The organism is Brevundimonas sp., from assembly GCF_035626975.1.
Lineage (GTDB): Bacteria > Pseudomonadota > Alphaproteobacteria > Caulobacterales > Caulobacteraceae > Brevundimonas.
Window position 1 is genome coordinate 111,170 of the sequence record NZ_DASPMQ010000006.1, and the last position, 54,910, is coordinate 166,079.

59 protein-coding genes and 2 riboswitches (1 of these 61 only partly in view) are annotated in these 54,910 nt (G+C 69.9%); of the genes, 24 read left to right on the top strand and 35 right to left on the bottom strand.

The annotated features are described in order from the left end of the window. A protein-coding gene (locus tag VEB62_RS02125; RefSeq protein ID WP_324794932.1) for a DUF4232 domain-containing protein crosses the window boundary here: on the bottom strand, nt 1–104 show its 5' portion. Its footprint begins 814 nt before the window's first position; 104 of the gene's 918 nt are visible here — the first part of the coding sequence; it begins with the start codon at nt 102–104; its stop codon lies beyond the left edge, outside the window. A gap of 73 nt (nt 105–177) precedes the next feature. Further along, complete coding sequence (gene ispH, locus VEB62_RS02130; RefSeq protein WP_324794934.1) at nt 178–1,149, bottom strand: 4-hydroxy-3-methylbut-2-enyl diphosphate reductase; 972 nt, start codon at nt 1,147–1,149, stop codon at nt 178–180. Nucleotides 1,150–1,297: 148 nt separating this feature from the next. Between ispH and VEB62_RS02135 the strand changes: the two genes are divergently transcribed. Genes VEB62_RS02135 through VEB62_RS02145 form a run of 3 tightly spaced genes read left to right on the top strand, consistent with a single transcriptional unit; the run spans nt 1,298 to nt 4,839 of the window. Next, nucleotides 1,298–1,999 (top strand): Tat pathway signal sequence domain protein, encoded by a 702-nt coding sequence (locus VEB62_RS02135; protein WP_324794935.1) that lies wholly within the window; start codon nt 1,298–1,300, stop codon nt 1,997–1,999. Continuing rightward, nucleotides 2,000–3,802, top strand: a complete 1,803-nt coding sequence (gene argS, locus VEB62_RS02140; protein WP_324794937.1) for an arginine--tRNA ligase — start codon at nt 2,000–2,002, stop codon at nt 3,800–3,802. Between the two features lie 29 nt (nt 3,803–3,831). Then, entirely contained in the window at nt 3,832–4,839 is a 1,008-nt protein-coding gene (locus VEB62_RS02145; protein WP_324794938.1) for an adenosine deaminase, read from the top strand. A 107-nt stretch (nt 4,840–4,946) separates the two neighbouring features. Here VEB62_RS02145 and VEB62_RS02150 read toward each other — a convergent pair whose 3' ends face one another. Further along, nucleotides 4,947–6,932, bottom strand: coding sequence for a glycoside hydrolase family 97 protein (locus tag VEB62_RS02150; RefSeq protein ID WP_324794940.1), 1,986 nt, complete (start codon nt 6,930–6,932; stop codon nt 4,947–4,949). Nucleotides 6,933–7,338: 406 nt separating this feature from the next. Beyond that, a riboswitch (glycine riboswitch) is annotated at nt 7,339–7,435 on the top strand. Between the two features lie 4 nt (nt 7,436–7,439). Further along, a riboswitch (glycine riboswitch) is annotated at nt 7,440–7,535 on the top strand. 53 nt (nt 7,536–7,588) lie between these two features. Between VEB62_RS02150 and gcvT the strand changes: the two genes are divergently transcribed. From gcvT to VEB62_RS02180, 6 genes are all read left to right on the top strand, one after another. Next, on the top strand, nt 7,589–8,707 hold the full coding sequence (gcvT, locus tag VEB62_RS02155) for a glycine cleavage system aminomethyltransferase GcvT (protein ID WP_324794942.1): 1,119 nt from the start codon (nt 7,589–7,591) through the stop codon (nt 8,705–8,707). A gap of 20 nt (nt 8,708–8,727) precedes the next feature. Continuing rightward, entirely contained in the window at nt 8,728–9,093 is a 366-nt protein-coding gene (gene gcvH, locus VEB62_RS02160; protein WP_324794944.1) for a glycine cleavage system protein GcvH, read from the top strand. A gap of 69 nt (nt 9,094–9,162) precedes the next feature. After that, nucleotides 9,163–10,512, top strand: a complete 1,350-nt coding sequence (gene gcvPA, locus VEB62_RS02165) for an aminomethyl-transferring glycine dehydrogenase subunit GcvPA (protein ID WP_324794946.1) — start codon at nt 9,163–9,165, stop codon at nt 10,510–10,512. Continuing rightward, nucleotides 10,502–10,930, top strand: coding sequence for a hypothetical protein (locus VEB62_RS02170; protein WP_324794948.1), 429 nt, complete (start codon nt 10,502–10,504; stop codon nt 10,928–10,930). Before gcvPA ends, VEB62_RS02170 begins: the two co-directional genes overlap by 11 nt. Further along, nucleotides 10,927–12,498 (top strand): aminomethyl-transferring glycine dehydrogenase subunit GcvPB, encoded by a 1,572-nt coding sequence (gene gcvPB, locus VEB62_RS02175; protein WP_414641972.1) that lies wholly within the window; start codon nt 10,927–10,929, stop codon nt 12,496–12,498. The genes VEB62_RS02170 and gcvPB overlap by 4 nt, the downstream gene beginning before the upstream one ends. A gap of 122 nt (nt 12,499–12,620) precedes the next feature. After that, nucleotides 12,621–13,103: a DUF6789 family protein gene (locus tag VEB62_RS02180; RefSeq protein ID WP_324794950.1), complete on the top strand. Its 483-nt coding sequence runs from the start codon at nt 12,621–12,623 to the stop codon at nt 13,101–13,103. A gap of 145 nt (nt 13,104–13,248) precedes the next feature. Here the strand turns inward: VEB62_RS02180 and VEB62_RS02185 are convergent, their stop codons facing one another. From VEB62_RS02185 to VEB62_RS02250, 14 genes are all read right to left on the bottom strand, one after another. Then, nucleotides 13,249–13,764 (bottom strand): F0F1 ATP synthase subunit B, encoded by a 516-nt coding sequence (locus VEB62_RS02185; RefSeq protein ID WP_324794952.1) that lies wholly within the window; start codon nt 13,762–13,764, stop codon nt 13,249–13,251. Nucleotide 13,765: 1 nt separating this feature from the next. Continuing rightward, nucleotides 13,766–14,359: a F0F1 ATP synthase subunit B family protein gene (locus VEB62_RS02190; protein ID WP_324794953.1), complete on the bottom strand. Its 594-nt coding sequence runs from the start codon at nt 14,357–14,359 to the stop codon at nt 13,766–13,768. A 148-nt stretch (nt 14,360–14,507) separates the two neighbouring features. Continuing rightward, nucleotides 14,508–14,732: a F0F1 ATP synthase subunit C gene (locus VEB62_RS02195; protein WP_168045007.1), complete on the bottom strand. Its 225-nt coding sequence runs from the start codon at nt 14,730–14,732 to the stop codon at nt 14,508–14,510. Nucleotides 14,733–14,787: 55 nt separating this feature from the next. Beyond that, nucleotides 14,788–15,561, bottom strand: coding sequence for a F0F1 ATP synthase subunit A (locus VEB62_RS02200; protein WP_324794957.1), 774 nt, complete (start codon nt 15,559–15,561; stop codon nt 14,788–14,790). 14 nt (nt 15,562–15,575) lie between these two features. Next, complete coding sequence (locus VEB62_RS02205; RefSeq protein WP_324794958.1) at nt 15,576–15,935, bottom strand: AtpZ/AtpI family protein; 360 nt, start codon at nt 15,933–15,935, stop codon at nt 15,576–15,578. Nucleotides 15,936–16,878: 943 nt separating this feature from the next. Then, nucleotides 16,879–17,262, bottom strand: coding sequence for a hypothetical protein (locus VEB62_RS02210; protein WP_324794960.1), 384 nt, complete (start codon nt 17,260–17,262; stop codon nt 16,879–16,881). Nucleotides 17,263–17,330: 68 nt separating this feature from the next. Then, on the bottom strand, nt 17,331–19,238 hold the full coding sequence (gene dxs / locus VEB62_RS02215) for a 1-deoxy-D-xylulose-5-phosphate synthase (protein ID WP_414641973.1): 1,908 nt from the start codon (nt 19,236–19,238) through the stop codon (nt 17,331–17,333). Between the two features lie 118 nt (nt 19,239–19,356). Then, nucleotides 19,357–20,226 (bottom strand): polyprenyl synthetase family protein, encoded by an 870-nt coding sequence (locus VEB62_RS02220; protein WP_324795044.1) that lies wholly within the window; start codon nt 20,224–20,226, stop codon nt 19,357–19,359. Between the two features lie 35 nt (nt 20,227–20,261). Further along, entirely contained in the window at nt 20,262–20,627 is a 366-nt protein-coding gene (locus VEB62_RS02225) for a tRNA-binding protein (protein ID WP_324794962.1), read from the bottom strand. Beyond that, complete coding sequence (locus VEB62_RS02230; protein ID WP_324794964.1) at nt 20,627–20,878, bottom strand: exodeoxyribonuclease VII small subunit; 252 nt, start codon at nt 20,876–20,878, stop codon at nt 20,627–20,629. The genes VEB62_RS02225 and VEB62_RS02230 overlap by 1 nt, the downstream gene beginning before the upstream one ends. 56 nt (nt 20,879–20,934) lie before the next feature. After that, nucleotides 20,935–21,573, bottom strand: a complete 639-nt coding sequence (locus tag VEB62_RS02235) for a peptidylprolyl isomerase (RefSeq protein WP_324794966.1) — start codon at nt 21,571–21,573, stop codon at nt 20,935–20,937. Next, nucleotides 21,573–22,226, bottom strand: coding sequence for a histidine phosphatase family protein (locus VEB62_RS02240; RefSeq protein ID WP_324794968.1), 654 nt, complete (start codon nt 22,224–22,226; stop codon nt 21,573–21,575). The genes VEB62_RS02235 and VEB62_RS02240 overlap by 1 nt, the downstream gene beginning before the upstream one ends. Before the next feature lie 37 nt (nt 22,227–22,263). After that, nucleotides 22,264–23,184 (bottom strand): histone deacetylase family protein, encoded by a 921-nt coding sequence (locus VEB62_RS02245; protein ID WP_324794970.1) that lies wholly within the window; start codon nt 23,182–23,184, stop codon nt 22,264–22,266. Continuing rightward, nucleotides 23,181–23,555 (bottom strand): winged helix-turn-helix transcriptional regulator, encoded by a 375-nt coding sequence (locus tag VEB62_RS02250; RefSeq protein ID WP_324794972.1) that lies wholly within the window; start codon nt 23,553–23,555, stop codon nt 23,181–23,183. Before VEB62_RS02250 ends, VEB62_RS02245 begins: the two co-directional genes overlap by 4 nt. Nucleotides 23,556–23,640: 85 nt before the next feature. Between VEB62_RS02250 and VEB62_RS02255 the strand changes: the two genes are divergently transcribed. The 5 genes from VEB62_RS02255 to VEB62_RS02275 are packed head-to-tail and all read left to right on the top strand — an operon-like array spanning nt 23,641 to nt 27,705. After that, entirely contained in the window at nt 23,641–24,645 is a 1,005-nt protein-coding gene (locus VEB62_RS02255) for a zinc-binding alcohol dehydrogenase family protein (protein WP_324794974.1), read from the top strand. Between the two features lie 16 nt (nt 24,646–24,661). Beyond that, entirely contained in the window at nt 24,662–25,189 is a 528-nt protein-coding gene (locus tag VEB62_RS02260) for a GNAT family N-acetyltransferase (RefSeq protein ID WP_324794976.1), read from the top strand. A gap of 50 nt (nt 25,190–25,239) precedes the next feature. Then, nucleotides 25,240–25,944, top strand: a complete 705-nt coding sequence (locus VEB62_RS02265; RefSeq protein WP_324794978.1) for a hypothetical protein — start codon at nt 25,240–25,242, stop codon at nt 25,942–25,944. Nucleotides 25,945–25,985: 41 nt separating this feature from the next. Further along, nucleotides 25,986–27,164 (top strand): vWA domain-containing protein, encoded by a 1,179-nt coding sequence (locus VEB62_RS02270; RefSeq protein ID WP_324794980.1) that lies wholly within the window; start codon nt 25,986–25,988, stop codon nt 27,162–27,164. Between the two features lie 34 nt (nt 27,165–27,198). Next, nucleotides 27,199–27,705 carry a hypothetical protein gene (locus VEB62_RS02275; RefSeq protein ID WP_324794982.1) on the top strand — a complete coding sequence of 169 codons (507 nt, stop codon included), beginning with the start codon at nt 27,199–27,201 and terminating at the stop codon, nt 27,703–27,705. 57 nt (nt 27,706–27,762) lie between these two features. Here VEB62_RS02275 and VEB62_RS02280 read toward each other — a convergent pair whose 3' ends face one another. From VEB62_RS02280 to VEB62_RS02300, 5 genes are all read right to left on the bottom strand, one after another. After that, nucleotides 27,763–27,945, bottom strand: a complete 183-nt coding sequence (locus VEB62_RS02280) for a CsbD family protein (RefSeq protein WP_324794984.1) — start codon at nt 27,943–27,945, stop codon at nt 27,763–27,765. A gap of 98 nt (nt 27,946–28,043) precedes the next feature. Continuing rightward, nucleotides 28,044–28,484 carry an NUDIX domain-containing protein gene (locus VEB62_RS02285; protein ID WP_324794986.1) on the bottom strand — a complete coding sequence of 147 codons (441 nt, stop codon included), beginning with the start codon at nt 28,482–28,484 and terminating at the stop codon, nt 28,044–28,046. 9 nt (nt 28,485–28,493) lie between these two features. Continuing rightward, entirely contained in the window at nt 28,494–29,585 is a 1,092-nt protein-coding gene (locus tag VEB62_RS02290) for a sensor histidine kinase (RefSeq protein WP_324794988.1), read from the bottom strand. Continuing rightward, nucleotides 29,582–30,007, bottom strand: a complete 426-nt coding sequence (locus VEB62_RS02295) for a response regulator (protein ID WP_324794990.1) — start codon at nt 30,005–30,007, stop codon at nt 29,582–29,584. Before VEB62_RS02295 ends, VEB62_RS02290 begins: the two co-directional genes overlap by 4 nt. Further along, nucleotides 30,004–31,536, bottom strand: a complete 1,533-nt coding sequence (locus tag VEB62_RS02300) for a sensor histidine kinase (RefSeq protein ID WP_324794991.1) — start codon at nt 31,534–31,536, stop codon at nt 30,004–30,006. Before VEB62_RS02300 ends, VEB62_RS02295 begins: the two co-directional genes overlap by 4 nt. Before the next feature lie 111 nt (nt 31,537–31,647). Here VEB62_RS02300 and VEB62_RS02305 point away from each other — a divergent pair, with 111 nt between their 5' ends. After that, nucleotides 31,648–32,355, top strand: coding sequence for a hypothetical protein (locus VEB62_RS02305; RefSeq protein WP_324794993.1), 708 nt, complete (start codon nt 31,648–31,650; stop codon nt 32,353–32,355). Between the two features lie 155 nt (nt 32,356–32,510). Here VEB62_RS02305 and flhA read toward each other — a convergent pair whose 3' ends face one another. The 8 genes from flhA to VEB62_RS02345 form a co-directional block, all read right to left on the bottom strand. Next, nucleotides 32,511–34,601, bottom strand: coding sequence for a flagellar biosynthesis protein FlhA (gene flhA, locus VEB62_RS02310; RefSeq protein WP_324795045.1), 2,091 nt, complete (start codon nt 34,599–34,601; stop codon nt 32,511–32,513). Nucleotides 34,602–34,618: 17 nt separating this feature from the next. Beyond that, the gene (gene bla, locus VEB62_RS02315; protein ID WP_324794995.1) at nt 34,619–35,527 is read right to left on the bottom strand and encodes a class A beta-lactamase; all 909 of its coding nucleotides are present in this window, start codon (nt 35,525–35,527) and stop codon (nt 34,619–34,621) included. Between the two features lie 2 nt (nt 35,528–35,529). Beyond that, on the bottom strand, nt 35,530–36,924 hold the full coding sequence (gene flbD / locus VEB62_RS02320; protein WP_324794997.1) for a sigma-54-dependent transcriptional regulator FlbD: 1,395 nt from the start codon (nt 36,922–36,924) through the stop codon (nt 35,530–35,532). Between the two features lie 36 nt (nt 36,925–36,960). Beyond that, nucleotides 36,961–37,293, bottom strand: coding sequence for a flagellar motor switch protein FliN (fliN, locus tag VEB62_RS02325; RefSeq protein ID WP_324794999.1), 333 nt, complete (start codon nt 37,291–37,293; stop codon nt 36,961–36,963). Then, entirely contained in the window at nt 37,293–37,961 is a 669-nt protein-coding gene (locus VEB62_RS02330; RefSeq protein ID WP_324795001.1) for a FliH/SctL family protein, read from the bottom strand. The genes fliN and VEB62_RS02330 overlap by 1 nt, the downstream gene beginning before the upstream one ends. Before the next feature lies 1 nt (nt 37,962). After that, the gene (fliG, locus tag VEB62_RS02335) at nt 37,963–39,000 is read right to left on the bottom strand and encodes a flagellar motor switch protein FliG (RefSeq protein ID WP_324795002.1); all 1,038 of its coding nucleotides are present in this window, start codon (nt 38,998–39,000) and stop codon (nt 37,963–37,965) included. Continuing rightward, entirely contained in the window at nt 39,000–40,649 is a 1,650-nt protein-coding gene (gene fliF / locus VEB62_RS02340; protein WP_324795003.1) for a flagellar basal-body MS-ring/collar protein FliF, read from the bottom strand. The genes fliG and fliF overlap by 1 nt, the downstream gene beginning before the upstream one ends. Nucleotides 40,650–40,806: 157 nt before the next feature. Then, the gene (locus VEB62_RS02345) at nt 40,807–41,667 is read right to left on the bottom strand and encodes a hypothetical protein (RefSeq protein WP_324795004.1); all 861 of its coding nucleotides are present in this window, start codon (nt 41,665–41,667) and stop codon (nt 40,807–40,809) included. A 56-nt stretch (nt 41,668–41,723) separates the two neighbouring features. On the opposite strand from VEB62_RS02345, the gene VEB62_RS02350 reads away from it, so the two are divergent. From VEB62_RS02350 to VEB62_RS02360, 3 genes are all read left to right on the top strand, one after another. Then, nucleotides 41,724–42,050, top strand: coding sequence for a DUF1491 family protein (locus tag VEB62_RS02350; protein WP_324795005.1), 327 nt, complete (start codon nt 41,724–41,726; stop codon nt 42,048–42,050). Nucleotides 42,051–42,268: 218 nt separating this feature from the next. Beyond that, the gene (locus VEB62_RS02355) at nt 42,269–42,649 is read left to right on the top strand and encodes a histidine phosphatase family protein (protein ID WP_324795007.1); all 381 of its coding nucleotides are present in this window, start codon (nt 42,269–42,271) and stop codon (nt 42,647–42,649) included. Between the two features lie 69 nt (nt 42,650–42,718). After that, nucleotides 42,719–44,269 (top strand): DUF1570 domain-containing protein, encoded by a 1,551-nt coding sequence (locus tag VEB62_RS02360; protein WP_324795009.1) that lies wholly within the window; start codon nt 42,719–42,721, stop codon nt 44,267–44,269. Here the strand turns inward: VEB62_RS02360 and VEB62_RS02365 are convergent. Further along, a complete protein-coding gene (locus VEB62_RS02365; RefSeq protein ID WP_324795011.1) occupies nt 44,266–44,400 on the bottom strand; it encodes a hypothetical protein in 135 nt (44 codons plus the stop codon). The genes VEB62_RS02360 and VEB62_RS02365 overlap by 4 nt on opposite strands. Nucleotides 44,401–44,625: 225 nt before the next feature. On the opposite strand from VEB62_RS02365, the gene VEB62_RS02370 reads away from it, so the two are divergent. After that, nucleotides 44,626–46,257, top strand: a complete 1,632-nt coding sequence (locus tag VEB62_RS02370; RefSeq protein WP_324795013.1) for a peptide chain release factor 3 — start codon at nt 44,626–44,628, stop codon at nt 46,255–46,257. Here VEB62_RS02370 and VEB62_RS02375 read toward each other — a convergent pair. Together VEB62_RS02375 and yczE are read right to left on the bottom strand one after the other, a co-directional pair. After that, the gene (locus tag VEB62_RS02375; protein WP_324795014.1) at nt 46,232–47,548 is read right to left on the bottom strand and encodes a hypothetical protein; all 1,317 of its coding nucleotides are present in this window, start codon (nt 47,546–47,548) and stop codon (nt 46,232–46,234) included. The genes VEB62_RS02370 and VEB62_RS02375 overlap by 26 nt on opposite strands. Nucleotides 47,549–47,611: 63 nt before the next feature. After that, entirely contained in the window at nt 47,612–48,226 is a 615-nt protein-coding gene (gene yczE, locus VEB62_RS02380; protein ID WP_324795016.1) for a membrane protein YczE, read from the bottom strand. Between the two features lie 59 nt (nt 48,227–48,285). Here yczE and yczR point away from each other — a divergent pair, with 59 nt between their 5' ends. After that, complete coding sequence (gene yczR, locus VEB62_RS02385; protein ID WP_324795017.1) at nt 48,286–49,725, top strand: MocR-like transcription factor YczR; 1,440 nt, start codon at nt 48,286–48,288, stop codon at nt 49,723–49,725. On the opposite strand, the gene VEB62_RS02390 is transcribed toward yczR, so the two are convergent. Continuing rightward, entirely contained in the window at nt 49,703–50,632 is a 930-nt protein-coding gene (locus tag VEB62_RS02390) for a DMT family transporter (RefSeq protein ID WP_324795019.1), read from the bottom strand. The two genes, yczR and VEB62_RS02390, sit on opposite strands and share 23 nt — an antisense overlap. A 71-nt stretch (nt 50,633–50,703) precedes the next feature. Here VEB62_RS02390 and VEB62_RS02395 point away from each other — a divergent pair, with 71 nt between their 5' ends. The 3 genes from VEB62_RS02395 (at nt 50,704) to VEB62_RS02405 (ending at nt 53,355) form a co-directional block, all read left to right on the top strand. After that, a complete protein-coding gene (locus VEB62_RS02395) occupies nt 50,704–51,570 on the top strand; it encodes a LysR family transcriptional regulator (RefSeq protein WP_324795021.1) in 867 nt (288 codons plus the stop codon). An 82-nt stretch (nt 51,571–51,652) separates the two neighbouring features. Next, entirely contained in the window at nt 51,653–51,991 is a 339-nt protein-coding gene (locus tag VEB62_RS02400; protein ID WP_324795023.1) for a hypothetical protein, read from the top strand. Between the two features lie 119 nt (nt 51,992–52,110). Beyond that, on the top strand, nt 52,111–53,355 hold the full coding sequence (locus VEB62_RS02405; RefSeq protein ID WP_324795025.1) for a hypothetical protein: 1,245 nt from the start codon (nt 52,111–52,113) through the stop codon (nt 53,353–53,355). 3 nt (nt 53,356–53,358) lie between these two features. Here the strand turns inward: VEB62_RS02405 and cysQ are convergent, their stop codons facing one another. Then, nucleotides 53,359–54,144, bottom strand: a complete 786-nt coding sequence (gene cysQ, locus VEB62_RS02410) for a 3'(2'),5'-bisphosphate nucleotidase CysQ (protein ID WP_324795027.1) — start codon at nt 54,142–54,144, stop codon at nt 53,359–53,361. A 90-nt stretch (nt 54,145–54,234) separates the two neighbouring features. On the opposite strand from cysQ, the gene chpT reads away from it, so the two are divergent. Then, complete coding sequence (chpT, locus tag VEB62_RS02415) at nt 54,235–54,891, top strand: histidine phosphotransferase ChpT (protein WP_324795028.1); 657 nt, start codon at nt 54,235–54,237, stop codon at nt 54,889–54,891. Nucleotides 54,892–54,910 lie beyond the last annotated feature (19 nt).

Genomic DNA, 54,910 nt, shown 5'->3' on the forward strand with positions numbered 1-54,910 from the left:
TCGACCGGAGCGGTCGGCGGGGCCTCGGCCTCCGGAGTGCAGCCGGCGGCAGCGGTCAGCGCCAGGGCCGAGACGATCGTGCAGGCGGTGGAAAGGCGGCGCATTTGAGCTCCACAGTTGGGTTGGACAGCTAACGCCGGCCAACGGCAAAGGCTCCGCTTGTTCAGCGCCGGTCGTTCAGGCCGTCAGGACCCGCGGCAGTTTGAAGGTCACCGTCTCGCGCTCGCCGGCGTCCTCGATCACCTCGGCGTCGAAGCGGGCGCGCACGGCCTCGACCAGCGCCTCGATCAGCGGCTCGGGCGCGGAGGCGCCGGCGGTGATCCCCAGGGTGGAGACGCCGTCCAGCCAGGCCCAGTCGACCTGGGTCGCGTCATCGACCAGCCGGGCGTCGCGGGCCCCGGCCCGGAGCGCCACCTCGACCAGCCGCACCGAGTTGGACGAATTCTTCGAACCGACCACGAGGACCAGCTCGCACCCTTCGCCCAGCCGCTTGACCGCCTCCTGGCGGTTGGTGGTGGCGTAGCAGATGTCTTCCTTGTGCGGATCGGGCAGTTCGGGGAAGCGGCGCTTCAGCGCCGCCAGGATTTCACTGGTGTCGTCCACGGACAGGGTGGTCTGGGTGGCGTAGGCCAGCGGCGCGTCGCCCGGACGCTGGAAGGCCTCGGCGTCCTGGACCGTCTCGACCAGGCTGATGGCGCCGGGCGGCAACTGGCCCATGGTGCCGACGACCTCGGGATGGCCGGCGTGGCCGATCAGGATGATGTGGCGGCCGGCGGCGTGGTGCCGCTCGGCCTCGACGTGGACCTTCGAGACCAGCGGGCAGGTGGCGTCGAGGTACAGCATCTCCCGGGCCCGGGCGCCCTCCGGTACGGATTTCGGCACGCCGTGGGCCGAGAAGACGACCGGCCGGTCGTCCGGACACTCGTCCAGCTCGCGCACGAAGACGGCGCCCATGGCCTTGAGCCGGTCCACCACATGGCGGTTGTGCACGATCTCATGGCGCACATAGACCGGCGCCCCGTATTTCCCGATCGCCCGCTCGACGATCTGGATGGCCCGGTCGACGCCGGCGCAGAAGCCGCGCGGCGTGGCCAGACGGACGGTCAGCGGACGCTTTTCGGGGGCCGGGATCGGCGCATGCAGGGTCATGGCCGGAACCTAGTCGTTCGGTCCCCCTGCCGCCACTCCGCTTTGCACCAGCGCGTGTTTGCCGCGCCTCGCTTTAGCCGCTATCAGCAACGAGCGTGCGCTCGGCGTCGGGCTGTCGCGCGCCTCCTCGTTCGTGGAAGAGCTTTCGATGCGTCGCGTCTTCAAGATTTCCCTGGCTTCGGCCGCCGTCGCCGCCGCGTTTTCGGCTTTGCTGGTCCCGCTCGCGGCCAACGCCCAGACGCGCCCGGGCCAGCCGCAGCAGGGCGGGTCCGATCGCGGCGAGAACGCCGACGGCTCGCAACAGAATGCTCGCGACCGGGCGCCGCGCGTCGCGCCGCTGCGCCGCAATGCGGCGGCGGGCCCCTGCCCCTATGTGAAGATCCTGTACGACGCCGCGCGCTACGTCGAACTGACCGGAGAGCGGGTGTCGTCGGCGAACGTCGCCTTCACCGGCGAGATCGAAGGCCTGACCTCGGACTGCGCCTATCAGGGCGCCGAGCCGATTTCGGTGCACACCCGGGTGCTGTTCAATCTCGGCCGGGGCCCGCAGGCCCAGGGCGACGCCCGCACCTACCGTTACTGGATCGCGGTGACCGAGCGGAACAAGGCGGTGCTGGCCAAGGAGTATTTCGACCTGCCGGTGGACTTCGACGGGGCCCAGACGACGTCGGTGACCCAGGACCAGACCATTGTCATTCCGCGCGCCGAAGCGACGACCAGCGGCGACAATTTCGAGATCCTCGTCGGCTTCGACGTCACGCCGCAGATGGCCGAGTTCAACCGGTCCGGCAGCCGCTTCCGCGTCAACGCGGGCACGCAGGCCGCCACGCCGCCGCCCGCGAACCAGTAAATGACCGACCTCAGGACTGTTCTGGGCGAGGCGGTCGGGACCGCCTTCGCCGCCGAAGGCGTGGACGCCGCCCTCGCCCGCGTAACCCCGTCTGACCGGCCCGACCTCGCCGACTTCCAGTCGAACGGGGCGCTGGCGGCCGCCAAGGCGCTGAAGGCCAATCCGCGCGAGCTGGCCACGCGCGTGGCCGAACGGCTGAAGGGCGACAGCCGGCTGGCCTCGGTCGAGGTCGCCGGGCCGGGCTTCATCAACCTGAAGGTCGCGGACCGGACGCTGGCCGCCCGGGCGGCCGAGGTGGCGGCGGACGCCCTTCACGCCGGCGCCTCCATGGTCGCCGCGCCGCGCAAGGTGGTGATCGACTACGCCGGACCGAACGTGGCCAAGCCGATGCACGTCGGCCACCTGCGCAGCTCGATCATCGGCGAAAGCCTGAAGCGGCTGTTCCGATTCCGCGGCGACACGGTGTGGGGCGACGCCCATTTCGGCGACTGGGGCTTCCAGATGGGGCTGCTGATCGTCGCGGTCGGCGACGAGGGCAAGGCGGACGGCTTCATGGCCGACGGCGACGGGCCGTTCCCGGCGGACCCGCCGGTGACGCTCGAGGATCTGGAGCGGCTGTATCCGGCCGCGGCGGCCCGGGCCAAGGAAGACACGGAATTTCGCGACCGCGCCCGCAAGGCGACGGCGGAGCTGCAGGCGGGGCGTCCCGGCTACCGCGCCCTGTGGCGGCACATGCATGACGTCTCGATGGCCGGGTTGCAGCGCGAGTTCGGCACCCTGGGCGTGACCTTCGACCTGTGGAACGGCGAGAGCGACGCCGATCCGCTGATGCCCGAGATGATCGCCCATCTGGAGACGAGCGGCCTGCTGGTCGAGGACGCCGGAGCGCGGGTCGTGCATGTCGCCAGGCCCGGCGAGACGCGCAAGCGCAAGCTGGCCGACGGCAGCGTCATCGAGGCGCCGAGCCCGCCGCCGCTGCTGGTCATCTCGTCCGAAGGCTCGGCCATGTACGGCACCACCGACCTGGCCACGGTGCTGGACCGGCGCAAGGCGATCGATCCCGACCTGGTGCTCTATGTCGTCGACGAACGGCAGGCCGAGCATTTCGAGCAGGTGTTCCGCGCGGCCTATCTGGCCGGCTATGCCGCCGGGGGATCGCTCGAGCATCTCGGCTTCGGCACCATGAACGGGCCGGACGGCAAACCCTTCAAGACCCGCGCGGGCGGGGTTCTGAAGCTGCACGACCTGATCACCATGGCCACCGACAAGGCGCGCGAGCGGCTGCGCGAGGCGAAGCTGGGGGCCGATCTGCCCGAGGCCGAGTTCGACGACATCGCCCGCAAGGTGGCGGTGGCGGCGCTGAAGTTCGCCGACCTGTCGAACAGCCGGACCACCAGCTACGTCTTCGACCTCGACCGGTTCATGAGCTTCGAGGGCAAGACCGGGCCGTATCTGCTGTACCAGGCGGTGCGGATCAAATCCCTGCTGCGCCGGGCGGCGGACCAGGGCGCGACCGCCCGGCCCGTGGCCATCGGCGAGGCGGCCGAGCGCGATCTGGCCCTGACGCTGGACGCCTTCTCGCAGGCCGTGACCGAGGCGTACGACAAGCGGATGCCGCACCTGATCTGCGAGCACGCCTACCGGCTGGCCCAGTCGTTCTCGAAATTCTACGCCGCCTGCCCGGTGCTGGCCGCGCCGGACGAGGCGACCCGGGGCTCGCGCCTGACCCTGTCGAAGGCGGTGCTGGACCAGCTGGAGCGGGCGCTGGACCTGCTGGGCATCGACACGCCGGAGCGGATGTAGGTTACACTGCGCAGCGACAGGAGGGACGTATGTCGCTTGACGCCTATATCGCCGGCCTGCCCAAGGCGGAGCTGCACCTGCATATCGAGGGCAGTCTCGAGCCGGAGCTGATGTTCGAACTGGCGCGGCGCAACGGGGTGGCCATCCCCTTCGACAGCGTCGAGGGGGTGCGGGCGGCGTACGACTTCTCCAACCTGCAGGACTTCCTCGACATCTACTACGCCGGGGCCAACGTCCTCCTGACGGAGGAAGATTTCCACGACCTGGCGCTGGCCTATTTCCGGCGGGCGGCGGCGGACAATGTGCGGCACGCCGAGATCTTCTTCGACCCGCAGACCCACACCGACCGCGGCATCCCGTTCGGCGTCGTGGCCGAGGGCCTGCTGGCCGGGATGCGGCGGGCGGAGAGCGAGCTGGGCGTGACCTCGAAGCTGATCCTGTGCTTCCTGCGCCATCTCGACGAGCATGCGGCGTTCGACGTGCTGCATCAGGCCGGGCCGTGGCTGGACCGGATCGAGGGGGTGGGGCTGGATTCGTCCGAGGTCGGGCACCCGCCGTCGAAATTCCAGCGGGTGTTCGAGCGGGCCGGGCAGCTCGGATTGAAGCGGGTGGCGCATGCCGGCGAGGAGGGACCGCCGGCCTATGTGCGCGAGGCGCTGGACCTACTGCACATCGACCGGATGGATCACGGCAACCGGTCGATGGAGGACGAGGCGCTGATCCAGCGGCTGGCGGCGTCGGGGATGACGCTGACGGTGTGCCCGCTGTCGAACCTCAAGCTCTGCGTGGTCAAGGACCTGAAGGACCATCCCGTGCCGGAGATGCTGCGCCGGGGCCTGCACGTGACGCTGAACTCGGACGATCCGGCCTATTTCGGCGGCTATGTGAACGACAACTACCGCCGGCTGGCCGCGGCGGTCGGACTGACGCGCGAGCAGGTGACGCGGATGGCGCGGAACAGCTTCGAGGGCTCGTTCCTGGACGAGGCGGAGAAGGCGGCGCGGCTGGCCGAGGTGGACGCCTACGCGGCGGTATGAGGCCGCAGGTCAGAGAGCGGACCCGCCGAGGCACGAGCGGGCTCCGGACCTGACGTGTCGACGCAGGTCCGCATCCGCCGCCCGGGCCGTGACGGGCCGGCGCGCCCTCACGGCTGTATGGACGCCGGCGTGATCCGCACCGCGGCGCCGCCGCTGGGGGCCAGCGTCAGGTCCAGGGCGTCCCGGGCGGTCACGGCGCGGGTCGAGATCCGGGTCTGCGCCGGCGCCGCCCCATCGGCGTAAATCGTCGCCTCGAACCTGCCCTCGCCCAGGAAGGCGAGCGGAACGCGGGCCCTGCGGCCGTCCTCGTTGGTCATCGCCCCGATGTACCAGTCGGCTCCCTTGCGCCGGGCCAGGACGATCGACTGGCCGATCTCGCCGGACAGGAAGCGGGTCTCGTCCCAGGTGGTCGGGACCTGGCTGATGAAGGCTGTCTCCGGCTGGCCGCGATAGGCGTCCGGCGTGTCGGCGACGACGGTCAGCGGGCTCTCGTAGACCACGAACATCGCCAGGCCGTGGGCCCGGGTGGTCATCACCGACGGCAGGATGAAGCGGGGCTCGAAGGCTTGCGGCGTGACATTGCGGAAGCCGCCCGGGGTGTAGTCCATCGGGCCCAGCAGCATGCGCGTGTAGGGCAGGGTGACGTTGTGGGTGGCGGTGATGCGCCGCGACCACTTGTTGTACTCCGCCCCCAGGACGCCCTCCTGGGTCAGGAAATGGGGATAGGTCCGCGTCAGGCCGGTGGGGTGGTAGGCGCCGTGCAGATCGACCAGCAGCTGGCGCCGGGCCGTCGCGGCCAGCAGGCGGTGATACCAGTCGACCATCTGCGCGTCGTCGCGGTCCATGAAGTCGACCTTGATCCCGGCCACGCCCCAGGCCTGATAGGTGTCGAGGGCGGCGTCGAACTGGGCGTCCAGCGCCTTCCAGTTGACCCACAGCAGGACGCCGACCCCGCGCTCGCGGCCGTAGGCGACCAGGGCCGGGATGTCGACCTCGGGAGTATGGCGGGTGACGTCGGCGCCGGGCCGCACCTGGCCGCCGCCGCCGGCGCCCATGTACCAGCCCTCGTCGATCATCACATACTGCAGGCCGGCCTCGGCGGCGAAGTCGATGTAGGCCCTGAAGGTGGCGGTGTTCATGCCGCTGCCCGGCACGGCCGCGATCTGGCCGCCGTTCCACCAGTCCCAGGCCGATTTGCCGGGCTTGATCCAGCTGGTGTCGAAACCGGGGTCGGGATTGAGGTTGGTGACCAGGGTCGAGGCGATCAAGTCGCCCGGGCGGTCGGCGATCATCACAACCCGCCAGGGCGTGCGCAGCGGCGAGCCGATCCGGCTGCGCGTGATCACGCCGGGATCGTCGGGCCGGCCCGCCAGCCGCATCTGCAGCCCCAGGCCGCCGTCGCCCTGGGCGGCCAGGTAGAGGCCGGCGTAGTCGCGCAGGTCGGCCTCGGCGATGGCGAAGGCGGGCCCCCGGCCCCCGGTCTCGCAGACCAGGGGGGCGTCATAGGCGTTGTGATCCCGAATCCTCGAGACGGAGATGGGGTCGAACTCGCCTTCGTGGGCATTGTAGAAACGACCCAGGTTCAGTCCCCAGCAGCGGTAGTCCTCAGGAAAGGAGAACAAGGTCGCCTCGTTTGTCAGCCCGACAGCCTCCAGCCCACCGTCGGTCGGCACCGTGTAGCGGAAGGCGATCCCCTCGTCGTAGGCCCGGAAGGTCAGCTGCATCCGACGCCCGGCCCCGCCGGGCTCGGCAAGGTCGAGACGCAACTCGCGCCAGTCGGCCTGCACATGACTGCGCCGGCCCAGCAGCTGGTAGTCGTCGCGGCCGCTGGCGGTCCGGGCGGGCGCGTCGAGCTCGAGGCCAGGCCCCAGCAGCCCCCCCTTGTCCAGCCCCAGGCCCAGGACCGAGGGGGCCAGAATGGCGTGGCCGTCACGATTTACGGCGTAGCGCGGGCTGCCGTCGGCGCCCTGGTCGACCACCACCTCGATCCGCCCGTCGGGCGAGGTCAGCCTGGCGAGCACCTCGGCATGCGCAGCGGAGGCTGAACCGAGGACCAGCAGCAGGACGCCCGGGATCACTGAGAGAAGCCGCATCGGATATTCCAGTCGGAGGTTGACGACGAGGGTGTCAGGCCGGTGGCGGATAACGCGCTGGCGCCTGTCGTGCACCTGCCCGGGCGCAGCGACCACCAAGCCTTCGCTCCGATCTTGAGCTGCCCCCGGTGATCGCCAAAACCCGTTCATTGTTAGCGCTACCAACCCCTCTGACAAAACTATCCCGCAGGCTGGAATTGGACAATCGATTTTTCGAATAAGAAAGATTTTTTATGAGTGGACAATCTTGGCGGTCCTTCCCGACATCCCGCGGCGGCGGCCGTAGCAGCCTTTCCCATAATGGGCGCGTCAGCCGCATCGCCCGCCTCCGTAGCCGAAGACACCCGACCCATCGCCCCCATCTCGCCCACGCTTGACTTCGCACCGGAGTCGGGGCCTAGGTCGCGGCGCTCTCGCGGGAGAGATCGGGCTGTTTCGGCGGACCCGGAGCCGAAGGCGCAACCGCCCCGGAAACGCTCAGGCAAACGGACCGCGAGAACATTCGGACGCTGGAAAGTCGCTCCCAGGAGCGCGCCGACGGAGCAAGGCGGCCCTCCTTTCATTTCTGGAGGGCGCCGGAATCTCTCAGGCTTCAGGACAGCGGGGGCGCGAGGACGGCGGAGCTTTCCGCTTCAACACGCGACTCTGAGGCCGACATGACCGACGAAGTTCTGAAGACCACGCCCCTCAACGCCGCCCACCGCGCGCTGGGCGCCCGCATGGTCGGCTTCGGCGGCTACGAGATGCCGGTGCAGTATGAGGGCGTCCTGGCCGAGCATCGCTGGACCCGCGAGCACGCCGGCCTGTTCGACGTCTCGCACATGGGCCAGTGCAAGATCACCGGCGAGGACGCCCTCGCCCAGTTCGAGCGCTTCGTCCCCGGCGACTATGCGGCGCTCAAGGCCGGCAAGCAGAAATACAGCCTCCTGCTGAACACCGACGGCGGGATCATGGACGACCTGATGGCCGGCAAGCCCGACCACGACGGCCTCTATGTCGTGGTCAACGCCGGCAACAAGGACGCCGACTTCGCCTTCCTGCAAGCCAACCTTGAAGGCGACGCCGCCCTGACCGTGCTGGCCGACCGCGCCCTGATCGCGATCCAGGGACCGGAGGCGGCCGAGGTGATGGTGAAGCACGAGCCGGTTCTGGCCGACTTCGGCTTCATGGAATGCGCCCGGCTGATGATCTTCGGGGTCGACTGCTACGTCTCGCGCTCGGGCTACACCGGCGAGGACGGCTACGAAATCTCGGTCCCGGCCGCGGACGCCGAACGGGTCTGGAACCTCCTGCTGGAGGACGCCCGGGTCAAGCCGATCGGCCTCGGCGCCCGCGACAGCCTGCGACTCGAGGCCGGCCTGCCGCTGCACGGCCACGACATCGACGCGACGACGTCGCCGGTCGAGGGCGCGCTGACCTTCGCCCTGTCGAAGTCGCGCAAGGAGCGGGCCGACTTCAACGGCGCCGACCGCATCCTGAAGGAACTGGCCGAGGGTCCCGCCCGCGTCCGCGTCGGCCTCAGCGTCAAGGAAGGCGCCCCGGCCCGCGAAGGCGCCGAAATCGCCGACATGGACGGCAACCTCATCGGCAAGGTCACGTCGGGCGGCCCCTCGCCGACGCTGGGGCGCAACATCGCCATGGGCTATGTGCCGCCGGCCTTCGCCGACCAGGGCACGGACCTGAAGGTGATCGTGCGCGGCAAGGCCGCCGCGGCCGAGGTCGTGGCCATGCCCTTCGTCGCCCAACGCTACTACCGCAAACCCAAGACCGCCTGACGGCTTCCCGGAGAATAGAGATGCGTTTCACCAAGGATCACGAGTGGGTTCGCCTCGATGGCGACGTCGCCACGGTCGGCATCAGCCGGCACGCCGCCGAGGCCCTCGGCGACGTGGTGTTCGTCGAGACGCCGGACGCCGGCAAGACGGTCAGCCAGGGCGACAGCTTCGCCGTCGTCGAGAGCGTCAAGGCGGCCTCGGACGTCTACGCCCCGGTGTCGGGTGAAGTCGTCGAGGGCAACGCCGCCCTGGCCTCGGCCCCCGAGACCGTCAACGCCGATCCCGAAGGCGAAGGCTGGTTCGCCAAGATCAAGGTCTCCGACGCCTCGCAGCTGGACGCCCTGATGGATCGCGCCGCCTACGACCAGTACCTGACCACCCTTTGATGACGTTCCGACCCGCTGATCAAGAGTCAGCGGGTCGACTCGGCCGTCCTCCCCGGCCCGGAGCTCCCGATGCGCTACCTCCCCCTGACGCCCGACGACCGCTCCGCCATGCTGGCGGCGATCGGGGCCAAGACCATCGACGACCTGTTCGTGGACGTGCCGCAGGCGGCGCGGCGGGAGGGGTTCGTCGACCTGCCGCGCGTGGCGGGCGAGCTGGAGGTCGAGCGGGCGCTGGGGGCGCTGGCGGCGAAGAATACGTCGGCGGGATCCGCGCCCTTCTTCTGTGGCGCGGGAGCCTATCGCCACCACGTGCCGGCGACGGTGGATCACGTGATCCAGCGGTCGGAGTTCCTGACCAGCTACACGCCGTACCAGCCCGAGATCGCCCAGGGCACGCTGCAGTATCTGTACGAGTTCCAGACCCAGGTCGCCAACCTGACCGGCATGCCGGTGGCCAACGCCAGCCTCTATGATGGCTCGACCGCCATGGCCGAGGGCGTGCTGATGGCCACGCGGGTGACCCGCCGCAACAAGGCGGTGATCTCGGGCGGGGTGCATCCGCACTATGTCGCCGCGACCGAGACCGTGGTCCACGCGGTCGGGGTCGAGACCCAGGTGCTGGCGGCCGCCGTGGACGCCGAGGCGGCGGTGATCGACCAGATCGGGCCGGACACCGCCTGCGTCGTGGTCCAGACCCCGAACGTGTTCGGCACGGCCACGGACGTGACGAAGATCGCCGAGGCGGCCCACGCCGCCGGGGCCCTGCTGATCGTGGTGGTGACCGAGGCCGTGTCGATGGGCCTGTTGAAGTCGCCCGGCGAGATGGGCGCGGACATCGTCGCGGCCGAGGGCCAGTCGATCGGCAACGCGCTGAATTTCGGCGGCCCCTATGTCGGCCTGTTCGCCTGCCGCGAAAAGCTGATCCGCCAGATGCCGGGGCGCCTGACCGGCGAGACCGTCGACGCCGACGGGACGCGCGGCTTCGTGCTGACCCTGTCGACGCGCGAGCAGCACATCCGCCGCGACAAGGCGACATCGAACATCTGCACCAACTCGGGCCTGTGCACCCTGGCCTTCACCATCCACATGAGCCTGCTGGGGGAGACGGGGCTGCGGCGGATGGCTCTGCTGAACCACGAGAAGGCCGTGGCCACGCGGGATGTGTTGGCCTCGATCCCGGGAGTCGAGGTGCTGACCTCCCGCTTCTTCAACGAGTTCGCCGTCCGCCTGCCCAAGCCCGCGGCCGGGGTGGTCGAGCAGTTGGCCCAACGCGGCATTCTCGCCGGCGTGCCTTACGGCCGCCTGGCGCCCGGGGCCGGCATGGACGATGTGCTGCTGGTCGCCGCGACCGAAGTCACCACCGACGCAGACATCAGGGGCCTCGCGAGCGCGCTCGGGGAACTGCTCAATGAAGGTTGAGGTCCTCGCGGCGGCGGCTTTGGCGCTCTTCATGAACGCTTGCACAAAGCCAGCGGCGCCAGTGGACATGTCCCGGGCGGCCGCGCTCGTCGGCCAGTGTATGGCCAGCGAGCAGCATATCCTTGAATGGGCCGGTCTCGCCGAATCAGGTCGGATCACCGCGGAGGCAGCCAGCAAGATTGGTCTGGCCGCCAGCGTATGCGCCGACGCCGGGCGCACCATCCGCAGTACTGAGCTCGAGCCGCCATGCGGGGCAGTGACCGCCTATCTGGCAGGCGTAAACGGGGCGCTCGCGACGTATGCCGAGGAGCGCCCGCTCGGCGATTTTGGCCCGAACCTTCCGCCAAGGCCGACATCGGATCAGGTAGCGGCGTGCGGAAACGCCGTCTCGCCCTTCAGCAGCAAGTCCAATCCATGAGCACCATGAACACCATTGGCCGCCCGACGACGCCGAACGCCGTCACGTCCAAACCGGCCACCCTGACGGGCGGCCGCGGCCTGCTGCAGGACGAGCACCTGATCTTCGAGAGCGACGGCTGGGGCAAGACTGGCGTCGACCTGCCGGAGCCGAAGACCGACGGCGGCGATCTGGGCGACCTGGTGCGCAGGGACCCGATCGGCCTGCCCGGCCTCTCCGAGCCCGAGGCGATGCGACACTATGTACGGCTGAGCCAGAAGAACCACGCCATCGACCTGGCCATCTATCCGCTGGGCTCGTGCACGATGAAGCACAACCCGCGCCTCAACGAGAAGATGGCGCGCCTGCCCGGCTTCTCGGACATCCACCCGCTGCAGCCGGTCTCGACGGTGCAGGGCGCGCTGGAGCTGATGGATCAGCTGGCCCACTGGCTGAAGACCCTGACCGGCATGCCGGCGGTGGCGATGAGCCCCAAGGCCGGGGCGCACGGCGAACTGTGCGGCCTGATGGCCATCCGCGCCGCCCATGAGGCGTCGGGCGAGCACCTGAAGCGCCGCAAGGTGCTGGTGCCGACCTCGGCCCACGGCACCAACCCGGCCACCGCCGCCTTCGTCGGCTATACGGTGGTGGAAGTGGCCCAGACCGACGACGGCCGCGTCGATGTGGCGGATCTCGCCGCCAAGCTTGGGCCGGACGTGGCGGCCATCATGGTGACCAATCCGAACACCTGCGGCCTGTTCGAGCGCGACATCCTCGAGATCAGCCGGCTGACGCACGAGGCGGGCGCGTATTTCTACTGCGACGGGGCCAATTTCAACGCCATCGTCGGCCGGGTGCGGCCCGGCGACCTGGGCGTCGACGCCATGCATATCAACCTGCACAAGACCTTCTCGACGCCGCACGGCGGCGGCGGGCCGGGCGCGGGCCCGGTGGTGCTGTCGGAGGCCCTGGCCCCCTTTGCGCCGGCGCCGTGGGTGGTGTCCGACGGCGACGGGTTCCAGCTGATCGAGCGGGCCGAGGGCGAGGCTGAGCAGGCCTTCGGCCGGCTGTGCGCCTTCCAGGGCCAGATGGGCATGTATGTCCGGGCCCTCAGCTACATGATGAGCCATGGCTCGGACGGGCTGCGGCAGGTGGCCGAGGACGCGGTGCTGAACGCCAACTACATCAAGGCCCGGCTGTCGGACCTGATGAGCCCGGCCTTCCCGGATGGGCCGTGCATGCACGAGGCCCTGTTCGACGACGAATGGCTGAAGGGCACGGAGGTGACCACGCTCGACTTCGCCAAGGCGATGATCGACGAGGGCTTCCACCCGATGACCATGTATTTCCCGCTGGTCGTCCACGGCGCCATGCTGATCGAGCCGACGGAGACCGAATCGAAGCAGGAGCTGGACCGCTTCATCACGGCGATGCGGGCCCTGGCCGAAGCGGCGAAGGCCGGCGACGTCGACCGCTTCAAGGGCGCGCCGTTCCACGCGCCGCTGAAAAGGCTGGACGAAACCCGGGCGGCGCGTCAGCCGGTGCTGCGCTGGACGGCTCCGGACGGGTCGAACATCGCCGCCGAATAGACCGGGCCCCCTTCTCGCAACCGCGAAGCACGGCAATGTGAACGCCGCCTGCCACAGCAGGCGTATGCTCTCCCTTGCGTAATCTGAGCCACGACAAGCGTTTGGGAGGCGCTACGGTCATGATGTCACGCGTACAAAAAGGCATGATCGCCGGCTTTGCCGCGACGGTCGCGGTATCGGTGCTGGAGGTGGCCAACCTCTATTTCGGACCCTGGGCCGCAAGTTTCCCGCGGTTGCTGTCCGTCATGCTGCAAACGCCCGATCTGATCATCGTGGGCTGGATCGCCCACTTCGTGGTCGGGACCTTCGTGCTTGGCCCGGCGTTCGGCGTGCTTTGTCCCCGACTGCCGACGGACACATCCGAATCGAAGGGCATTCTCTTCGCAGTCGGAGCCTTCATCGTCATGGGACTGACGGTAGCCCCCCTGGCGGGAATGGTCGGTCGACCCGTCGGCATCTTCTTCATGCAGGCCGGGTTCGGCACCCTGGCGTGGATGATCGCCATCCACGCCGTGTACGGCATCGTGCTGGGCAATGTGTACGGGCGGCTGGTCGCGCGTGACAAGCACCGGCACGTCCCGATCGCAGGCGCTCCGGCGCACTGACGACAAAGGCCCCGCCGGACGCCGGCGGGGCCTTTTTTGTTGGGCCGCGGTCAGGAGGCTCCGCCTCCTCGACCCGACGCGGCCTGGCGCTTCGCGCATGATCGACGCCCAGGCAGCGAGCCGCCGCGCGGCGGGCGATAGCGCCCTAGTTGAGCCGCGAGCCGATCTGGGCGATGGCGGCGTCGAGCAGGGGGTCGCTCTTCTGACCGGCCAGACGCGCCACGAGGATCTGTTCGGCGGCGCGGGCGGCGAGGTCGGCGGCGGCGGCCTTGACCTCGGCCGTGGCCTGGACCTCGGCCTGGGCGATGCGGCGCTCGGCCAGGGCCTGACGGCGGGCCAGGGTCTCTTCCAGCTTGACCTTCGCCTCGGCCTCCATGACGCGGGCGTCGGCTTCGGCGGCCTTGAGCATGGCGGCGGCCTGGGCCTCGGCCTCGGCCTTCTCGGCGCGGATCTGGGCCAGCAGGGCCTCGGCCTCGGCGCGCAGGCGGGCGGCCTCGTCGAGCTCGGACTGGATTTTGGCGGCCTTGGCGTCGAGCGCGCCTGCGAGCAGCTTGAAGGCGCCGGTGAAGACGCAGACGGCCAGGAACAGCACCAGGCCGACGCCGACCCAGAGCTCGGCGCTATCGAGACCGAAGAAGCCCTCTTCGAAGAACATGTTCATGTCAGGCGGCTCCCTTGACGGCGGCGGCGGCCTCGGCGGCCGTGGGGGCCTTGCCGGTCAGGCGCTCGACGATGGCGGCGGCCGTGTCCGATGCGATCGAGGCGACATTGGTCATGGCGGCGTCGCGGGTTTTGCCGATGGCGGCCTCCGCCTCGGCGATGCGGGCGTTGACCACCTCTTCCTCGGCGGCGGCGCGAGCGTTGGCCTCGTCGGTGACGCGGGCCTTGGCGGCGGCGGCCGTGGCGCGGGACGAGGCGCGAGCGGCCTCGACCTCGGCCTTGGCGGCCTCGGCCTGGCCAGCGGCCTCGGCCTGGACCTGACGGGCCGTGGCGATGGCGGTGGAGATGGTCTGTTCGCGCTCGTCGAACACCCGACGCAGGCGCGGGGCGAAGACCTTGGCGATCAGGAAATAGAGGATGGCGAACAGGAAGATCAGATAGACGATCTGTCCGAACCAGTGCTGGAACTCGAACTGGGGCAGGCCGCCGGACTCGTGCGCGCCGCCGTGGGCGGCTTCGGTCGTGGCGTGCGTGTCCTCGATCGCGACCGGATGGGCCGCGTCTTCGGGCAGAACGGGATGGGCTGTCGTGGTCATCTGTCGCCTGGTCTAAAACGCTGGCCCATTTCCTGGATTCAGGTCGGGCGACCCGAAGCGGAAATGGGCTGGATCTACGGTCGATCCGTCAACCGACGACGGCGCGGCCCTGCGCAAGGCAGGCCGCGCCGCAGCCGGAAGGACGAAATCAGGCCGAGTACAGCAGGATGCCGAGCACGAACGACAGGATGCCCAGGGCTTCGGCCAGAGCCGCGCCCACGAACAGGTTGCCGATTTGCGAGCCGGCGGCCGACGGGTTGCGCAGGGCGCCCGTCAGGAACGAGCCGAAGATGTTGCCGACGCCGATGCCGGCGCCGATCATGCCGGTCATCGCGAGGCCGGCGCCGATGAGCTTGGCGGCTTCTGCTTCCATGGTCGTAAGTCCTAGTCTGGGGTTGGTTGGTTGGAGACGAAAACTGGTCCGGGCCCTAGTGGCCGTGGCCCAGGTTGACCACGTCGTTCAGGTAGATCGTGGTCAGAACAGCGAAGACGAAGGCCTGCAGGAAGGCCACGAGGAACTCCAGCGCGGTCAGGCCGACGGTCATCCCGAGCGACAGAATGAAGACCGGGACGCCGAGCCAGCCGATGGCCCCGCCGACGGCGACGACGACGAATCCGGCAAAGACCTTCAGGGCGACGTGGCCGCCCATCATGTTGCCGAACAGACGAAGGGTCAGGGTGACCGGCCGCAGCAGGAAGGAGACGAACTCGATGATGACCACGAAGGGCAGCACCGGCCACGGCACGCCCGACGGCACGAACAGCGAGAAGAACTTCAGGCCGTGTTTCCCGAAGCCGATGGCCAGCACCATCAGGATGGTGATGACGCCGAAGGTGGCGGTGACGGCGATCTGCGAGGTGGCGGTGAAGCTGAGGAACAGGCCCAGGAAATTCATCGCCAGGATGAAGGTGAAGATCGTGAACACGAACGGGAACAGCTTGCGCCCGTCGTGACCGATGATGGAGTCGACGAGGCCGTCGATCATGCCGAACAGGGTCTCGCCCGCCGCCTGCATGCGGCCCGGGACGACCTTGGCGCCGGCGGTGACCAGCGTCAGGAACAGCACGACCATGCCGAAGGCGACGGTCATCGCCAGGTGCGAATTGGTGAAGGCGATCGTCTGCTGCCCGATGAGCGGCAGGTTCACCTCGACCGCGGGGGTCAGGGGCACAATCTGGAACTGGTGTAGCGGATCGGCCATCGAGCCCTTGGTCCCTAGTCTTCTACGTCGTCGTCGAAGGGAACCGACTTCGGCTCCACCCCGCTTGCCTTCGCCTGGGCCATCAGGCGTTGCGCCGTCCGCCAGGCCATGAATACCGAGACGGCGAAGCCCAGAAGGACGCCGCCGATCAGACCCCAGGGTTCCGTCCCGGCGAACCGGTCCACGATGAACCCGAGCGCCAGCCCCACGAACACGCCGCCGAACAGGTCGGCGAGGATACGCCACGCCTGCCCCGCCGCCGCCTGCCCCGCCGCCTCGTGAGAGAGCTGGCGCGCATTGCGCGCCTCCATCGCGGATGCGCTTTCGGTGAGGCGTTTGATCGCCTCTTCGCGCGATTCCGGCTGGGTTGACATGGGCGGCCTCAGCACTCCGGCACGGATGCCGGAGGGGGTCTGAATTCGGCGCGGAACCTATAGGCGGGACCCCCGCAGGTCAAGGCGGTGCAGAACGGCATTAGGCCCTTGATTTTCCGCACGTTTGTTTCCCTGTTCTGGAGGCGTGGCGAACGGTCGCTGGCGGGCGCGCGGATTCGGGGCATGAGTCTGCGCTTTCCGGGTTTTCATCCGGAAAGGTCGGGGAGGTCGGCGGAGCGCGGGCGTTCGGCCCGGAACCGTTGATGCGGCCCCCGTGCTTTCGCCGTAGGGAGCCTTGATGATTTTCGGCTGAACGTCCGCGCTCCGCCGCGACCGGTTCACGCAAGCGCACGGGGGCGGGTTTCGTGGCGGCCCGCGGGGCTTGTGGAGTTTTCCCACCCCGGCCTTGTCGCCGCATTCAACCCTGTCCGTCCTAGGCCCGCGACGGGCGGAAGGCTTCCAGGCCCTCCGGGCCCCGGGGTTTCTTACACCCCGGGCAGTCCGCCGCCCCCTTGCCCGTCGCCCGAGGCTCCCCCCCGCCCGGCCTTTGCGGCCGCGCGACGGGTCGGACGACGATCCGGAAACGACGTTTCCCGCTCGATCGCATCTCGCCGCACGTGGTTGGCCCTGGCGCCGGACGCCCTCCCCCGCGACGGGATGAAGCGCATTGTAAGGAGCCCGTCCCCTGTGCGCAGGAGAACGGCTCGAGAAAAGGTCAGGGTGTTGATCTCGCCGGATAATTTCCGCTGAACCCGACTATGGATTCCCGGATTGTCAGCACAGCGTCATGGCCCGGCGCCGCCCCCTCCACCACGCTTCGCGCGGTCCCCCTCCCCATCTGCGATGGGGAGGTGAGGGCGGGCTTCACCTCCCCACGCTGTGGGGAGGTGGCCGGGCCGCGATCAGCGGGCCGGACGGAGGGGGCGGCGCGGGCGGGCCATTGTCAGCGCGACGCGTTCTTCATGCAATCGCCGGCGATGTAGAGGCCGTTGAGGTAGTGCCAGCGGTTCTGGAGGGCGAGGGCCTCGGCCTCGCGGCGCTCGCGCTCGGGGGCGGTGAGAGCGTCGGCGCCGGCGATCACCAGGCCCGCGCCGGGAATGAGCGCAGCCGCGCCGGCCCGGGCCACGCCGCTCATCGCACCCAGGGGCCCCGGCGTGTTTCCGCCCATCCGCTGGCTGAGCCCGGCCGCCTCATCGGCGATCTGCCTGCAGGTGAGGTTTTCGTCGCCGGTCCGGACGACCGTCGCGCTTGCGGCCTCGCCGGACGCCTGCTGGGTCGCGCAGCCCCCGCATATCAAGGCAGCGGCCACAAAGAGATGAGCTTTCACAGTTGGTACTCCACTTGCCTGTCCGGGACAGAACGGGAGTGGGAGACCGAGGTTGCGTTGTACGGCGGTCAGGCCCGGACGGCGCGCGACGCCTCGACCCCCAGCGCCTGCAGGGCGGCGGCGGCGATATGCTCGGCGTTGAGGCCCGCCGTGGCGTACATCGCGACCGGGTCAGCCTGGTCCTGGAAGACGTCGGGCAGGCAGAGGGTACGGACCTTCAGGCCGGCGTCCAGCGCGCCCTTTTCGGCCAGCAGCTGCAGCACGAAGGCGCCGAAGCCGCCCATGGCCCCCTCCTCCACCGTGATCAGGCATTCATGCTCGCGGGCGAGGCGCAGGATCAGGTCCTCGTCGAGCGGCTTGGCGAAACGGGCGTCGGCCACGGTGGCCGAGACGCCGCGCGCGGCCAGGGCGTCGGCGGCCTTGAGCGATTCCTGCAGGCGCGTGCCCAGCGACAGGATGGCGACGGTCGTGCCCTCGCGGACGATGCGGCCCTTGCCGATCTCAAACGGGGCGGCGAGTTCGGGAATCTCGACCCCGACGCCGTCGCCGCGCGGATAGCGGAAGGCCGAGGGGCGATCGTCGATCTCGAGCGAGGTGGCGATCATGGCGGCCAGTTCAGCCTCGTCGGCGGCGGCCATCAGCACCATGCCGGGAAGGGCGCCCATGTAGCCGATGTCGAACGAACCGGCGTGGGTGGCCCCGTCGGCGCCGACCAGACCGGCGCGGTCCATGGCGAAACGGACCGGCAGCTTCTGGATGGCCACGTCGTGGACGACCTGGTCGTAGCCGCGCTGGAGGAAGGTCGAATAGATGGCGCAGACCGGCTTCATGCCGTCGGCGGCGAGGCCGGCCGCGAAGGTGACGGCGTGCTGCTCGGCGATGCCGACATCATAGGTGCGTTCGGGGAAGGCCTGGCCGAACAGGTCGAGCCCGGTGCCCGATGGCATGGCGGCGGTGATGGCGACGATGGAAGGGTCGAGCGCGGCCCGCTTGATCAGCTCGGTCCCGAACACCTTGGTGTAGCTGGGAGCGTTCGAGACGGATTTGGACTGTTTGCCCGAGATCACGTCGAATTTCGCCACCGCGTGCAGCTTGTCGGCGCTGGTCTCGGCCGGGGCGTAGCCCTTCCCCTTCTGCGTCACGACGTGGACGATCACCGGGCGGTCGGTGATGGCGGCGGCGTTCCTGAGGATGGGGACCAGATTGTCCATGTCGTGCCCGTCGACCGGGCCGACGTAGTAGAAGCCCAGCTCCTCGAAGAAGGTGCCGCCGACGATCATGCCGCGGGCGTATTCCTCGGCCTTGCGGGCGGCGTTGCGGAACGGGCGCGGCAGGTGTTCGGCGACCGACTTCCCGAAGCGGCGGAAATTGCGATAGGCGCCGCCCGAGACCTGTTTGGCCAGATAGGCGCTCATGCCGCCGACCGGCGGGGCGATCGACATGTCGTTGTCGTTGAGGATGACGACCAGCTGTTTGGTGGTCTCGGCGGCGTTGTTCATCGCCTCATAGGCCATGCCGGCGGACATCGAGCCGTCGCCGATGACGGCCACGACCTTGTTGCTTTCGCCCTTCTGGTCGCGGGCGGCGCAGAAGCCGAGGGCCGCGCTGATCGAGGTCGAGGCGTGGGCGGCGCCGAAGGGGTCGTATTCGCTCTCCGAGCGTTTGGTGAAGCCCGAGAGGCCGCCGGGCATGCGCAGGGTGCGGATGCGGTCCCTGCGCCCGGTCAGGATCTTGTGCGGATAGCACTGGTGGCCGACGTCCCAGATCAGGATGTCCTTCGGCGTCTCGAACACATGGTGCAGGGCGACGGTCAGCTCGACCACGCCGAGGCCGGCCCCGAGGTGGCCGCCGGTGACGGAGACCGCGTCGATGGTCTCGGCCCGCAGTTCGTCAGCCAGCTGCTTCAGCTGCGGAATGTCGAGGCCCCGGGTGTCGGCGGGGAGCTTGACCTGATCGAGAAGCGGGGTGTCGGGCATGAGGGTGTTTTTGAACCTGAGCCTTTGGTCTTCCAACACCCTGTAGAGCATTTCGCTGCGGGTCAGGTCGATCCGGTCTGAAAAATCGATGCAGGATCGGTGCACGCGGACGTGCGGATCAGGACCGCCGCTGAAGCACGTAGTCCACGCTGGCCTTGAGGATTTCGGCGTCGGAGCCGAACACGTCGAGATGGGCGCGGGCCTGGTCGGCCAGATGCGCGACGCGATGCCGCGCCGCCTCGACGCCCAGCAGGGTGACGAAATTGGTCTTGCCCTGGGCGGCGTCCTTGCCGGCGGCCTTGCCGAGGATGTCCTCGTCGCCCTCGACGTCGAGCAGGTCGTCGACGATCTGGTAGGCCAGGCCGATGTCGTGGGCGAAGCTGATCAGGGCCTGCCGGTGGATCTCGCGGGCGTCGGCGATGATCAGCGGAATCTCGAAGGCGTAGGTGAACAGGGCCCCGGTCTTGAGCCGCTGCATCCGCGCCACGCCGCCGAGGTCGTCGCGCACGCCGAGCAGGTCGATCATCTGGCCGCCGGCCATGCCGCGGGCGCCCGAGGCCAGCGACAGGCGGGCGGCGAGCTCGCAGCGGACGGCCGGGTCCTCGTGGGTGTCCTCGTGCAGCAGGATGTCGAAGGCGGCGGTCTGCAGGGCGTCCCCGGCGAGGACCGCGGTGGCCTCGTCATAGGCGCGGTGCACGGTGGGGCGGCCGCGGCGCACGTCGTCGTCGTCCATGCAGGGCAGGTCGTCGTGGACCAGGCTGTAGGCGTGGACGCATTCGAGGGCGCAGGCGGCGCGCAGCACCGGCCGCTCCTCGATGTCGAACAGATTGGCGGCCTCGAGCGCGAAGAAGGGCCTGAGCCGCTTGCCGGGGCCGAGGGCGGCGTAGCGCATGGCCTCGGTCAGGCGGGACTCCGGGCCGTCGGCGCGGGGCAGCAGTTCGTCGAGGGCGACGGTGACCAGGTCGGCGGTCTCGGCCACCCGGTCGATGACGTCCTGCTCCGGCGAATTGGCGGCGAGAACGTTCAGAACAACCTCCCGCCCGGCGGGACATCGCGGTCGACGCCGACGAGAACGACCTCGCCCGCCGCGTCGGGGAAGCCGAGGGTCAGCACCTCGGACATGAAGGGCCCGATCTGGCGCGGCGGGAAGTTGACCACGGCGGCGACCTTGCGGCCGACCAGCTGGTCCGGGGTGTAGTGGACGGTGATCTGGGCCGAGGACTTCTTCACGCCGATGGCGGGGCCGAAGTCGATGGCGAGTTTGTAGGCGGGCTTGCGCGCCTCGGGGAAGGGATCGGCGGAGACCACCTGGCCCACGCGGATGTCCACTTTCAGGAAATCATCGAAGACGATCGGATCGGCGACGCCCCGGGCGGCTGGGCCGGACATCAGTCGAACCCGGCCGGTTCGACGCCCCGGGCCTGGCCGTCGGCGCCGACGACGATCTTCTCGACCCGCAGCTGGGCGGCCTTGAGCCGGTCCTCGCAGTGGGCCTTGAGGCGCGCGCCCTCCTCGTACAGGGCGATCGACTCCTCGAGCGGGGCCTGGCCGGACTCGAGGCGGGAGACGATCTGTTCGAGGCGCTGCAAGGCGTCCTCGAAGCTGAGCTCGGCGGGGATGGGGGCGGCGGCGTCGGTCATCGCTGGCGACCCTAGAGGCGGCGCGGGCGCGTCTCAAGCAAAGACCGGCGCTTTTGCTACCGGACGGGCGGCGGCGCGGTCTCGACGCGGCGGGCGGAGACGATCCGGACGCGCGGGTCCAGCATCTGGCCGCGCATGAAGCCCTCGCCCTCGGTGGGGGATTTCGGGGCGGCGAGAATGGCGCGGACCACGTCCATGCCCTCGACCACCCGTCCGAAGACGGCGAATCCGGCGTCGCCTGGCGCGGACCGGCCGGCGTCGAAGCCCGGCAGATTGCCGACGATGATGAAGAAGTCGCCGTCAGCCGTGCCCGGGTCGAACCGCGCCATGGACAGGGCGCCGTCGACGTGGCGCAGCCCCGTCTGGCTGGTCGGCTCGTGGGCGATGGGCGGCAGGATGCGGTCCGGCGCATTGGCGGTTCCGCCCTGGACGACGCCGGTTCCGGCCCCCAGCTCCATGCCGCGATAGAAGTCCGTCCCGTCGAAGCGGCCCTCGTCGACATAGCGCAGGAAGTTGGCGGCGGTGACCGGCGCGCGCGGATCGGTCTCGACGAGGATGGTCCCGGCCGTGGTTTCGAGGATCACGCGGACGGCGACGGCGGGCGCGGCGGCCCGGGCGGGCTCCTGGGCCAGCGCCGGGGCCGGCACGGCGGCGACGAGGCAGAGGACGACGGCGAGCAGGGAGCGCCGGATCATCACCGCTGTTCGTAGCGGCGCTGGGACCAGTATTTGAAGCCCTGGTTGTGGACCAGCTTCCAGCCGTCGGCCTTCAGCCGCTTGCCGACCATGTGGTTGAAATAGCCGTGGGCGAGGACCAGCACGTCCTGCCCCGATTCGGCGCGGGCGATCAGGGCCTGGGCGGCCTGTTCGGCGCGGACCTCGGCCTGGGCGCGGGTCTCCTGGCCCTCGTGATGGTTGAAGGCGTGCCACCAGATGCGGGCCACGGCGCCCCAGTATTTGGGCGGCAGCTTGAACCAGGACGGGAAGCGCGGCGGCGGCAGGGGGGCCTCGATGAACAGGGCGTCGCTCATCACCTCGCGGCCGGCGGCGATGGCGGCGGCGGTCTCCTGGGCGCGGGGACGGGTCGAGGCGTAGATGGCCCCGGCGCCCTCGGCCGTGGCGAGCAGTTCGGGGGGCGGGGTCTGGCCGGCGCGCAGGCCGCCGACCTCATACTTCGCCCACCAGTCGCGGTACTGGTCGGAGGTCAGCAGGCATTTGCGGGACAGGGCCGGCTCGCCGTGGCGGGCGAGGATGATGGCCCCGGGGCGGACGGAAACCAGCGCCGCCGGGCGCGGAACGGGCGCCGGGGCGGGTTGATCGGGCAAGGGGTCTCGGGCGGGAGCTGACATGAGCGACGGGCGGAAAGGCATTTTGCGATCCGGCCCCCTAGTCCTCCCCCAAAGCCTGGACATGGGCGGCCGCCGAGCGGCCGAGCCCTTCAAGGTCGTAGCCGCCCTCGAGCGAGGAAACAACCTTGCCCGCGCAGCACGATCGCGCGACCTCGATCACGGCGCGGGTGGCCCAGGCGAAATCCCCGGCCTCAAGGCTCTGGTGGGCCAGCGGATCGCGGCGGTGGGCGTCGAATCCGGCGGAGATCAGGATCAGGTCCGGACGGAAGGCCTCGAGCGCCGGCATCAGGGCGCCGGAGAAGGTCGCGCGCCAGGCCTCGCGGGCGGCGTGGGGCGGCACCGGCGCGTTGACGATATTGCCGACGCCGGTCTCGGACGCCGCGCCGGTGCCGGGATAGAGGGGCGACTGGTGAATGGAGCCGAGGAACAGGCTGTCGTCGGCCTCGAACGCCGCCTGGGTGCCGTTGCCGTGGTGGACGTCGAAATCGATCACGGCGACGCGGGCGAGGCCCTCGGCCTGGGCGACCCGTGCGGCGACGGCGACGTTGGAGAACAGGCAGAAGCCCATGGCGCGGTCCGGTTCGGCGTGGTGGCCCGGCGGGCGGACCGCGGCGAAGGCGCGGGTCGTCTCGCCCCCGGCCACGGCGCGGACGGCGTCGATCACCGCCCCGGCGGCGAGGCGGGCGGCGCGAATGCTGCCGGGCGACAGGATGGTGTCGGCGTCGATCGCGTTCAGCCCGTCGACCGGAGAGGCGTTCAGCAGGTTGGCGACGTAGGCGACCGGATGCAGGCGTTCGAGGTCGGCGATGGCGGCCTCTGTGGCGGCGCGACGGTCGCCGGCCAGGCCGGCGTCGTCCAGCGCGTCGAGCACCGCCTTGAGCCGCTCGGGCCGCTCCGGATGCCCGGCGCCGGGCCGGTGTTCGATCATGTCCGGGTGGGTGAAGAGGGCGACGGTCACGCCGCTTCCCGGGTCGCGGGCGCCCGCAGGTGGTCCTCGCCCCAGGCCCTCAGGGCGGCGATCACCGGACCCAGGGCCGCCCCGCCCGGGGTCAGCCGGTATTCCACGCGCGGCGGCACCTCGGCATAGACGGTGCGCGACACGAGGCCGTCGTCCTCGAGCTCGCGCAGCTGTTTGGTCAGCATGCGCTGGGTGATGTCGCCGACCTCGCGGCGCAGGGTGTTGAAGCGCAGCGGCCCCTTGAGCAACTGGTGGACGATCATGCCCTTCCACTTGCCGCCGATCACGTCGAGGGCGGCGTCGACGACGCACTCGCCGTCTCGCACACCGCGGCGGATCGGGTTCTGGTGAAGGCTGGATGCGGTATCCATTTGGGTACTACCTGCACAAAAATGGCGTACTTGTGGGTCGCGCAACGGTGCATCAACTGGGCGGGACCCGCAATGGAGTCCCCGCATGAAAGCCATCGTCACCCCCGGTCCCCGCGCGATCAGCGACCCGGCCGCGCTCGTTGAGATCGACGCCCCCGAACCGACGCCGCGGCCCCGCGACCTGCTGGTCGAGATTCGGGCCGTCGCCCTGAACCCGATCGACTTCAAGGTGCGCCGGACCCGTGAACCCGGCCACGGCGTCCCCGACATCCTCGGCTACGACGCCGCCGGGATCGTGACGGCGGTCGGTCCCGAGGCGAGCCTGTTCAAGGTCGGCGACGAGGTCTTCTACGCCGGCCAGATCAACCGTCCCGGGTCGAACGCCGAGCGTCAGGCCGTGGACGAGCGGATCGTCGGGCCGAAGCCCCGGTCGCTCGATTTCGCCCAGGCCGCCGCCCTGCCGCTGACCTCGCTGACGGCGTGGGAGCTGCTGTTCGACCGGATGCGGGCGGGCGCCGACGAGGACGAGACATTGCTGGTCGTCGGCGGCGCCGGCGGGGTCGGCTCGGCCATGATCCAGATCGCGCGGGCGAAGACCCGGCTGCGGGTGGTGGCCACGGCCTCCCGGCCCGAGACTCGGGCGTGGTCGATCGGCCTCGGCGCCCACGCGGTCATCGACCACAGCGGCCCGCTGGACGAGGCGCTGACCGCGGCCAGGGAACGCGCTCCGAAATACATCGCCTCCCTGACGCAGACGCCCCGGCATTTCGAGGCGCTGATCCGGGCCGTCGCGCCGCAAGGGACGATCGGCGTCATCGACGACCTGCCGCCCGGGCCGATCGACGGGCTGAAGTCGAAGTCGGTCGGTCTGGCGTTTGAAAGCATGTTCACCCGCTCGGTTCAGGGCACGCCCGATATGATCCGGCAGCACGAGATCCTGACCGAGGTGGCGGCGCTGGTCGACGCGGGGCGCCTCCGCACCACACTGACCGAGGTGCTCGGACCGCTGTCGGCGGAAACCCTGCGCGAGGGCCACCGGCGGCTGGAGAGCGGGACCACCATCGGCAAGCTCGCCCTGACCGGATTCTGACGCTAAGGGGCGGATCATGACCGAGCCCGTGATCCGCCCCGCCACCGACGCCGACGCTCCCGCCCTCGCCGAACTGGGGCGGGAGACCTTCACCGACACCTTCGTGGCCGGGTTCGGCATCCCCTACCCGGCCGACGACCTGGAGGCCTTTCTCGAGGCCAACTTCAGCGCCGGGGCGATCCGGACCAGGCTGAAGGAGCCGGGCGCCGCCTGGTGGGTGGCGGAGCGTGATGGCGACCTGCTGGCCTTCGCCAACGCCGGACCGAACACCCTGCCCCATCCGGAGGCGCGGCCGAGCCATGCCGAGCTGCGGCGTCTGTATGTGGCGAAGTCGGCGCAGGGGCTGGGCCTGGGCACGAAGCTGCTGGCCGTGGCGCTGGACTGGATGGAGGCCAACACCGACGGCCCGCTGTGGATCGGCGTCTGGAGCGGCAACCTGAAGGCGCAGAAGCTGTATGCCGCGTACGGGTTCGAGAAGGCGGGGGAATACCAGTTCCCCGTCGGCGGGTGGCTGGACGACGAATTCATCCTGCGGCGCGGGTAGGCACGAGGACGCAGCCATGGCTTGATCTCGCCCAGTCCTGGGAGGGTTTCATGCTTGCGCATCTGTCATTCATCGCCGCGCTTCTGTTCGCGCCCCTGGCGACGGCCCAGGACGGGCCGGCCACCCAGTTGCCTGAGTTCCCCATCCGGTCGGCTGTCCACGCGCAGGCCGACCGCGAGGCGGCCGACGCCCTGATCGCGGGTTCCGGCCACGCGGCGATGTTCGAGAACGTCAGCGATCAGCAAGGCACGGCTGTTCGCCACCGCGCCAGCGCCATGGTGTGTCGCTTCTGGCCGGGCGTGAGCGTGAACAGCATTCACGTCTACAATCCGACACCGGGAGCCGAAGACATCAGCTGTCAGACGGGCGTCGAGGGCGCGTCGCTGACCCACTATGCGTCCATGTACACGCCGACCCCCACCGCGGAGGCCGAGGCCCACAGCGCGATCGCCGCGGTCCGCAACCGATGGCCCGATCTGCGCGCCTACGACGGGGAGGCTGTGCGCACCGAGGTGACGGGTCCGGGATTTCCGCGGCGCTACATCTCGCGGGGCGTCGTCACCCAGAGCGACGGCAACGAGTACATGACGAAGGTCAGCGTCGCCAAGGCGGGCGGGTGGATCATCAAGCAGCGCATGACCGTGCGGCTCGACAAGGCTTTGCGGGGAGACCTGTGGTCCGAGTCCATGATGATCCGGATCCTGATCGAACTCGCCGATGGAAAGGACGCGCGCGCAGCGCCGGAGGCCGAATAGCCGCCATTGGGCCGGCCGGCCGGGCCTGCTAGGCTGCCCTGATGCTCCTCCCCTTCTTCACCGCCCTGCGCGACGCCAAGGTGCCCGTGTCGATGAAGGAATGGCTCCATCTGATGGAGGCCATGGACAAGGACGTGGCGGGGCGGAAGGTCGATGACTTCTACCACCTGTCGCGGGCGGTGCTGGTCAAGGACGAGAAGCACTACGACCGGTTCGACCAGGTGTTCGGCAAGGTGTTCGCCGGGATCGAGACCGTGGGCGCCGGCGAGGAGCCGTCGCTGGACGTGCCCGCAGACTGGCTGCGGCTGCTCAACGAGAAATACCTGACGGACGAGGAGAAGGCGCAGATCGAGGCGCTGGGCGGGTTCGACAAGCTGATGGAGACGCTGAAGCAGCGTCTCGAGGAGCAGCAGGGCCGGCACGAGGGCGGCAGCAAGTGGATCGGCACGGGCGGGACCAGCCCGTTCGGCCATGGCGGCTACAATCCCGAGGGCGTGCGCATCGGCGGGCCGGGTCGGCAGGGCCGCGCGGTCAAGGTGTGGGAGAAGCGCGAATACCGGAACCTCGACGACCAGGTCGAACTGGGCACGCGCAACATCAAGGTCGCCCTCCGCCGCCTGCGCCGGTTCGCGCGGCAGGGCGCGCCGGACGAGCTGGACATGGACGCCACCATCGACGGCACGGCGCGTCAGGGCTGGCTGGACATCCACATGCGGCCCGAGCGGCGCAACACCATCAAGGTGCTGCTGTTCCTCGACATCGGCGGCTCGATGGATGCCCATGTTAAGATGTGCGAGGAGCTGTTCTCGGCCGCCAGGACCGAGTTCAAACACCTGGAGTTCTTCTACTTCCACAACTGCCTCTACGAGGGGGTGTGGAAGGACAACCGGCGCCGGCACAGCGAGAAAATCCCGACCTGGGAGGTGCTGAACAAATACCCGGGCGACTGGCGGGCCATCTTCGTCGGCGACGCCACCATGAGCCCCTATGAGGTGACCATGCCCGGCGGCTCGGTCGAGCACTGGAACGAGGATGCCGGGGCCGTGTGGATGAAGCGGGCCACGCAGCAGTGGGACAAGGTCGCGTGGCTGAATCCGTCGCCGGAGCGGTACTGGAGCTATTCGGCCTCGGTCGGGATGATCCGCGAACTGGTCGACGAGCGGATGTATCCGCTGACGCTGGAGGGGCTGGAGAAGGCGATGCGGGCGCTGGCCAAATAGGCTAGGCTTGGCCGGTCACATCGAAAGGTCCGCCATGCTCGCCGTCCTTGCCGCCGCCCTTCTGCAACAGGCCGCCACCGGACAGGTGGTGTGGCAGACGCCCCCGCCGGAGCCGGTCGCGGTGCAGGCCGCCGCCGTCCCGAGCATTCCGGACTGGGCGCGGGCCGACCCCTATGGCTACGAGCGTTCGGAGTGCAGCCCGCTGGTGCGCAAGGCCGAGGAGAGCCTGGAGGCCTGTCAGGCGCGGGTGCGCGTCGCCCTGGCCGCCAATCTCGGCGACGCCCTGCCGCCCGGCCTGGCCCCGGCCAATGCCGCCGACCAGTGCCGGCAGGAGGCGGCGGGCGACCGCTACGCCCTGCAGTGCGGCGCCCCGAGCCGGTCGGGACCGGCGACGGCCGCGCTGGTGGAGCGGACCTGCGAGACGCGGCCGCGGGCCCGGCCCGAAGGCGGCGTGGCGTGGACCGAGGAATGCCGGCCCGCCGACGGATCCAAACCCGCCGAGGAAGGCCTCAGCATCCGCCTGGGCGGCGACGACGACTGACCGACGCGCGAACGCCGCCCGCGGTGCGGACGGCGTCACGGTCGATGAATTGGAAGTCTAGTTGCGCTTGTCGCGGATCGTGTCCTTCAGACCGCCGACGGCGTTCTGGATCTTGCCTTCGGCCTGATCGGCCCGGCCGTCCGCCTTCAGCTTCTCGTCGCCGGTCACCTTGCCGGCCGCTTCCTTGATATTGCCGCCAAGGTTCTTGGCGGCGCCTTCCACGCGATCATGATCGGGCATGAATTTCTCCTGCGGAATGCGGCCGCTATGGCCGCATCTGGACATGGAAAGCGGTTCAGCCCCGCCCGGCGTTCCGTAAGGCGCCGCTTGCGTCGCCGCTATCCGCGCCGGAGCCAGACCGCGACCGCCCAGGCATGGGCGTCGTGGCGCAGTTCGTTCAGGGCCGTGTGCGGGTGCAGCCAGACCAGCTGGTGGTCCGCCTCGATCCTGGCGGCGGGATCGAGCGACAGCTGTTCGGCGATCCAGAAGCCGGCGACGTTGTTGACGGGGGCGCCGTCGGACTTGCGGAAATACTGGGCGGCCTCGGCGATGCGGACGAAGGGACGGACGGTCATGCCGGTCTCCTCGACGAACTCGCGGACCAGGGCCTGTTCGCCGGTCTCGTCGCCGTCGATCGCGCCGCCGGGCAGGTCGTAGTAGCTGGCCTCGCCGCGGTCGACCCGGACGCAGGCCAGCTTGCCGTCCTGGAAGACCAGGCCGAACGCCGTGGGGCGGGTCAGGTAGTCGAGGGAGGGATCGCGGTCGCCGAACTGGAGCATGGCGGGAGTCTAGCGCGCGACCGGCTGGAGGTCGAAGGCGAGCCGGGCGCGGACGCCGCGGTGGGCCGGATCGTATTCGACCGCCGAGCGCAGGCCGGAGGCCATGGCCGAGATGATCTTGCCGCCGAGGCCGGTGCCGCGGGGCTGGCCGTCGCCGAGGCCGGGGCCGTCGTCCTCGACCGTCAGCAGGGCGCGGTCGTCGCGGCCGTGCGGCTCGAGGCTGACGCGGATCTCGCCGGGCTGGCCGGGGCCGTAGGCGTATTTGACGGCGTTGGTGACCAGTTCGGTGACGATCACGCCGATCGACACGGCCTGGTCCGTCGAGACGCTGATCGGGTGGGCCTTCAACGTCAGGGTCGGGGAGCCGGCGCCGGGGGCCAGGGACTTGCCCAGTTCGGCGATCAGGCCGTCGAGGTATTCGTCCATGGCCACCGAGGTCATGTCGCCCGAGGTGTAGAGGCGGCGGTGGACGTGCGCCACGGCCTCGATCCGGGCCTGGGACTCCTTGAGCGCGGCGCGGGCGCCCTCGTCGGCGAGGTGGCGCAACTGCAGCGACATGAAGCTGGAGACCAGCTGCAGGGAGTTGCCGACCCGGTGGTTGACCTCGCGCAGCATGGCCTCGGCGCGGTCGCGGGCGAGGCGGATCTGCTCCTGGGCCTCTTCGTGCTCGCGCTGCAGGCGGCGGCGGGAGACGGCGTCCTGCAGGGCGTTGCGCAACAGGGCGGTGAAGTCGGCCGAGACGTCCTTGATGACGTAGTCGGCGGCCCCGGCGCGCAGGGCGGCGACGGCGATGCGGCCCTCCTGGGCGCCGGTGACGTAGACCACCGGCGGCGGGCTCTCGAGGGCGATGATGTCGGGCAGGATGTCGAGCCCCTCGCGGCCCGGCATGTAGTGATCGAGGGCGACGACATCGAAGTCCGCGGTGCGGGCGGCCAGGATCTCGAGGCCCGCCTCGCCGTCCGGCGCGCAGGTGACGGCGTAGCCGTGACGCCCCAGCTCCTTCTCGACCAGCCGCGACAGGGCGCGATCGTCGTCGATGTAGAGCAGGCGGATGACCTGGCCCGAGGTTTCCAAACCGGCGTGTTCCCTGTGGCGGCTCAAACGATGTCCGGCGCCTGCATCACCGACAGGAACAGGCCGAGCTGGCGGATCGCGCCGGCGAAGCTCTCATAGTCGACGGGCTTGGTGATGTAGACGTTGCAGCCCAGGTCGTAGCAGCGCTGGATCTCGCCCTTGTCGTCGGTGGTGGTCAGGACCACGACGGGGGCGCGGCGCAGCCGCTCGTCGCCCTTGACCCGGGCCAGGATGTCGGTGCCCGACATGTCCGGCAGGTTGAGGTCGAGCAGGATCAGCATCGGCCCGTTCAGGCCGGCGTCGTCCCCGAACAGGTAGTCGACGGCCGAGCCGCCGTTGTCGAAATGCACGATCTCATTGGCGATATTGGCGCGGCGGATGTTCTTCTCGATCAGGCGGGCGTGGCCGTGGTCGTCCTCGACCATCACGATCCTGACTGCGCTGCTCATGCGGCCTCTCCGGCGTCGTCCTGGATCAGGCGTGTGGGGAATTTCAGCACGAAAGTCGATCCTTTTCCAAGTTCGGATTCGACGCTGATCTCGCCACCCAGACGGCGAACGCTGTTGCGCACGAAGGCCAGGCCGAGGCCCTCGCCGGGGCGGTCCTGCTTTCCGGATCGCCGGAACAGTTCGAAGATGCGCTCGTGGTCGCGGGCGGAGATGCCGCGGCCGTTGTCGGCGATCCGATAGACGACCCAGCCGCCGGGTTCGTCCTCGCCCGAGACGACGATCCGGCCGGGCCGGGCCGGGTCGAGGTATTTGACGGCGTTGTCGATCAGGTTGCCGAGGATCTGCTCCATCGACAGCCGGTCGCTCTCGATCCGGGGCAGCGGCTTGATGATCACCTGGGCGCCGGCCGACCCGGTCTGGTGGCGGACGCTGTCGGCGGCGCCGCGGGCCATGGCCGTCACGTCGAGCAGTTCAGGGACCAGGGAGCGCCGTCCCTCGCGCGACAGTTTGAGGATGGCGTTGATCAGGCGGTCCATCTTGGCCGTCGAGGCGCGGATGAAGCCGATGGCCTCCGGCATGTCCTCGCGAACTGCCGTCACCGCCTCGGGATCGAGCGACTTCGGCGCCCGCTGCTCGACCAGCGCGACCTGGCGGTCCAGCACCTGGCCGGCCTGCTCCAGCTCGGCGGTGTAGCCCATGATGTTGACCAGCGGCGCGCGCAGGTCGTGGCTGACGATGTAGGCGAAGCGCTGGATCTCGTCGTTGGCGCGGGTCAGCTGGGCGGTGCGGTCCCGGACCTGGCCCTCCAGGCCCGCGTTCATGCGGTCGAGGCTTTCGCGCGCGGCCTGGATCTCGCCGACGTAGCGGCGCACCAGCCAGAGCATGATTCCGGCCAGGCCGATGATGAGCAGGCCGGCGAAGGCGTTGGCCCCGAGGGTGAGGCCGGAGCCCCGTTCGGACTGGCGCGTTCGCGCCTCCACGCGGAGGTTCTCGACTTCGTCGATGGCCGCGACCCGGGTGCGGATCGCATCCATGAGGGCGCGGCCCTCGCCGGCGCGCGCCATCTGGACGGCCTCGCCGATGCGGCCCGTGCGCGACAGCGCGACGGTCCGTTCCAGCTCCGCCAGCTTGTCGCGCGCCGCCTCCAGCATGGTCTGGACGTGCGGCTCCAGCTCGGGATCGCCTTCCGTCAGCCGCTCCAGCTCCTGCATCTGCTCGGGAACCGAGATTTCGGCGCGGCTGTAGGGGGCGAGGAATTCCGGACGGCCGGACAACAGGAAGCCCCTCTGTCCCGTCTCGGCGTCGACCAGCGACAGCAGCAGGTCGCGGGCGGCGCGGCGGACCTGCTGCGAGCGCTCCACCTGGTCGTTGAAGGCCGCCGTGCGCTGGATCATGACGAAGGTGGCGACGTTGACCGCCAGCAGCAGCAGGATGGCGCCGGCCAGCAGGGCCACGACCGATCGCCCGATGCTCGGCGTCCGGGCGAACCGGACGAGGGCGGACAGGGACAGGCGAAGGGCCGAACTCATCGGGCGCGAGCATTAGCGGCGTGTTTTGGCCTGTCCAGTCGCGTGTGGAGCGAAACCGCCCCCGTTTCACGGATTTAGGGTAAGGATCACCGGCAGGGGTGGAGTAACGACATGGTTTGGTGGTGGTGGATCGCGCCGGCGATCGTCGGACTGATCGGGCTGGTCCTGCTGTTCAGAGGCCTGGGCGCGGTGTTCAGGGGGCGGTTCCTCGCCGGCCTGCTGGGCGGAATCGGCGGCGCGGGCTTCATGGCCGTGGCCCTGATCGCGGCCCTGCTGGGCCTCGACGTGCAGACCTATGCACGGCTGACGCATGAACGCCCGGTGGCGACGATCGAGACCCGCCGGCTTGGCCCGCAGTATTTCGAGGCCACGGTGATGCAGCCGGAGCGGGGCGAGAACGCCCCGGCGGTCAGCAACCTGTATCCGCTGCACGGCGATGAGTGGCGCCTCGAGGCCCAGGTGCTGAAGTGGAAGCCATGGGCCAATGTGCTGGGGCTCGACACCCAGTACCGGCTGGACCGGCTGTCGGGCCGCTACCGCTCGATCGAGCAGGAGATCAACGGGGCGCGCAGCGTGCATCCGCTGACCGGCGGGGACGAAGGGTCCATCCTGCCGTGGAAGGTCAGCGCCTGGGATACGGCGCGGAAGTACCGCCGGTACGTCGACGCCGTCGACACCCTGTATGGCGGCGGCGCCTATATGCCGATGGCCGACGGAGCCCGGTACGAGGTCTGGATCACCCAGTCGGGACTGGTGGCGCGGCCGGCCAATGACGTGGCGCGCAATGCGTCGGCGGGAGGCTGGACGGTGGCGGAATAGTTCCTTCTCCCCTTGGGGGAGAAGGTGGGCGGCGGAGCCGCCCGGATGAGGGGTAAGGCCGCCTCCGTGAACCGCCGGCCAGACAGTCCAAACGGCCCATCCCCCTCATCCGGCCCTGCGGGCCACCTTCTCCCCCGGAGGGGAGAAGGAAGACTTCACACCGTCCCGATGGTCCGCAGCCGGGCTTTCGGGTGGACCTCGTTCTGGCTCATGACGACGGTCTGGCCGCGGAAGCGTTCGATGATCGAGCGGACGTAGGGGCGGACCTGCGGGCCGGTCAGCAGGACGGCGGTCTCGCCGGCCATGGCGGCGCGCTCGAACACGTCGCGGACGGCGCGGATGAAGTCCTGCAGGCGGGACGGGGCCATGGCCAGCTGCTTGTCCTCGCCGGCGCCGACCAGGGCCTCGGCGAAAGCCTGCTCCCAGTCGGGCGACAGGGTGACGATCGGCAGGGCGCCGTCGTCGCCCTTGTGCTGCCAGCACAGCTGACGGGCCAGGCGGGCGCGGACGTGCTCGACCAGGGTGGTGACCGACGAGGTATGCGGCGCCGCCTCGGCGAGGCCTTCGAGGATCGCGGCCAGATCGCGGATCGAAACCTTCTCGCGCAGCAGGGCCTGCAGCACCCGCTGCAGGGTGGTGACGGTGACCACCGAGGGGATCAGCTCGTCGACCAGCTTCTTCTCTTCCGGACCCAGCTCCTTCAGCAGCTTCTGCACCTCGGCGTAGGAGAGCAGCTCGGCCATGTTCTCCTTGAGGATTTCGGTCAGGTGGGTGGTCAGCACGGTTGACGGATCGACGATGGTGTAGCCGCGGAAGGTGGCCTCCTCGCGCAGGCTTTCGTCGATCCAGGTGGCGGGCAGGCCGAAGGCGGGTTCCTTGGTATGCTCGCCGGGCAGTTCGACCTGGCGGCCGGCCGGGTCCATGGCCATCAGCGAGCCGAGGCGGACCTCGCCCTGGCCGGCCTCCATCTCCTTGATGCGGATGGCGTAGCCCTGGGTGCCGAGGCGCATATTGTCGAGGATGCGCACCGACGGCATGACGAAGCCGTACTCCTGGGCCAGCGAGCGGCGCAGGGCGCGGACCTGGTCGGTCAGTCGGCGGCCCTCCAGATCGTTGATCAGGGACAGCAGGGAATAGCCAAGCTCGATCTTGACTTCGTCGATGGTCAGGGCGGTGCCGATCGGTTCCTCGACGTCTTCTTTCGGGCTCGACGCGGTGGCGGCCAGCTCGGCGTCAGTCGGCCTGGGCTTGAGCCGCTGACGGCCCAGCCGCCAGGCCATGAATCCGGTCCCGAGGGCCAGGGCCGCGAAGGGCAGCAGCGGCATGCCGGGGATCAGGCCGATCAGGCCGGCCGCGGCGGAGACGACGCCGAGGCTGACCGGATTGGTGGCCAGCTGGGCGACCAGCGCCTTGTCGGCCGTGCCCTCGACGCCCGCCTTGGACACCAGGAAGCCGGCGGCGATGGAGATGATGATGGCCGGAACCTGGGTCACCAGGCCGTCGCCGATGGTCAGGGCGACATAGGAATTGGCCGCCTCGCCGATCGGCATCTGATGCTGGATGACGCCGATCAGAATGCCGCCGATGGCGTTGATGAAGACGATGATCAGGCCGGCCACGGCGTCGCCGCGGACGAATTTGGACGCGCCGTCCATGGCCCCGAAGAAGGTCGATTCCTGCTCCAGTTCCTTGCGGCGCGACTTGGCCTGCTCCTCGTTGATCAGACCCGACGACAGGTCGGCGTCGATTGCCATCTGCTTGCCCGGCATGGAGTCCAGGGTGAAGCGGGCCGAGACCTCGGCGATGCGGGTCGAGCCCTTGGTGATGACCACGAAATTCACCACCAGGATGATGGCGAAGATGATGATCCCGATGATGAAGCTGCCGCCCATCATCAGCGAGCCGAAGGCCTGGATCACCTGACCGGCCCCGCCGGGACCCTCGTGGCCGTGGCTGAGCACCAGGCGGGTCGAGGCCAGGTTGAGGCCGAGCCGGAACAGGGTCGAGACCAGCAGGACCGTCGGGAAGATGGCGAAGTCGAGCGGCCGCTTCATCATCACCGCGGTCATCAGGATCAGCACGCTGGAGACCAGCGACAGCGCCAGCAGCATGTCCATCAGGAATGCCGGGATGGGCAGGATCAGCAGCAGGATGACGCCGATGACGCCGACGGCCATGCCGACCTCGCCGCGCGCGACCCAGCCGAGCATGTCGCGGCCGGTCGGACGGGCCATGCCGTCCTTCATGACCAGGGACGCGTCGGTCATGCAGCGGCGCCGTGCCCGAGGGCGGCGAGAGCCATGCGGGTGGCGTCGGCGATGACGGTGTCACGCTGTTCGGGCGTGGAGTCGGACGTCCCGTGGAAATAGGCGGCGATGACGACCGGGTCGGCCGACGGCGGATAGGCCAGGCCGATGTCGTTGGTCGGGCCGTAGCCGCCGGTGCCGGTCTTGTGGGCCACGCGCCAGCCGGCCGGGACGCCGGCCTTGATCCGGTCCATGCCGGTGGGCGAGTCGAACATCCAGCGAAGCAGCCGGGTCTCGTTTTCGGCCGTCAGGGGCGTTTCCGCGGAGACGAACAGGCGCTCGAGGTTGGCGGCCGACTGGGCCGGGGTGATGGTGTCCTTGTCGCCGTCGAGACGGTTCATCATCGGCTCGAGACGATCGACCGTGGTGCTCTGGTCGCCGATCGAGCGGTACCAGGCGCGCAGGGCGTCCAGTCCTCCGAGTTCGCGGATCAGGATGTTGGCGGCGGGATTGTCGCTGACCTCGACCACGGCCTTGCACAGGGTCTCGATGGTCAGGCTGGAGCCGATCGCGGGCTCGGAGACCGGCGCGTGGCTGACCATGTCGGCGGCGGTGACCGGGACAGGTCGATCAAGGCGCTCCTCGCCGCGCTGGACGCGTTCCAGCGTGGCGGCGGCGAGGTACATCTTGAACGTCGAGCAGTAGACGAAGCGCTCGGACGACCGCCAGTCGACACGATCGCCGCCGGGGACCTGGGCGGTGAAGCCGAGCCGGCCGCCGTGCCGCGCCTCGAGCGGGGCGAAGTCGACGGCGATCGATTTCGGCGATGCGACGTCGGCGGCGGTCTCCGTCCGCCGCGAACAGCCCATGACGCCCAGCGCCCCGAGGCCGGTCAGGACGCTTCTGCGGTCCGTGCGGAGAGCCATGATCAGGCCGCCGCGTAGCCGGCGGCGGCGATGCCCGACTGCGGGGCGATGATCTGGGTCCCATCGTCCGCGTATTCGTTGAGCTTGTTGCGCAGGGTGCGGATCGAGATGCCGAGGATGTTGGCCGCATGGGTGCGGTTGCCGAGGCAGTGCGACAGCGTGTCGAGGATCAGGGTCTTCTCCATCTGCGCCACCGTCTGGCCGACGTGGGCGCGGGTGACGGTGTCGGCGACCTGGGCGGCGCGTCCGGCCAGGCCGGCGTCGACGGGGGCGCCGTGGCTGCCCATCGACAGCGGCTGGCCGTCGGGCAGGCGGATGGCCTCGACGTCGATCTCGGGGCCGACCGCCAGCAGCACCGCGCGGTGCATGGCGTTCTCCAGCTCGCGGACGTTGCCGTTCCAGCGGTGCGAGACCAGGGCCCGTTTCGCATCGGCCGAGATCGCGCGCACCGGCACGCCGTTGGCGACGGCGTATTTCCTGACGAAATGATCGGCCAGCACGGCGATGTCGCCCGGCCGCTCGCGCAGGGCCGGCAGGCGCAGGTTCACGACGTTGAGGCGGTAGAGCAGGTCCTCGCGGAAGGTCCCCTCGCTGACCGAGCGGGCGAGATCGCGGTTGGAGGTGGCGATGATGCGGATGTTGACCGGCACCGGCTTGGCGCCGCCGACGCGGTCGATGACCCGCTCCTGGATGGCGCGCAGCAGCTTGGCCTGCAAGCGGACGTCCATCTCGGAGATTTCGTCCAGCAGAAGCGTGCCGCCGTCGGCCTCCTCGAACTTGCCGATGCGGCGGGCCATGGCGCCCGTGAAGGCCCCCTTCTCGTGGCCGAACAGCTCGGATTCCAGCAGATTGTCGGGGATGGCGGCGCAGTTGACGCTGATGAAGGGACGGTCGGCGCGCTTGGACCCGGCGTGCAGGTAGCGGGCCATGACCTCCTTGCCGACGCCGCTTTCGCCGGTGATCAGGATCGAGGCTTCCGAACGGGCGACCTGGTCGGCCAGCTGGACCACGGCCTTCATCGACGGGTCGGCCGAGATCAGCGGGCGCTCGTCGTCGGCGACGGCCGACAGCACGGCGGCGATCAGATCGGCCTCGGGCGGCAGGGGGATGAACTCCTTGGCGCCGGCGCGGATGGCGTTGGCGGCGTCCGTGGCGTCGGCGTCGACCCCGCAGGCCACCACCGGCACGTGGATGCGCTCGGCCTCGTTGGCGGCGATCAGGGCGGCGATGTCGACGCGGTAGTCGACCATCAGCAGGTCGGCCCCCTGCCCGCGCCGGAGCTGTTCCGTCGCCTGATCGCCGCGCTCGACGTGGCTGACCTTGGCGCCGTGCGCCATGGCCATCTTCACCGCCGTCGCCAGCTGTCCGCTGAGCCTGCCAACCACCAGAAGCCGCATGGGTCTTCTCCTCTAATCTCTACGCCCGGCTGCCGATCAGGCGCCGGAGTCTTCCGTCTTGATGATTTCGGTCATGGTCACGCCGAGGCGGTCCTCGACGACGACGACCTCGCCGCGGGCGACGAGGCGGTTGTTGACGAAGATGTCGATGGCCTCGCCGACCTTGCGGTCCAGTTCGAGCACCGAGCCGCGGTTCAGCTTGAGCAGCTGGGCCACGGACATGTGCGCCTTGCCCAGCACCGCCGAGATGTTGACGGGGACATCGAAGACCGGAGCGAGGTCGCTGGCGGTCTTGTCGGTCGCGTCGTCGTTGACGGTGATCGCGGTGGAGTCGGCGAACTCCTCCAGGGCCATGGTGTCGGACGCCATTACGGCCTCCCTTCCAGTGAAGCAGCAGGGGTGAGAGATTCGGAGTGCCCGGCCTCGGCGGCGAGGGCGGATTTCAGGGCTTCCCCGATGCGGAGGAAGGCGGCGTCGGCGTCGAAGGCCGCGCGGCCGTCAGCCCATTCGAGCTGGAACGAGGCCGACGGCAGGCCGGGCTCCTCGCGGAAGGCGACGACGCCCGAGAAACCGGCGTCGTCGCACAGCCGCGTGATCCGGGCGCGACTGGCGTCGTCGAGATCGCCGGTGCGGATGACCAGCCGGGGCGAGGCGTCGATCTCCTGGCCCAACGCCTCCAGCGCCGCCTGCAGCGGCCCGGCGGGGAAGCGGTCGAGCGCGGCAGCGGCGACCACGCGGGCCGCGACCAGGGCCAGTTCGGCGGCCTGTTCGCGGTGGGCCTGCGCCACCTGGGTCAGGGAGGGGACAGCCGTCGCGAGGCTCTGCGCGATCGCCGACAGGGCCATCGCCTGGAGGCTCTCGATCTCGGCCAGGGCGGCGTCGCGCGCCTCGACGCGGGCCTGGGCCACGAGGGCGTCGACCTCCAGCGGTCCGTAGGCGCGCTTCGTCGGGCGGAAGGCGGACGGCCGCACGATGATGCCCGCATCGTCGAACTCGGTGTCGAAGGCGAACGGGGTGCTGAGCGGGAGGGCGGTCATGTCAGTAGATCAACTCGTCGTCGCTGCCCTGGCCGACCAGCATGATCTCGCCCTTGGCGGCGAGGTCCTTGGCGACCTGGACCATCGCCATCTGGGCCTGGTCGACGTCCTTGAGGCGGACGGGACCCATCGATTCCATGTCCTCGCGCATGATCTTGGAGGCGCGCTCGGACATGTTGGAGAAGAACAGTTCGCGCAGCGATTCCGAGGCGCCCTTCAGGGCCAGGGCCAGGGAGTCCTTTTCGACCGCGCGCAGCAGGGTCTGGATGCCGCCGGGGTCCAGCTTGGCGAGGTCCTCGAACACGAACATCAGGGCGCGGATGCGCTCGGCGGCCTCGCGGTTGCGTTCCTCGAGCGCGCCGATGAAGCGGGCCTCGGTCTGGCGGTCGAAGCTGTTGAAGATGTCGGCCATCATCTCGTGGCTGTCGCGCTTGGAGGTGCGGGCCAGGTTGGACATGAATTCGGTGCGCAGGGTCTGCTCGATCTTGTCGAGAATCTCGCGCTGGACCGGCTCCATGCGCAGCATGCGCTGGACGCATTCGAGGGCGAAATCCTCGGGCAGGCTGGTCAGGACCCGGGCGGCGTGGTCCGGCTTGATCTTGGACAGGACCACCGCGACCGTCTGGGGGTATTCGTTCTTCAGATAGTTGGCGAGCACGGCCTCGTTCACATTGCCGAGCTTGTCCCACATGGTGCGGCCGGCCGGGCCGCGGATTTCCTCCATCAGCGCCTCGACGCGCTCGCCGGGCATGAAGGACGCCAGCAGGCGCTGGGTCTGCTCGTAGCTGCCCATGACCGCGCCCGAGCCGCTCATGCCCGAGACGAACTCGACCATCAGCTCCTCGACCACCGCCGCGGAGACGGTGCCGAGCGAGGCCATGGCCTGCGAGATCTCCTTGATCTCATCCTCGTCGAGGCTCTGCCACAGGCGGGTGTGGTCCTCGCCCAGCGACAGCAGGATGACGGCGGCCTTCTCCGGGCCGGTCAGCTTCCTGACGTCCTCGACCGCCGGTTTCTTGGAGACGAGCCGGGCGGCCATCACCCTTCGTGCACCCAGCTGCGCAGGATGGAGGTCGACTCGTCAGGATGCTTCTCGACGAAGTCGGCGACCTTCTTGACCGAGGAGGCCTTCACCTGGCCCTCGATGCGGGCGATGTCGAGCCGCTGCTCCATTTCCGAAGGACCGACGGGACCGGTGATCTGGGCCATCTGCATGCCGCCGCCCATGAGTGTGGTCTGCAGCGACGTCACCGGCGCGCCGCCTGCGCCGGCCCCGGCCAGCTGGGGCTGGGCGCCCCCGCCGCCGGTGGCGCTCTTCAGCAGCGGGCGCAGCACGAAGAAGATCAGCAGCACGCCGGTGATCAGCAGGACCAGCAGTTCGACGCCGCGCATCAGGTCGTTCTTGGTGAAATCGAACAGGGACGAGCCGGCCTCGGCCCCGCCGCCCGCCACGGGCACGTCGCGGGCGAAGCGCACGTTCAGGACCTCGATCTTGTCGCCACGGGCCTCGTCGATGCCGACGGCGGCGGCGACCAGCGACTTGATCTGGGTGATCTCCTCGGCGGTGCGCGGCGCGTAGGTGGGCTCGCCCCCGTTCGCGGCGGGCGTCCAGCGGCCGTCGACAGCGACCGAGACGGCCAGCTTCTTGACCTCGCCGGCCTCCTTCACCGTGGTCGTGGTGGTGCTGGAGATCTCGTAGTTGGTGGTCTCGGTGTTCTGGGTGTCGCGCGAACCGATCGGGGTGGCGGCCGGGTCCGCGCCGCCGGGGATGTTGTTGGTCGCCGTGGCGCCGCCGTCGTTGACGCCGGTGGTGTCGGCGCTCTCCGAGCCGTTGGCCGAGGTCGAGCGGACGACCTGGCCGTCGGGATCGAAGCGCTGTTCCTGGGTGGTGGAGCGGCTGTGATCGATGTCGGCGGTGACCTGGACGCGGGCCGCACCGACGCCAACGACGCCCTCGACGATGTCCTTGATGCGGGCCTGCAACTGGGCCTCGGTCGACGACTTGGCCTCCTCGGCCGAGGCGGCGCTGAAGCCCTCGCCGTCCGTGCCGGCGGCCAGGGTGCGGTTGGCCGTGTCGGTCAGGGTGACCTTCTCGGGCTTCAGACTGGGCACCGACGAGGCGACCACGTTGCGGATGGCCTGGACCTGGGCGCCGGTCAGGGTTCCGCCGCTGACGCCGACGACCACGGCGGCAGTCGGATCGGCCGCGGCGGTCTGGAACAGCTGGCGCGACGGCAGGGCGATCATCACCCGGGCCGAGGTGATTCCCCGCATGCTCATGATGGTGCGGGCCAGTTCGCCCTCGAGCGCGCGCTTTTCGTTGAGGTTCTGCTGGAACTCGGTCTGGCCCAGCACCGACTGGTTGTCGAAGATCTCGTAGCCGACGCTGCCGGAGGTCACGAGACCCTTGCCGGCGACCAGCAGGCGCGCCTCGCCGACCTCGTCGCGGCTGACGAAGATGGTCGAGCCGTCGCCCTTCGAGGAGTATTTGATGCCGGCGCTGTCCAGCGCCGTGGTGATCTCGGACGCCTCGCGCAGGTCGAGGTTGGAATACAGCAGGGCGTCGGGAGCCTGGCCGATGCGCAGCATGACGGCGACCAGCACCGCCGCGACGCCGGCGGCGACGCCCAGCACCACGGTCAGTCGACCGATCCCGAATCTCTGCAACGCCGCCGTAAAGCCGCCCACTCGCCCCCGCCCCGATGACTCACGGGGTGCATACCGACGCCCGCCAGGCAGAAAATGCCGGGCACGTGGTAAACGGGGCGTTAAGAGTCAGCACAGCTTGCCGTTCCTGTCCTCGCTTCCGCGCGAAAAGCGGGAATGAACGGAAGTCCGCGAGGTCCTATAGCGCGCCCATGCCCATGAAGGCGCGGCCGGCGGCGAAATCGCCGGCCTCGAAACGGGCGGTCGCCACGCTGCCGTCGCGGAAATGGAATTCGACCAGGAAGGTCTCGCGCGGATCAAGGCGCGCCAGCCGGTCGGCGGCCGAGGCCGGGAATCGCCACGCCTCTCCGGCCCGACGGCCCTCGGCCAGCAGGCCGGGATCGGCCGCCGAGACGCCGGTGGCCCAGACGCTGGCGCGTGTCGACGCCGGCGCCAGGCCGCCGCCGGCCAGCCACGCCCGCGGCGCCTTGGCGTCATCGCGGAACACGATGCGCGCCGCATTGGGACGCGAACGGCCCACGAAGGAGACCACGGCCGTCAGGGCCGAGGCGTCGGCCTTGCCGCCATAGCCGAACGTCACGGACGAAGCGCCGACGGTCGAGGCCTGCATCAGGCGCCAGCCCGGCCGGGCCCATTTGGTGCGGTCGGCGACCCAGTGCTGGCGCTCGCCCGCGAAGGTCATGCGCGGCGTGCGGGTCCAGCCGGAAAAGGCGCCGTCGACCCGCGCGCGCACCGTCGCCAGCTGCGGGTCGCGGCACGACACGGCGGCGGCGCGCGAACGGGCGCGGGCGACGACGGCGTTGAGGTCGGCTTCCGCCGCGCCGGACCGCAGGGCGGCGCCCCGGGCCTGGGCCATGGCCGCGGTCAGGGCGGCGTCGACCTGGGGCGCGAACAGGTCGCAGCGCGCGTCGGCGGCGACCACGAAGGCGCGTTCGTAATAGGTGTCGGCGGGTCCCGCCCATGCCTGCGCCGGCGTCGCCAGCACGGCGGCGGCGAGGAGGACGGCTTTGGCGGCGGTGGCGTTCTGGCCTATCGTCATGACCCGCACCCTACGCATGACGCGTTCCGGTCCGGTTTCCGAGCAGGGTTAGCGAATTGCTTCTGTCCACCGACCTGTGGGTGTCCGCCCTGATCCGCCGCGCCGAGCTGGCCGGGGCCTTCGCCACGGTGGCGCGCAAGGGCGACGCGCGCGCGGGGACCGTGATCGTCAAGGCGTTCGACACGTCCACGCGCCGCGCCAGACTCTATAGTGAGGCTTTCGGACCCGACGGCGAACGGCTGTGGCTGCAGCCGGTCGAGAGCGAGTCCGAGAGCGAGCTGGACGCCTACATACAGCGCCAGATCGGCTACGATCCCGACCTGTGGGTGGTCGAGATCGAGGATCGCGAGGGGCGACACTTCATTACCGAGAAGGTGGCGTAGGGGCTGGGGGGCCAGGGGCTGTCTCAAGCAGAGACTGGATGTATCGGCAGTACCCTGGTTCCCGCTTTTGAGCCCCCAGCCCCTTCCCTAACCACTTCTTTCGCGTCCCGCCGCCGGTGCGAAATCCTTAACGACGTTCGGGAACGGAACCGCAAGCGCCTGTCGCTAGGTTCACATCCAACAGGCCGCGATGAGCCTGGTGATGACGGGTGTTTTCGATGCTCTTTCTTCTGAACGACGTTGTGTTCGACCTGGACGAGACCTGCCCGGTCACGCCCGGCGACGCGCGCCGTTTCGAGAAACTGGGCTTCGACTATGTGCTGACGCTGGGTTGCGAGCTGTTCGCCGAGGACCCGCTGCTGCACCACAACGATCCGGAGCGCGCGCGCCGGCTGGCGTGGCTGATCCACGACCGCTCGCCGGACGTCAACGCCGCCCTGTTCGCGGCTCCGGCGGCCGCCTGCGATCCCGATCTGGTCGAACCGCAGTTCTGCGCCCTGCCCGATCCGGTGATGCGCCAGCTCAAGGCGCGCGCCGCGAAGGGCAAGCTGGACGCCGTCGCCGCCGACAAGGCCGTCTGGATGCGGCTGGCGGCGTAAGCCGCGCCGGCTTGGTCGTTCGAGGAGTCCGGGCTATCGAAGGCGCTCCACAACCTCCGGGCGCTCCGCATGAAAATCCACCTGCTGATCCCGGCCAGAGGTTCCCTCCTCGCCCTCGCGGTCTGCGTGGCGGTGCTGGCCGTGAGCGTGACCGCGCCCGCGGCGGCGGCGGACTGGAAGCGGGCGGAGAGTCCGCGGTTCATCATCTACAGCGACGGCGACGCCGGTGTGCTCCGCGACTACACCCAGAAACTGGAGACCTTCGACCGGCTGCTGCGCGCGATCCACGGCCTGCCGCTGTCGGATATTCCCGAGCGCAAACTGCCGATCTATCTCGTCGGCAACCAGCGCGACATCCAGTATGTCCGGCTGGGTTCAGGTTCCGGCATTCAGGGATTCTATGCGGCGCGTGGCGAGGACATCTTCGCCGTAGCGGTGCGCACCCGCGGGCAGGACGAGGTCCTGCTGCACGAGTATGTGCACCATTTCATGCTACAGAACTTCTCGGCCGCCTATCCCGCCTGGCTGATAGAAGGTTACGCCGAATACTTCATGACCACGGACATCGGATCGACCCACATCGCCGTGGGCCGTCCGGATCCCGATCGCGTCGCATGGCTGGCGACCGAGACCTGGCTTCCCCTGACCGACGTGCTGTCCAAACGGCCCGGCGAGTTTCGCGACCTCGAGGACAGGGTTCTCTATTACGGCCAGGCCTGGCTCATCACGCACTACTTCATGTCCGATCCCGACCGGCGCAAAACGCTGTGGGCCTATGTCGACGCCGTGGGATCCGGACAGGATCCGGTCGCGGCCCTGGAGGCCGCCACCGGCATGACGGCGCCCGCTTTCGAGCAGGCCCTGCGCGACTATTTCCGGGGCAGCACGCGCATTACGAACTATCGCGCCGACCTGTTTCCGCAGGTCACGATCAGCGTGTCCGAACTGGGCGCGGCAGAAGACGATCTGATGCTGCTGTCGCGCAGGCTTATCATCGGCGCGCCGCAGGACGAACGCGCGGCCACGGCGGAGGCGGTCCGACGCGCGGCGGCTCGGCACGGCCGCGACCCGTTCGCCCGTCTGACCCTCGCCCGTGCGGAGCTGGTTTTCGGCGACAAGGTCCGCGGGGTCACGCTGCTGGAAGACCTGCTGGAAGACCACCCGGAGAACGTCGAGGCGCTCCAACACCTCGCCAGCGCGAAGCTGACCGCCGCGCGCGAGGACGGCGAGGACGGGACGCTGAGGGAGGCGCAGGCCCTGCTGGCGCGCGCCTACGCGCTCGATCCCGGTCAGTACCGGACCTATCTGCTGCTGGCGCGGGCCCGGGAGGGCGCGCCCAGCTATCCGACCGACAACGATCTGGAGACCTGGCAACTGGCTTATTCGCTTGCGCCCCAACTGACCGAGGTGCGCGTTGGCGCGGCCCGGGCGCTGATCATGCGCGACCGGTTTGACGAGGCGATCGCCATCCTGGGGCCCGTGGCCAACGATCCTCACGGCGGCGAGGGCGCCGCGATCGCCAGCCAGATGATCGTCATGGCCCGGGCGCGACAGACGCCGCCGGAGGCCATGGACGAGGATGTGCGCGCCGGCGAGGCGGAAGCTCCGCCCGCGCGCTAGACCAGCACGTTGAAGACCACGTGCACCACCGTGGCGCCCAGCACGATGAGGCCGAAGCCGACGATCAGGCTGAGGGCGGGGTGCACGTCGTGATGGTCCGGAGGCGGGGGGGCGGGATCGTTGAGAGCCATGGCCGTTCCTTCGTTTCCAAAGGCGGCGCCCGATTGCGTGACCGGGTCGTCTCGCCTGACAGGACAATGACTCCGAAAGCCCTTCGTTGCGAGGGGTTATTCACATCGGGTGACATCGAGGCCCGTCCGGGGTAACTCCCGCCGCCCCCCTCGCGAGGGCGTCGCCCTCGCCTCGGGTGACATTCGCGCCGGGCCGCGCTAGTTCGCGCGGCCCAAGGATCGAACATGTCGAAACTGACCCTCCAGCAGGAGGCCCTGCGCCGCAGGACCTTCGCCATCATCGCGCACCCCGACGCCGGCAAGACCACGCTGACGGAGCATATCCTGCTGGCCGGCGGAGCCATCCGCGCGGCCGGGGCGGTGCGGGCGCGCGGTGAGAACCGGCGCACCCAGTCGGACTGGATGAAGATCGAGAAGGAGCGCGGCATCTCGGTCTCGGCCTCGGTCATGACGTTCGAGCACGACGGCAAGATGTTCAACCTGCTGGACACGCCGGGCCACGAGGACTTTTCGGAAGACACCTACCGGACGCTGACCGCCGCCGACTGCGCCATCATGGTGCTGGACGCCGCCAAGGGCATCGAGCCGCAGACCCTGAAGCTGTTCGAGGTCTGCCGCCTGCGCGACATCCCGATCATCACCTTCATCAACAAGCTGGACCGCGAGGCCCAGGACCCGATGGCCCTGCTGGACGAGATCGCCTCGCGGCTGCAGCTCGACCCCGCTCCCATCTGGTGGCCGGCCGAGAGCGGCAACCGCCTGCGCGGCATGGTCGAGATGGGCACGGGCCGGTTCCAGCCCTACGCCCGCAAACCGGCCGGCTCGGCCGAGGATGTGCCGCATCCGGAGGCCCTGCCGCTGGCCGAGGCCGGCCGCTATTTCGAGGCCGGCGAGCACGAGGCGCTGATGGAGGCGCAGGATCTGGTCGAGGGCGGCTATCCGGCCTTCGACCGCCAGTCCTTCCTCGAGGGCCATATGACGCCGGTGCTGTGGGGTTCGGCGCTGCGCCACTTCGGCATCGAGGAGCTGCTGGCCGCGATCGGCGAATGGGCCCCCGCGCCCAAGACGATGAAGGCCCAGAAGGCCGCGCCCGCCGGAACCCGCAACGCCGCCGAACCGGTCTCCGCGACGGTCCAGCCGGGCGACAACGAGGTCACCGGCTTCGTCTTCAAGGTCCAGGCCAACATGGATCCCAACCACCGCGACCGCATCGCCATGTTCCGCATGGCCTCGGGCAAGTTCACGCGCGGCATGAAGCTGAAGGTGCAGAACACCGGCAAGCAGCTGTCGGTCAACGCCCCCATCATGTTCTTCGCCTCGGACCGCGAACTGGCCGAGGACGCCCACGCCGGCGACGTCATCGGCATCCCGAACCACGGCGTGCTGCGCGTCGGCGACAGTCTGTCGGAGAGCGGGCTGATCCGCTTCGCCGGCCTGCCGAACTTCGCTCCCGAAATCCTGCAGCGGGTGCGGGTCAAGGATCCGCTGAAGGCCAAGCATCTGAAGAAGGCGCTGGACGGCCTGGCCGAGGAGGGCGTGACCCAGCTGTTCCGGCCCGAGATGGGCTCGGACTTCATCGTCGGCGCGGTCGGCCAGCTGCAGTTCGAGGTCATGGCCGACCGGCTGGGCGAGGAATACGGGCTGGAGGTCATCTTCGAGCCGTCGCCCTTCTCCGAAGCCCGATGGATCGGCGGGACGAAGGCCGACCTCGAGGACTTCATGGGCAAGTACCGCGGCCAGATGGCCCGCGACATCGACGACGACCCGGTCTTCCTCGCCAAGTCGAGCTGGGAGACCGGCTATGTGATGGAGCGGTTCCCGAACGTGGCCTTCACGAAGACGAAGGAACGGGGGTAGCGGCCGCGCGGCCTTCCTCGAACCACTGGAAGGCCTGTTCGACGGTGATCCAGTCGGGACCGGCGAGGGTCAGGCCGGTCGGAATGTCGGCGAGGCGGATACGCCCGTCATGGATTCGGATCGGGCGCGGTTGGCCCGCCTTCGGCAGCGGGTCCGTGAGGAAAAACTCCAGAGGGGTGATCCGGTCTTCGTCATCCAGTTCACGCAGCCGCGACGAGGCCGCGTCGTGCCACCCCGGGAACCGGTCCTCTGTCCAGGCCAGGGCGCCGTCCCATGTCGGCGTGCCAGGGAGCCCGGCGACCAGAAGGAGGATGCTCTCGCCCCGGGGACAGGGCTCGTTTCGGGTCTGGTAGAAGTCCCACAGGTCGTTGAAGGCGAAGCGACCTTCACCGGTCTCCGGCGTTAGCGACCAGAAAGTCCGCTGTGGCGGGCCAGGATCGCCTCGCGTCACCCGCAACGTCGCCCGTTCCGTCTCGTACGAGGATCGCGACCCACCGCCATCGCAGGACAGGATGCGGGCCTCGAGCAAGCCGAGCGCCGACCGAAAGAAGTCCCGGACCGGATAGGGCGTGGCGGCGAAGGCGGCGGGAGCGTCGGCGTGGTCGCGCAGCCGCCCCAGAAAAGCGTCATCGTCATGGAGGACGGGTTCCAGCGCCAGAACCGCCCCGTTCTCGTCGCGGAAGACGACATATCGCATGTCGGGATCGAGCGTCGGTACGCCGCCGCAACTGTTCGACCCGTCGAGATTGAAGCCGATGTCGCCCCCATCCCAGAACGCCAGGTCGCGGTGTCGGCCCTCAGCCGTGCTCCGTTCGCCGAGGGAGAAGCTGATGTTGCGCGTCGCAGGCGTCCGCCTCAGGTCGGTGAAGCGCTCCCAACGTCCTGCGGACCACTCGCTGTCGCGATCGGTTTCATCACGCCGGGGCGCGATATAGCGCATCAGTGCGAAGCGATCCGGCGACCTGCCCTTCAGTCGCTCGATTACCGATCCGATATAGATCGGCGATACCCCTTCATCGGAGAAGTTCTGACATTCCTCCGGTCCCCGCTCCCATGCTGAATCGTCGTCATAGACCTCAGGATGGGTGAAGCCGTCGGGATAACGGGGGCATCGCGCCGGCGGAGGCGGCTCAACCCTGATCCAGTCCACCGTCGCTGAGCGTGCGAGCACGTCCCGACCCGGCGGCTGTCCGAAATCCTCGTAGGTGTTCCAGTTGACGCGGCTACAGGACCACGCGGGCGCGGCGGCCATACAGGCGCTGACGGTGACGATCATCGTGACGAGGCGCATGCTCTCAACTCCCACCCGAGCGGACACTGGACGGGGATCGCCGAGGTGTCGAGACGGAGGCCTTCACGAAGACGAAGGAACGGGGCTAGGCGCCGGGGACGGTGCGCGGAGGGTGAACATCGGCAGGAAGGCCTGCATCAGCGGCCCCGTCGACAGGGTGTAGAGGATGGTGCCCACGCCCACCGCCCCGCCCAGCATCCAGCCGAGGGCGAGCACGGCGGCCTCGATCCCCATCCGCACCCAGCGGACCTGCCAGCCGGTCAGGCGCACCACGCCGGTCGTCAGCCCGTCGCGGGGGCCCGCGCCCAGCCCCGCGCCGATATAGGCCCCGGTCGCCACCCCGTTCAGGACGATGGCGGCGATCAGGAAGAGGGACCGCAGCGCGAGCCCCTCGACGGGCGGCAGCAGCCACAGCGCCGCGTCGGTGGCTACGCCGATCACCAGCACGTTGGACAGGGTGCCGATCCCCGGCCACTGGCGCAGCGGAATCCAGACCAGCAGCACCAGCGCCCCGACGCCGTTGACGACCATGCCGAGGCTGACCCCGGTGACCTCCGACAGCCCCTGATGGAACACGCCCCACGGGTTCATGCCGAGGCCGCCGCGGACCATGAGGGCGATCGACAGGCCGTAGAGCAGCAGGCCGATCTGGAGCTGGGTGAAGCGACGAATGAACATGATCAAAGGCTAGCAAGAATGGCCTTGTTTTATAGGGCCACTTTGCGGATGGTGGCCCTATGCGCCAGGCCGTCGTCAATCCGGTCCTCCTGACGCGGCAGCTGCAAGGCTGGCGCGCGTCGAACGACGACGCGGCCTATCGCAGCCTCGCCGAGGCGCTGAAGCTGCTGGTGCTGGACGGCCGGCTGGCGCTGAACGCCCGGCTGCCCGGCGAGCGGCGTCTGGCCGAGGCCCTGGGCGTCAGCCGGATCACCGTCAGCGCGGCGCTGGACCGGCTGCGCGCCGAGGGGTTCGTGATCAGCCGGGTCGGTTCGGGCAGTTTCACCGCCCTGCCGCCGGGACCGGCGACGCGGCCCGATCCCCTGCATCAACTGGAGCCCTCGGGCCTGATCGACATGGCGACCGCCGTGGCGCCCGCGGGGGCGGAGGTGCACGCCGCCTATGCGCAGGCGCTGGCCTCCCTGCCCGCTCATCTGCCGGGACATGGCTACGGGCCGGTCGGGGTGGACTCCCTGAGGCGCGCCATCGCCGGGGCCTATGACTCCATGGGGCTGGCGACTCCGGCGGACGCCATCGTGGTCACGGCCGGGGCGCAGAACGCCTTCGCCCTGTTGCTGCGCGCCCTGTGCCGTCCGGGCGACGCCGTGGTCATCGACCATCCGAGCTTTCACCACGCCATCGACGCGATCACCCGCGCGGGCTTGAAACACCTTCCCGTGCCGCTTGCCGCGGACGGATGGGACATCGACGCGCTGACCGCGACGATCAAGCGGGCGCGGCCGCGCCTGATCTATCTGATCGGCGCCCATCACAATCCGACCGGGCGGGTGATGACCGCCGATCAGGAGGCCGCTGTCGCGGACGCGGCGCATCGGGCCGGGTCCGTCCTGGTCTTCGACGACACCCTGCGCGAGCTGTGGTTCGACACGCCGCCCCCGGCGCCGAAAGCGCTTGGTCCGCACGTCGTCCGCCTGGGTTCGACCAGCAAGGCGTGGTGGGGCGGTCTCCGGATCGGCTGGATCCGGGCGGGGGACGAGGTGATCGACGCCGTCGTCCGCAGCCGGGCGTCGATGGATCTCGGCGTGCCGATCATCGAGCAATTGGCCGCCGCCATCCTGATCGCCGGCGACCCCGCACCGCTGATCGAACGGCGCCGTCGCATCGCCGCCCAGGAAGCGTGTCTGCGGCGCAGCCTGTCCGAAGCCTTGCCGGACTGGCGCGTCGAACGCCCGCCGGGGGGTTTGTCCCTGTGGGTCGCCCTGCCGCGTCCCGTCAGTGAACGGCTGGCCCTGTCGTCGGTGCGGCATCGGGTTCGCATCGCCCCCGGAACCCGGTTTGGCGTTGGCGGCGAGTTCCGCCGATTCATCCGGCTGCCGTTCACCCTGCCCGAGGCCGAACTCGAACGCGCCGTCGACGGTCTTGCGGCGGCCTGGCGCGGCATGGACGGACAGGGTCGGACCAGGGCCGTCGGCTTCGTCAGCGATCCGTCGGTGCTCTGACGACCGCCGCAGGCCGCATCCGCGCCAGTTGCACGAACAGCACCCCCGCCCCGGCCAGCGCCAGCCCGATCACCTGCATCACGCTGAGCCGTTCGCCGAGGAACAGCACCGCCAGCACGGCGATCTGGATCAGCATGGTGTTGTTGATCAGGCTGGATTCCAGGGCGCTGAGCACCGCCTGGGCGCGGTTCCACAGCCAGAAGGCCAGGGCGGTGTTGGCGGCGGCCAGCCAGCCGACGATCAGCCAGCCGCGCGGGCTGATCTCCGGCCAGCCCTGCACCGCGACGCCGGTGGTCAGCAGGGCCGCGGCGCCGGCGGCCATGCTGACGGCGGTGATCAGCGACGGCGGCAGGCCGATGTCGCGGTTGACCTTGCGGCCCAGCAGGCTCTGGCCGGCGTTGGCCAGCACCCCGACGGCGCCGATGACCAGACCGATCACCGCCCCCGCCGGCAGGGCCTTCGACAGGAAATACAGGGCCGCGCCGCCGAGAAAGACGGCGACGCCCGCCATCTCGCGCCAGCCGACATGCTCGCCCAGCAGGACGCCGCCGAGGATGGCGACCAGCGCCGGGGTGAAGGCCAGCATCAGGCTGAGCGTCGTCGCGGGCAGGTACGTCAGGGCGAGGAACTGGCAGGCCTGGGTCACCGCGTACTGCAGCAGGCCGAAGGCGATCAGCAGGGCCCATCGCCTGCGGCCGCATTCAGCCAGCCGCCTGCGGTTGGCGGAGGTCAGGATGATCGGCGAGAGCAGCAGGGCGGCCAGCGCATAACGCAGGCCCGCAAACGGCAGCGGCGCGATGTCGACCAGCCCCCATTTGATCAGCACCCAGGACGACGACCACAGCAGGGTCACGAACAGGGCGGCGGCGATCGCCGTCAGATGGGCGCGGCTCAGGTGCGGGGTCATGGACGGCTGATGCCCGGCTTGCGGCGCGTGGCCTAACGACTTATCGGACGCTGTTCGTGAGTTTTTCGCACATGAAGCCACCCTCGCTCGCCCCCTCCCCGGCCCTGCCGCTGAAGGCGCTTCAGGCCTTCGAGGCGACCATGCGGCTCGGCGGCATGGGCCGGGCGGCGGAGCGGCTCGGCGTCACCCACGGCGCGGTCAGCCGCCAAATCGGCCTGCTGCAGCAGGCCCTGGGCCATCCCTTGTTCGAAGGGCCCCGCAACGCCCGCCGGCCAACCGCCGAGGCCGACCGGCTGTGGACGGAGATCGCGCCCGCCTTCGCGGCTCTGGAGCAGGCGATCGCGGGACGCGGAAGAGTCGGGCGTCGGGTCAGGGTGTCGTGCCTGTCGACGCTGGCGGCGCGCTGGCTGATCCCGCGCCTGCCGGACTTCGCCGCCGCCGCACCGGATGTGGTGGTTGAGCTGACGGAATCCTACGCCGCGCTGGACCGCACCCTCGGCGGCGCCGACCTGGCCATCCGCATGTCGACCGCGGACGCGGCGTGTCCCGAGGGCCTGGAGGCCGTGCCTTTCATGGACAATGCCATCGGCGTGGTCACGGCTCCCGGCGGCGCGCCCGATGTGCGGCTGGTCTCGCGCTCTCATCCGTCCGCCTGGACGAACTGGACGACACAGACCGGTCGGCCCGCCCCGGCCGGCGGCCCGATCGAGTTCGATCATCAGCAGACCATGATCGAGGCGGCGGCGGCGGGACTGGGCGCCGCGGTGGCCCAGCGCCCGCTGGTCGAGGCGGATCTCGCCGGCGGACGGCTGTGGGCGCCCCACGGATTTGTGACCGACAGCGCGGTGTTCGCCGTCTTCCACCGGCATGGCGAGACGGGGCCGCCCGCACGGCGATTTCTGGCCTGGCTGAAGCAACAGGGCGACCGCGCCGGGTGAACAGCCGCCCTTCCCCCGGTCCCTCCGGCGTGGTTCTCTGTGGACCAGCAAAGCGGCGCGGGGGCGCGCCGTGGAGGTCCCGATGTCCGTGATGGCCTTGATGGCCCTGCTATCCGTCAACGCCCAGGAGCGGGACCGTCCCGTGTCCTATGAAGAAGCCGTGCGGTGCGCGGGGCTGACCCAGGCGGCGTCGGAACTCGAAGGCGGCGAGAGCGGCGAGGGCCGGTCGCTGTACGATGCGGCGCTCTACTGGTCGCTGACCGCGATCCAGGCGGCCGGGACGGCGGCGCGTCCGCCCGCCCTCGCCGAGGCCGACCAGACCCGGGCCCGCATCCGGGCCGTGCGGGAACTCAGCGCCGGCGACGTCGAGGCCCGCGCCGCCCTGCAACGCTGCCGGGCGCTGGCGCCGCGCCTCGGCTGAACCGGGCCGCGCGGGGGCCTCCCACGGCGAAGCCGAACCTCCGGCGCGGCGTTGCGTTTGCAATGGCAGCGAGAGGGACGGTTGTCAGTCCCGAAGCGGGACGGAGCGCGGGTCACCCCATGTTCGAATTCGGCCGGGACCTGAGGAAGTTGTTCGAGAAGGCGCGCGAGAGCGACGATCTCGGCTGGCTGGAGCTGATCGGGGCCGACCTGGTCGAGGCCGAGGCGCGCCGGGAGGCGGTCGACGCCGGCCGCGTCTCGTGCGCCCGGCCCTTTGACACCTGGATGCGGGCCTCGGCCCTGTGGCGTGAGCACGCCCGCCGCACGGGCCGGCGCGAAAGCCTCGAGCGGGCGGCGAAATGTGCGTCCGACGCGGCCCGGCACACGGCCACCCCGGACCAGACCGCCTCCGCCGCGATCGAATCGGGCGAGATTCACCTGCTGCGCTTCGACCTGTTCGGCGGACCGGCGACCCTGACGGCGGCGCTGGCCGACGCCCAGTCCCTGACCGCCGAGCGGCCGGTGACCCGGGCGGCGGCGGCGGCCCTGCACGCCCGGCTGTGCGCCCGGCGCGCGCGGCTGTCGGGCCAGCCCTCGAGCCTGCTGGACGCGGCGGCCCTGCTGGACGCGGCATTGCATGGCTCGCGCGCCCTGCCCCCCTCGATCGGCGACGAACTGCGCCTCGACCGGGCGGCGCTGGCGCTGGAAGCCGGCGTGGCGCGGCGCGACGGCCGGCTGCTGGATCAGGCGGGCCGCGATCTGCGCGCCCTCGTCGAGAGCGCGTCGCCCGACTACCGGCCCCTGACGCGGGCCCGGGCCCTGGCCCTCGCCGGAGCCGGCCTGATGGCGCTGGCTGGCCTGGCCGGGAACACCGCGGCCAGGGACCAGGGACAGGCCCTGTTCGACGCCGCCGCCGATCAGTTCACGCCGGACCACAGCCCGCTTGACTGGGTCGCCGTGCGCATCGCGCAGGTCCAGGCGGACACGCCGCTGTTGCTGTTGGCCGAAGCCGAGGCCCTGACGCGCGAGCCCGGCCTGATCCTCGGCGCCCTGGCGCGTGAACGCCGGCTGGCCGCCGAGGCCGCGCTGGCCGAGGCCATGAAGGACGTCGAGGCCCTGACCGGACTCGAGGCGATCATCCGGCGCCGCCTGGCCGATGCGGCGCGCACGGAGCCGCTCGACTGGGCCGCCGACCAGATCGGCATGGCGCACCTGGCCATGGCCAAGGGGCGGTTGACGGCGACCCAGCCGCGCGCGGTGGGGCTGATGCTGGCCGAGGCGATGGAGACGGCCCGCGAATGGGGCGCGCCGTCGCTGATGCAGCGGGCCGTGCTGGCCACGCCGGAAACCGTCGCGCGGGCCTAGGTTCTAGCCCCCGAGGGCCACGAAGCCGCCGTTGCCGAAGCAGGGCTTGCCATAGCGCAGCGGCTGGCCGTCCTCGGCCATGACGCGGCCGCCGGCCGCCTCGAGCACCGCCTGCCCCGCCGCCGTGTCCCACTCGGACGTGGGGCCGGTGCGCGGATAGGCGTCGAACCGGCCCTCGGCGATCAGGCAGAATTTCAGCGACGAATCGGTGCCCTGCCATTGCACGCAGCCATGGCGCGAGGCGAGGCGCTCGGCCTCGACGTCGGTCATGCTGTGGCTCATCACGGCCATCGGCGAGGCGGGGCGGTTGCGCACCTTGATCGCCTGCCAGCCCTCGCCGAAGCGACGACGGAAGGCGCCGGCGCCGGGCGCGGCGCTGCGCCAGGTGGTGGCGGTGGCCGGGGCGGTGACCACGCCGGCGACGACTGCGCCCTTGTGCACCAGGGCGATGTTTACGGTGAAGCTCTCGCGGCCCTCGACGAAGCCACGAGTGCCGTCCAGGGGATCGATCAGCCAGAACCAGTCGGCGGCCTCGGCCGGGGCGCCGTCGGCGGCGACGGCCTCCTCGGCCACCGTCTGGACGCCGGGATACAGCGCCTCCAGCCGCTCCAGGATCAGGGCCTCGGCCTCGCGGTCGGCGCGGGTCACCGGGCTGTCGTCGGCCTTGGCCTCGACCACGACGCCGTTGCGCCAGTAGGGAAGGATGACGCGGGCGGCGTCCTCGGCGATGTCGGCCAGCGCCTCGGTCAATGCGCCCGAGGCGAGGTCGGCGGTCAGTCGTTTGCTCATGGGGGCTCCGATAGACCATCGCGACGGTTTGAAGAACCGGCAAATCAGGGCAGCGTTCGCGCGACCGATCACCTGTTGTTTTCGAGCCCGATGACCGACACCGCCGCCCAATCCGCCCTTCCCGACGGCCAGGCCCTGGCGGCGCTGGTCGCCGGCAAGCTGTGCCACGACTTCATCAGCCCCGCCGGAGCGATCAGTTCGGGCCTGGATCTGCTGAAGGACCCCACCGCCCAGGACATGCGCGACGACGCCATGGGCCTGATCGAGGCCAGCGCGAAAAAGATGGTGGCGCTGGTGGCCTTCGCCCGGGTGGCCTTCGGGGCCTCCACCTCCGCCGAGCGCTTCTCCGGCGCGGAATTGGGGGAGTTGGTCGCCGGACTGGCTGACGGCGGGCGGGCGACGCTGGACTGGCGCGCCGACGGCGGCGACTATTCCAGGGCGCAAGCTCGCGCACTTGTGAACCTGGCCTGGCTGACCCTGGCGGCCCTGCCCTCCGGCGGCGCGGCGGTGATAACCACCCGGCGCGGGGGTGGCGATCTCGAGATCACCGGCCTCGCCGAGGGCGCGCGGGCGCGGCTGAAACCGGAAGCCGTGGCCGGACTGGCGGGCCAGCCGTTGACGGAAGGCCTGCAGGGGCAATGGATCCAGCCCTACTGGCTGTGGCTGACGGCGCACGACGCCGGCGGGACCCTGGAGGTGCAGGCCGCGGAAGGCCGCGTCTCGCTGATCATCCACATGCCTAACTGAGGTTTAAGCCGGTTTCCCA

Coding starts and splice junctions, on each gene's coding strand:
- VEB62_RS02360 (WP_324795009.1), top strand. CDS start 42,719: ATGAAAATCCACCTGCTGATCCCGGCCAGAGGTTCCCTCCTCGCCCTC.
- yczR (WP_324795017.1), top strand. CDS start 48,286: ATGCGCCAGGCCGTCGTCAATCCGGTCCTCCTGACGCGGCAGCTGCAA.
- VEB62_RS02150 (WP_324794940.1), bottom strand. CDS start 6,932: ATGCGGCTTCTCTCAGTGATCCCGGGCGTCCTGCTGCTGGTCCTCGGT.
- VEB62_RS02365 (WP_324795011.1), bottom strand. CDS start 44,400: ATGGCTCTCAACGATCCCGCCCCCCCGCCTCCGGACCATCACGACGTG.
- VEB62_RS02355 (WP_324795007.1), top strand. CDS start 42,269: ATGCTCTTTCTTCTGAACGACGTTGTGTTCGACCTGGACGAGACCTGC.
- VEB62_RS02395 (WP_324795021.1), top strand. CDS start 50,704: ATGAAGCCACCCTCGCTCGCCCCCTCCCCGGCCCTGCCGCTGAAGGCG.
- VEB62_RS02330 (WP_324795001.1), bottom strand. CDS start 37,961: ATGACCGCCCTCCCGCTCAGCACCCCGTTCGCCTTCGACACCGAGTTC.
- VEB62_RS02370 (WP_324795013.1), top strand. CDS start 44,626: ATGTCGAAACTGACCCTCCAGCAGGAGGCCCTGCGCCGCAGGACCTTC.
- gcvT (WP_324794942.1), top strand. CDS start 7,589: ATGACCGACGAAGTTCTGAAGACCACGCCCCTCAACGCCGCCCACCGC.
- VEB62_RS02195 (WP_168045007.1), bottom strand. CDS start 14,732: ATGGAAGCAGAAGCCGCCAAGCTCATCGGCGCCGGCCTCGCGATGACC.
- VEB62_RS02345 (WP_324795004.1), bottom strand. CDS start 41,667: ATGACGATAGGCCAGAACGCCACCGCCGCCAAAGCCGTCCTCCTCGCC.
- flhA (WP_324795045.1), bottom strand. CDS start 34,601: ATGAAGGACGGCATGGCCCGTCCGACCGGCCGCGACATGCTCGGCTGG.
- VEB62_RS02170 (WP_324794948.1), top strand. CDS start 10,502: ATGAAGGTTGAGGTCCTCGCGGCGGCGGCTTTGGCGCTCTTCATGAAC.
- gcvPB (WP_414641972.1), top strand. CDS start 10,927: ATGAGCACCATGAACACCATTGGCCGCCCGACGACGCCGAACGCCGTC.
- VEB62_RS02200 (WP_324794957.1), bottom strand. CDS start 15,561: ATGGCCGATCCGCTACACCAGTTCCAGATTGTGCCCCTGACCCCCGCG.
- VEB62_RS02190 (WP_324794953.1), bottom strand. CDS start 14,359: ATGACCACGACAGCCCATCCCGTTCTGCCCGAAGACGCGGCCCATCCG.
- VEB62_RS02235 (WP_324794966.1), bottom strand. CDS start 21,573: ATGATCCGGCGCTCCCTGCTCGCCGTCGTCCTCTGCCTCGTCGCCGCC.
- VEB62_RS02280 (WP_324794984.1), bottom strand. CDS start 27,945: ATGCCCGATCATGATCGCGTGGAAGGCGCCGCCAAGAACCTTGGCGGC.
- chpT (WP_324795028.1), top strand. CDS start 54,235: ATGACCGACACCGCCGCCCAATCCGCCCTTCCCGACGGCCAGGCCCTG.
- VEB62_RS02400 (WP_324795023.1), top strand. CDS start 51,653: ATGTCCGTGATGGCCTTGATGGCCCTGCTATCCGTCAACGCCCAGGAG.
- VEB62_RS02295 (WP_324794990.1), bottom strand. CDS start 30,007: ATGAGCAGCGCAGTCAGGATCGTGATGGTCGAGGACGACCACGGCCAC.
- VEB62_RS02240 (WP_324794968.1), bottom strand. CDS start 22,226: ATGTCAGCTCCCGCCCGAGACCCCTTGCCCGATCAACCCGCCCCGGCG.
- VEB62_RS02145 (WP_324794938.1), top strand. CDS start 3,832: ATGTCGCTTGACGCCTATATCGCCGGCCTGCCCAAGGCGGAGCTGCAC.
- VEB62_RS02225 (WP_324794962.1), bottom strand. CDS start 20,627: ATGTCCGGCCCAGCCGCCCGGGGCGTCGCCGATCCGATCGTCTTCGAT.
- argS (WP_324794937.1), top strand. CDS start 2,000: ATGACCGACCTCAGGACTGTTCTGGGCGAGGCGGTCGGGACCGCCTTC.
- VEB62_RS02305 (WP_324794993.1), top strand. CDS start 31,648: ATGGTTTGGTGGTGGTGGATCGCGCCGGCGATCGTCGGACTGATCGGG.
- VEB62_RS02300 (WP_324794991.1), bottom strand. CDS start 31,536: ATGAGTTCGGCCCTTCGCCTGTCCCTGTCCGCCCTCGTCCGGTTCGCC.
- gcvH (WP_324794944.1), top strand. CDS start 8,728: ATGCGTTTCACCAAGGATCACGAGTGGGTTCGCCTCGATGGCGACGTC.
- VEB62_RS02275 (WP_324794982.1), top strand. CDS start 27,199: ATGCTCGCCGTCCTTGCCGCCGCCCTTCTGCAACAGGCCGCCACCGGA.
- VEB62_RS02255 (WP_324794974.1), top strand. CDS start 23,641: ATGAAAGCCATCGTCACCCCCGGTCCCCGCGCGATCAGCGACCCGGCC.
- ispH (WP_324794934.1), bottom strand. CDS start 1,149: ATGACCCTGCATGCGCCGATCCCGGCCCCCGAAAAGCGTCCGCTGACC.
- VEB62_RS02405 (WP_324795025.1), top strand. CDS start 52,111: ATGTTCGAATTCGGCCGGGACCTGAGGAAGTTGTTCGAGAAGGCGCGC.
- bla (WP_324794995.1), bottom strand. CDS start 35,527: ATGGCTCTCCGCACGGACCGCAGAAGCGTCCTGACCGGCCTCGGGGCG.
- fliG (WP_324795002.1), bottom strand. CDS start 39,000: ATGGCCGCCCGGCTCGTCTCCAAGAAACCGGCGGTCGAGGACGTCAGG.
- VEB62_RS02135 (WP_324794935.1), top strand. CDS start 1,298: ATGCGTCGCGTCTTCAAGATTTCCCTGGCTTCGGCCGCCGTCGCCGCC.
- VEB62_RS02270 (WP_324794980.1), top strand. CDS start 25,986: ATGCTCCTCCCCTTCTTCACCGCCCTGCGCGACGCCAAGGTGCCCGTG.
- VEB62_RS02260 (WP_324794976.1), top strand. CDS start 24,662: ATGACCGAGCCCGTGATCCGCCCCGCCACCGACGCCGACGCTCCCGCC.
- VEB62_RS02185 (WP_324794952.1), bottom strand. CDS start 13,764: ATGAACATGTTCTTCGAAGAGGGCTTCTTCGGTCTCGATAGCGCCGAG.
- VEB62_RS02180 (WP_324794950.1), top strand. CDS start 12,621: ATGTCACGCGTACAAAAAGGCATGATCGCCGGCTTTGCCGCGACGGTC.
- VEB62_RS02390 (WP_324795019.1), bottom strand. CDS start 50,632: ATGACCCCGCACCTGAGCCGCGCCCATCTGACGGCGATCGCCGCCGCC.
- VEB62_RS02375 (WP_324795014.1), bottom strand. CDS start 47,548: ATGCGCCTCGTCACGATGATCGTCACCGTCAGCGCCTGTATGGCCGCC.
- VEB62_RS02285 (WP_324794986.1), bottom strand. CDS start 28,484: ATGCTCCAGTTCGGCGACCGCGATCCCTCCCTCGACTACCTGACCCGC.
- gcvPA (WP_324794946.1), top strand. CDS start 9,163: ATGCGCTACCTCCCCCTGACGCCCGACGACCGCTCCGCCATGCTGGCG.
- VEB62_RS02250 (WP_324794972.1), bottom strand. CDS start 23,555: ATGGATACCGCATCCAGCCTTCACCAGAACCCGATCCGCCGCGGTGTG.
- flbD (WP_324794997.1), bottom strand. CDS start 36,924: ATGCGGCTTCTGGTGGTTGGCAGGCTCAGCGGACAGCTGGCGACGGCG.
- VEB62_RS02230 (WP_324794964.1), bottom strand. CDS start 20,878: ATGACCGACGCCGCCGCCCCCATCCCCGCCGAGCTCAGCTTCGAGGAC.
- yczE (WP_324795016.1), bottom strand. CDS start 48,226: ATGTTCATTCGTCGCTTCACCCAGCTCCAGATCGGCCTGCTGCTCTAC.
- fliN (WP_324794999.1), bottom strand. CDS start 37,293: ATGGCGTCCGACACCATGGCCCTGGAGGAGTTCGCCGACTCCACCGCG.
- VEB62_RS02265 (WP_324794978.1), top strand. CDS start 25,240: ATGCTTGCGCATCTGTCATTCATCGCCGCGCTTCTGTTCGCGCCCCTG.
- dxs (WP_414641973.1), bottom strand. CDS start 19,238: ATGCCCGACACCCCGCTTCTCGATCAGGTCAAGCTCCCCGCCGACACC.
- VEB62_RS02205 (WP_324794958.1), bottom strand. CDS start 15,935: ATGTCAACCCAGCCGGAATCGCGCGAAGAGGCGATCAAACGCCTCACC.
- cysQ (WP_324795027.1), bottom strand. CDS start 54,144: ATGAGCAAACGACTGACCGCCGACCTCGCCTCGGGCGCATTGACCGAG.